Genomic DNA, 55,982 nt, shown 5'->3' with positions numbered 1-55,982 from the left:
CGGAGGTGAACCGGACCGCGTTGAGGATGCACGGCCCACCCGGCACCGGATTCACCGGTATGTCGGCGGTCTCGAGCACTGATCCCGCCACCGAGTTGAGGCAATTCGCATGGAACTGGTCCACGATCTCGCCATCGACCGTGGTGATCGGCCCGCCGTCGGCGGACCGGAACTGGGTGGGGATCGGGTGTTCGGAATCCGACGGCCACAGGACGACCATGCCGACCGCGACCGCGACCGCGGTCACCGCGAGCGTGCCGATGACGAACCACCGGGCGATCGGCGACAGCGTGTGGCTGATGTCGGACAGCGAGTGCGCATGACCGTGCCCGTGATGTGTGCGGCTCACGCGGTGAGCCTATGCGCACCGCACCCGGGTCGCGATGGGCGACCCGGGTGCGGTGATGGGGTGTGCAGCAGTGCCGACGCCGGTCACAGGGGCAGCAGGATGCCCTTGACCCGCGGATCGGTCCGCAGGAATTCCTGCACGGCAGGGTCTTTGAACGCGGCGACCAGGTTCTTGATGTTCTCGGTGTCCTTCCACTGCGTTCCGATGGTCAGCTGCCCGGCGAACTCGTCGGGAGCGGGCGGAGCGTAGATCTGCTTGGCGATGTCGATGTTCGCGGCGAGGTAGTACTCGGTGTAGCCCACGGTGGCGTCGAGGTCGGCGAGCGAGCGCGACTGGGCGGCGAAGTCGAGCAGGACGAACTGCAGGTTCCGCGGATTCGTGGCGATGTCCTTCTGGGTCGCCTTCCACTTGTCCACGCCTGGTTTCAGCGTGATGAGTCCGGCGCGTTCGAGCAGCCAGAGTCCCTGGGCCTCGTTCGCGGGATCGGAGTAGAGGGAGACGCGGGCGTTCTGCGGCAGGTCGGCGACGTCGCGGTACTTGTCCGACCAGATGCCGAATCCCCAGCGGAACACCGGCGTCGCGGCTTCCTCCTGGAAGTCCGGGTTCGCCTCGAGGACCTGCGACAGCCACAGCTTGTGCTGATAGACGGTGCCCGCGACCTCCCCGTCGCTGACCGCACGGTTCAGCGTCGTGGAGTCGGACAGGCCCTTGAATGCGACCTTGATGTCATACCGGGGTGCGACCTCGTCGGCGATGAACTCGACCAGTGCCTGCTCGGAGGCGTTGCCCTCGGCGGTGACGACGGTCAGTGTCGCACCGGCGGTCTCGTTGGGCGACGTCGAGTCGGACCCGAGGAAGCGCCAGCCGACGACGGCGGCGATCACGGCGACCACGACCAGCGCGCCGACGATCAGCGGCCAGCGGCGACGTGTCGAGATCTCGATTCCGGAACTGCCGGGCGGAGAGGGAGTCTCGCCGGATTTCGATGAGGTGCCGGTGGTGGAACCGGTGTCCTGTGTCATGGGGTGCCTTTCGGGTGTGGCTGGGTGATGCGGTGACGAGCGCTCCGCCGCTCAGGGAGCAGAGCCGGCCGGCGGTTTTGTGGTTCTTCAGTGGTTGGCCCGGCGGGACGTGACCGGGTTGAGGCTGCGGGCGAGGGCGTCGCCGGCGACCTGGATCACGGCCACCGTCACGATGAGCACGATGATGGTGGCGACCATGACCCCCTGATCGAATCGCTGGTAGCCGTAGGTGACCGCCACGTATCCGAGTCCGCCGGCGCCGATGGTGCCGGCGATCGTGGAGTACTCGATCATCGCGATGGTGTTGATCGTCAGTCCGCCGACGATGCTCGGCAGCGCCTCGGGAACCTGTGCCTTCCAGATGATCTGGGCGTTCGATCCGCCGGACGCACGTGCCACGTCGATCGTCGAGGCCGGGACCGACCGCAGCGAGTTCTCGACGATGCGTGTGAAGAAGGCGATGCCGGCGATCGACATCGGTACCACCGCCGCGGCGATGCCGATGTTCGTGCCCGTGACCAGGCGGGTGAACGGGATGATCGCCGTCATCAGCACCAGAAAGGGCAACGACCGACCGATGCTGATCACCCACGACAGGGGGGTGTGCAACGAGCGTCGTGCGAAAAGCCCGCCGGGAGCGAGGTTGTGGATGAGTGCGCCCAGCGGGACTCCCACCACCAGGACGACGACCATCACGATGCTCACCATCAGGACCGTGTCGATGGCCGCCGGGATGAGCAGGTCGGGGATCTCGTCGAGCGGCACCGTGATGTTCGCCGAATACGTGGTGCTCACGCGGCCACCTCGGAGCCGGTGACGGTCTCGACGGCGGTACCGCCCGCGGTCGCGGTGGCGTCGAGAAGGCGTGCGGCCAGGCCGAGTTCACCCGCGGCGCCGATGAATGCCGACGCGTGTCCGGTGGGCACCGACACGGTGAGATCGCCGAAGACGGTGCCGTCGATGGTCTGCACGTTGGCGCCCAGCACCGAGATCGAGATGTCGAGTCGCCTGCCCAGCTGGGTCAACCAGTCCGCGGGGACCGTCGCGGAGTGGTAGACCACCGAGATCGGGGTTTCGGCCGAGGCCGGTTGCGCACTCGGCCCGCGCGGCCGGAGTGCCCGTCCCAGAACCGAATCCGGTTCCAGGACCACCTGTTCCAGCCGGCCGTGCTCGACGATGCGGCCGCGTTCGAGACGGCCGACGGTGTCGGCGACCCGCACGACCGTGTCCATCTCGTGGGTGATGAACACCACCGCGAGATCCAGTTCGTCCCGAACGTCGGTGAGGAGCCGTAAGAAGGTGTCCGTGGCCGCGGGATCCAGACCCGAGGTGGCTTCGTCGGACAGCAGGACGGAAGGTTTGAGTGCGAGGGCCCGAGCGATGCCGACGCGCTGCCGCTGACCGCCGGACAGCTGATGCGGATACAGGTCCGCTTTGTCGGCGAGGCCGACCAGGTCGAGAAGTTCGCCGACGCGTGCCGTGGTCGATCGCTTTGTCGCACCCAGATATTCGAGAGGCAAAGCGACATTCTGCGCCGCGGTTCGCCGGGACAGCAGACTCGCCGACTGGAACACGGTGCCGATCCGGCGCCGGGCGTCGCGAAGGCCCGACGTGCCCAGTGCGGTGAGATCCTCCCCGTTGACGACGACCCTGCCCGACGTCGGACGTTCCAGCAGATTCAGACACCGGGCCAGCGTGCTCTTGCCGGCGCCGGACGGGCCGACGACGGCGAAGATCTCACCGGCGTCGACAGTGAAGTCGACCTCGTCGAGCACCGTCGTCGGGTCGGGCGAACCGACACCGAACACCTTCGTCAACCCCACCACCTCGATCACCGGAGGCCCCCGTTCGCGCTGGTGAGCTGAGCGGCTTCCCTGATCGAATCGTCGATGGTCGAGTTGCTCCCACCGACCCGGTACGTGGACCCGCGATGATTCTCCGGCAGTTGATCGCCACGCCCGAAGAGCTTGTGGCGCAGGGTTCCCGGGACGTAGTCCCGGTCGTAGAGTCCGCGCCGCTCGAGGGCGGGCACCACGTGGGTGATGATGTCCTCGAACGATCCGGGGGTCACCGCGTAGGCGACGTTGAAGCCGTCGACGTCGGTCTCGGTCACCCAGTCCTGCAGGGCTTCTGCCACCTCGTCGCCGGAGCCGATCAGGACCGGACCCATTCCGCCGATGCCGCCCCACGCCGCGATGTCCCGCACGCGCCATTCCTCGCCGGTGTCGCTCGCCTGCTGGAAAGCGGCGACCGCGGACTGGATCGCGTTGCTGTGCACGTTGCCGATCGGTTCGTCGATCTCGTAACTCGCGAGGTCGATGCCCATCCAGCCCGACATGAAGACCAGCGCACCCTCGGTGCTGGCGTAGGACTGGTACTCCGCGGCTTTCGCGCGGGCTGCCTCCGGAGTCGAGTCGGTGATGATCGTCAGCAGCGTGTAGATCTTCGCGTCGTACGGGTCGCGTCCGGCCAGGATCAGCTCGTCGCGCACCTTGCTCACCACATCACGCAGGATGGCCTTGGTCGGCGCGGCCACGAAGATGGCCTCGGCGTTCTCCGCGGCGAAACGTCGGCCGCGAGGCGAGGCCCCGGCCTGGTAGATGACCGGTGAACCCTGCGGCGACGGCTCGGCGAGGTGAATGCCGGGCACGGTGAAGTGCTTTCCGCGGTGCCCGATGTGATGGACCCGGGCCGGGTCGGCGAAGATGCCCGCCTCGCGATCGCGGAGAACAGCGTCGCGTTCCCACGAACCCTCCCAGAGCTTGTACAGCACGGTGAGGTACTCATCGGCCTGGTTGTAGCGCTCGTCGTGCTCGAGTTGATCGTCGGCGCCCATGTTGCGGGCTGCCGCAGGCAGGTATCCCGTCACCACGTTCCAGCCGATCCGGCCACGGGTGAGGTGGTCCAGCGTCGACAGACGCCGTGCGAAGGGGTAGGGATGCTCGAAACCCGTACCGGTGGTGACCCCGAAGCCGAGGTGCTCGGTGGCGTGCGCCATCGCCGAGACGAGCAACAGCGGGTCGTTCACGGGGATCTGCGCACCCTGGCGGATGGCGGCTTCGTCGTTGCCGGCGTACACGTCGTAGGTGCCCAGGACGTCGGCGATGAACAGACCGTCGAATCCGCCGGTCTCCAGCAAGCGGGCGAGGTCGACCCAGTAGTCGATGGTGTTGTAGTCCCACGACCGGTCGTCGGGGTGGCGCCACAGACCCGGTGACTGGTGCGCAACGCAATTCATGTCGAAGGCGTTGAATCGGATCTTACGTGGGGCATTCGGTTCTGACACCGGAGGAATGATGCTGACGGATCGTCGGAGTGGCCATCGTTGTGCCCACCGCGAACCTAAACTTGTGCCATGCGATCCACAGATGTGTTGCTCGACGGTCTCGGTCGAGTCGTCGAGAACGTTCACGCCGTCCTGGACGACATCTCCACCGAGGAATTGAACCGGGCTCCCGCGCCCGGTGCCAACACGATCGCCTGGCTCGTGTGGCATCTGACGCGCGTGCAGGACTCGCACGTCGCCGACGTCGCCGGAACCGACGAGGTGTGGGTGACCGGGGGATGGGTCGACCGGTTCGGTCTGCCGTTCCCGCCCGGCGAGAGCGGGTACGGGCAGTCTGCCGACGAGGCGGCGCGGGTCGTCGTCGACGACCCGGACCTGTTGCGTGGCTACTACGACGCCACGCACGCGGTCAGCGTCGACTACATTGGCGCGCTGTCGGATTCAGATCTCGACCGCGTCGTCGACGAGAACTGGGACCCGCCGGTCACGTTGGGCGTACGATTGCTCAGCGTGATCGACGACGACACCCAGCACATCGGTCAGGCGGCATACGTCCGGGGCCTGTTGTCCTGATGTTCTGGTCCCGCAAACCCACCCCTTTTCCGTAAACCCACAGCGCTCGGACCGGGTGGGTTCACGGAAAAGGGGTGGGTTTGACGGAAGGTTGGTTCGAAATCGCGGTCGGGATCTAGACGGTCAGGACAGGCAGCCCTTGAAGGTCTGGAAGTCACCGGCGAAGGCGGGTCCCTTGCAGGTCGGCCCGTTCTTTCCGTCGACGACGACCTCGCCGCCGGGTCCGGCGATACCGATGGCCAGGCCGGGACGAATGCCGTCCATGGTGACCGTCGCTCCGGGACCGAGGGCGATGGCCGCGGGTCCGGCGAAGTTGTCGGCGGTGACGTTGGCTTTGCCGCCGTTGTCGGTGATGGCCAGCGAGAGTCCGGTCGGGCCGGAGTCGGCGCTACACGAGGCCGCAGAGGCGGACTGGCCGGGAAGTGCCGGACATACGGTGGGCGCGGCGCCGGCGGACGGCGCGGCGGCGAGCGATACTGCGGTCGCACCTGCGGCGGCGGCGACGAAACCCAGAGCTGTGCGCGTGACCGTCTTCATGTTGGGACTCCTTTGTCGAGGAACGGTGTCGTGCGTGGAGCGATTCGGAATGGCCGCCGGGCCGGATGGGGTCCGCTTCGCACGCCGCCTCGCCACCGGTCGTGTGCCCAGCGCGCGTAGGTTGAAAACGTGCAACTGCGAATCTTCACCGAGCCCCAGCAGGGTGCGACCTACGACGACCTGCTCACCGTCGCCAAGGCGACCGAGGACCTGGGCTTCGATGCCTTCTTCCGTTCCGACCATTTCGCCGGAATGGGCGGCGACGGCCTCCCCGGGCCGACCGACGCGTGGATCACGTTGGCGGGCTTGGCGCGCGAGACCTCGCGAATCCGGCTGGGGACGCTCGTCTCGTCGGCCACTTTCCGGCTACCCGGGCCGTTCTCGATCGCAGTCGCCCAGGTCGATCAGATGAGCGGTGGCCGTGTCGAATTGGGAATCGGAACGGGCTGGCACGAGGGTGAGCACGAGGCGTACGGAATCCCGTTCCCGCCGTTGAAGGAACGGTTCGACCGCCTCGAGGAGAACCTCGAGATCATCACCGGGTTGTGGCAGACCCCGCTGGGCGAGGAGTTCGACTACGAGGGCACGCACTTTCGCCTCTCGAAGTCCCCGGCCCTGCCCAAACCCGTGCAGCACCCGCGCCCGCCGATCATCATCGGAGGCAGTGGCAAGAAGCGGACGCCCGCGCTGGCCGCGCGTTTCGCCGACGAGTTCAATGTCGTGTTCCAACCACTCGACGTCGCCGGGGATCTCATCGGGCGCGTCCGCACGGCGTGCGTCGACACCGGTGGCGACCCGGAGTCGCTGACCTACTCCGCCGCGCTCGTATTGTGTTGCGGCCGCGACGAAGCCGAGTTCCGACGCCGGGCCGAGGCCATCGGCCGGGAACCGGACGAGTTGCGCGAGAACGGGGCTGCCGGAACCCCGGACGAGGTCGCCGCAAAGATCGCGACCTACGGCGAGCTGGGCGTCACGCGCACGTATCTGCAGACCCTTGATCTGTCGGATCTCGGTCACCTCGAGCTCGTCGCGTCGAAGGTCGCCCCGCAGTTGGCGTGAGCGCCCGCGGGCACCCCGTCTGCTGGGTGCGGCGTTCGTAAAGCTTGCTCCGAAGTGTCAGCGGCCCGGCGGCCGTCGTGGACCATGAAAGGCACCCGCCCACGAGTATGAGTGGCTAGATCCCATGCTCCCTGAGGTGCGAGCGAAGCGAGCCACGAAGGGTGTTGCAACGTGTCTCGCCAGGCCCTTCGTGGCTCGTCGCTTGCGCTCCTCACACCTCAGGGACCAGAGGTTTTGTGGTTCTTTCGGATTCGGGAGCAGGGGTTATGCGCCTCTTTCGGCACAGGGACCAGGGGTTTGGTGGTTCTGTCGGATTAGACAGTCGAGAGTCCTCGAAGGGTTCCCCCGACCCGGCACCCGGGCCGACCAGGATGGGCCATAATCCACCTCATGGCCGACAGGAGCGAGCACACATCATCGAGATCGCCGGAACGTCAACGGATCAAGAAGCTGGCCCAGGCCGCGCTCAACGCCGACGTGACCGTCGAGCAACTCGAGGGCATCATCGCCGACATGGGGGAGACCCTCGAAGGACTCGGTCCCACCCTGGACGGGCTGAACTCGACGATCGCGAAACTCGACGTGACGCTGGTGCGACTCTCCGGAACCCTCGACCAGGTCGACGCCACCGTCGACCGCATGTCCGACATCGTCGGGCGGCTCGAACGGGTGGTCGGGCGGGTCGAGGCACTCGTCGGTATCGGCGAGGCGGCCTTCCGTCCGCTCGGCGTCCTGGAGTCGGCAGGCAAGTCGGTCGCTGCCCGACTCGGCTGGCACTGAACATCGAAACGAGATCAGGGAATGACACCGGAAGAACACAGTTTTCGTGGCCGGCACGGGCACACCATCGTCTATGACGTCTACCGTCCCGCGGAGAGCCCGCGCGGCGTCGTCGTGGTGGTCCACGGCCTCGCCGAGCACGGTCGCCGGTATCTGCACGTGGCGCAGCGGCTCGTCGACGCCGGTTACCTCGTCGCGATACCGGACCACGTCGGTCACGGCCGGTCGGGTGGCAAGCGACTCCGGTTGCGCCGGTTCGGTGACTTCACCGACGACCTCGACACGGTGCTCGCCCATGTCGCCGACGGCAGCGTCCCGACGTTCTTGATCGGGCACAGCATGGGCGGGTGCATCGCTCTCGACTATGCGCTCGACCACCAGGACAAGCTCGACGGACTGATCCTGTCGGGGGCGGCCGTGCTGCCCGGTGACGACCTGCCCGATCTGGCCGTCCGTTTCGCGCCGCTGATCGGCCGGATCGCACCGGGATTGCCCACCACCGAGTTGAGTTCGTCGAGCATCTCCCGGGATCCGGACGTCGTGGCCGCCTACGACGCCGACCCGCTGGTGACGCGCGGCAAGATCCCGGCCGGGCTGGGTGGGGCGATGATCGGCACCATGCGGTCGTTTCCCGAGCGCCTGCCGTCCCTGCAACTACCCATCCTGGTGATGCACGGCAGCGAGGACGCGCTCACCGACCCGCGCGGCAGCGAACTCGTCGAGCGGCTCGCCGGATCGACGGACAAGACGCTCGTGATCTACGACGACCTGTTCCATGAGATCTTCAACGAACCCGAGCAGGCGGTGGTGCTCGACGCGGTGATCACCTGGTTGCGCGGTCACACCGCGCGCCCGTGACCGTCGCGCACCCACTCACGTCAGCCGCACCACTACCCCGGCCAGCAGGACGAGCACTCCGCCGATCTCGCCCACGATGAGCGCGAGCATGAACAGGTAGGTGCCGAGAGTCGGGTCGACGAACTGATTCGTGGTGTCCCGCAGGGCGCCGTGGATGCAATACGCGGCGATCGCCGCGACGAAGAAGACGATCGGGACCGCCGCGGCGATCACGTTGGCGGTCGTCGGGAAGGCGCTGAGTTCGACCAGCGCGGCGAGCACCAGGGTGGCGAACGAGTACATCAGCGCGGCCCGGTGCGCGATGTCGACATACACATGGGCCGTCCGGTCCGGTGAGGTGCGGATGCCGTGGTACTTCCATACGCCAAAGACGAGTGCCCAGACGAGGATCACACCGGACGCCACGACCACGACGATGGTGTCGACGCCGACGAGGTCGGCGAGATCGGGGTCGGCGGTCATGGCTGAACGCTAGCAGCAGGTGCGGTCGCGGGAACGGTCGCTCACGCAGTCCGTTCCCGCTCACACCTCTTCCGGTGAGCGGGAACGGAAACCGTGAGCGGGAGAGCCGGTCAGCGGGACGGGACCGGGGTGCTGCTCGAGGTACCGGGTGTGACGGGCCCCGTCGGGGCGAGCTGGGGCACGGTCGGCGTGCTCGTCTCGGAGCTGGTGGCCGACTCCGGGACGGAAGCGTCCACCGACTCCGAGCCCGACGCCGCGGACGGCGCGAGGCCGGCCGAGGACGACCCGGAGGCCGACGACTCCGCTGCGGACGACTCGGCGGAAGAGGAGGCCGACTGAGAGGCGGACCCGGTCTCATCCGATCCACGGGCCGACAGACCCGACAGGTCGAGCGCCGGCGATTCCTCGGCCGCCTTCTTCGCCGCGAGGGTCACCTTCGCGGGGCCGTCGGGATCGGGGTCGCCCGAGGCGGAGACGACGGTCGTCTTCGTGGTCACCGGCGGGTTGTTGCGCAGCGTGGTCAGCACGTGCTCCTTGCCGTCACCGAGCGCACGTCCCCAGTTCTCCCACGTGTGGCCGCCGTAGTTCGGCAACGAGATCACCGATACGCCGGCCTGCTTGGCCTGCAACTGCATGAGCACGGTCGACACCGCGGACAGGATCTCCAGCGCCATCGCACTGAGCTGGTCCTGCGGCGACAGCTTGGCCATCTCCGACGGCGTCAGGAAACCGTTGCCCGAGGAGATGATGAGAACCTGGCCGTTGTCGGCCAGCTGCGTCAGGTTCTTCGACGGGTCGTTGTCGGTCCAGCGGGTGCCGCCCGGCGCGCCCCACATGTTGACGACGCCGTTGACGTAGTTGGACACCATGGTCTGCGTGGCGAACACGCCGAGAGCGCCGATCGGGTTGTCGGTCTGGTAGTAGCCCGACATCGCCTGCACGACCTTGAACTGCTCGGGGTGGCGCTCGGCGAGGGTCACCGCGGGCCCGCCGGACATCGACAGTCCGATGATCGCGTTGTTGTTGCGGGCCACGCCGAACTCGCGCTCGAGGTAACCGGGCAGCTCCGAGGTCAGGAAGGTCTCCTGCTTGATGACCGTGTTCTTGTCACCGGCGCCGCCGTCCCAGTCGGTGTAGAACGACGATGCGCCGCCCACCGGCATGACCAGGGTGGTGTCGGCCTTGGCGTCGTAGACCTTGGCGGCCTGCACGTCGGTGGTCCATGCCGAGCGGGTTTCGCTGGCGCGCATGCCGTCGAGCAGGTAGACGCCGCTGTCGCTGCCGCTCGAGGCGCGGATCTGCACGATCACGTGGCGTTTCTGCGACTCGGACCAGACCTTGCAGTTCTGGACGTAGTTCCCGGAGGAGTCCCACGTGCAGCCCGGCCGCAGCACTTCGGGATGCCCACGCAGAGCGCTGGCGGTGTTCGACGAGTTGATCAGCGTGCTCGCGCCGAACAGGCCGAGCGTGAGGATCGCGACCACCGAGATGCCGGTGAGGAGTCGGCGACGAGGTGAGGGTCGGCGTGGCGACTCGGGCGTCTGGCCCGCGGGGGTGGAGGGGACGGGCGGTTCGCTGTGCGAGTGCGACATGGAGCTCCTGACATACGCGGCCACCCGACTACACGGTGCCGATGTCAGGGATGTCGTTCGGAGAGTGGACCGGCGTTACCGGGCGAGCGCATTTTTCCGGACGACCTCGGCGGTCTCGTCCGGACGTTCCCACCAGAACATGTGTCCGACCCCGGACCATCGCGCCAGGGTGGCCTGCGGGATGAGGTCGGCGAGCCGCTCGCCCTCGGCGACCGCGATCATCTCGTCGACGTCGCCGTGGATGACCGCCGTCGGCATGTCGAGTGAGCCGATCCGGTCGCGGGTGTCGTGTGCCGCACAGGCGCCCGCCTGCCAGGCGACGACTGCCGACGGAACGCGGCGCTGCCTCGACATCGAGACGAAATGGTCGAAGGCGCCGACGCGGGCGATGAACTCGGGAGACAGATTGACCTCGAACGCGATGCGCGCGACGCGGTCGGCGTCGCGCGACGAGATCGCCTCGACGAGGCGGGCGGCGCCGGACGAGCCGGGCGCACCGATGGCCCCGGGGCCGCCCGCGGTGGTGCAGCCGAGGACGAGACTGCGCACCCGGTCCGGCGAGTTCAGGGCGAGTTCCTGCGCGATCATGCCGCCCATCGACGTGCCCAGCACATGGGCGGAGTCCCAGCCGAGGCCGTCGAGGATTCCGCGGGCGTCGGCGGCCAGGTCGGCGATGGTGAACGGTCCCTCGGCGCGACTGCTCGTGCCGATGCCGCGATGGTCGTAGGCGGCCACCGAGAAGTGCGGGGTGAGGGCGTCGAGGAGCTCGTCGGTCCACATCCCGCGGTGTGCGGACATGCCGCCGATGAGCAGCAGCGGTTCGCCGTCGCCGAACACCTCGGTGTCGAGGACGGGACCGGTATCGGACGCGACGGGGATCTGCATGCGGAGATGGTAGCCACGCGGCTGACCGGATTCCGTGATTCGCCTCAGAGTGCCGGCGAGATCGCCGCCCACATGTTGGGGAGTTCTTTCTCCCAGTAGTACCAATGGTGGGTTCCGACCTCCTGCAACGCGTCGGTGAACGGCAGACCCGCACCGCGCAACAACCCGGCGAACCGGCGCGAACAGTCGCTGGTCGCGATCTCGAACGCCGACGATGCGGCGAGTACCACCTGGTAGAGGCCTTCCTCGGGCGTCACGTTCCGCTTGAGGTCGGCGGGACCGAGCCGGCCCGCACCGGAGTACAGGTACAGGGCCTTGCCGCGGAGACGGTCGAGATGCAGCGCCGGGTCGTGGTCCCGCCATCCGGCCGAACCGACCGGCCCCCAGAGGTTGTCGGCGTTCGCCCCACCCCGGGCGAGGGTGGCCCGCACATACGACTCTCCCTGCGGTGAGGACACCGGAGGACATCCGCTGATCGAGGCCACCGCGCGGTACAGCGAAGGGGCCCGTGACGCGAGCGTGAACGCCGCCTGCCCGCCCATCGAGACGCCCGCGATCCCGCGCGAACCGTTCGACTCGAAGCGGGCGTCGATGAGGGGCGGGAGTTCCCTGGTCAGGAACGTCTCCCACATCGGTTGACCGACGCGCGGATCCCGGCGCTGCCAGTCGGCGTACTGGCTGCCGTACGCACCCGTCGGGAGTACGACGTTCACGTCCTTGTCGGCGAAGAACTCCTCGGCATTGCCGGCTCCGCGCCACCCACTGTCGTTGCCGCGCGAACCCGCCCCGTCGAGGAGGTAGAGCGTTGGCCGGGGTCCGGTCTTCGTTCGTGGCGTGAGGACGAAGAGCTTGATGTTCTTGGCCATCGCCGCCGAGTAGACCCAGACTACGGCGCGGTGGGGGACTCGTGCACGATCGACACCACCCGCGGCGCCACGGGCGCTGCGGCCGCCGGCGCGGCGGCCAGACACAGCATCACCAGACATGCGGCACAGACCGCACGAAGAATCACTCGAAGCACCGTTCCCCCATGTGCGCCGCGTGGACGCTCTTCCCCCGAAGAATGTGGATTCGATCGGTAGGCGGCCGGGCCGCCGGATCGAAGTCGTTCGGCAAGCGTAGGACGTTCGCGCAGTCCTGTCCGGGCCTTGCGAAATCCCGGGGTACCGCGATGGGCGCGACTCCGCGGCCACGACGAACGACGCCGCCGGGCACATCCGTTGGGGATGCGCCCGGCGGCGTCGGGAGAGGGAACGGGCTGGGTTGTCAGGCCCCGAAACCGAGCAGCGACTTCACTTCGAGGAATTCGTCGAAGGCGTAGTCACTCCACTCGCGGCCGTTGCCGCTCTTCTTGTATCCGCCGAACGGTGCGCTCGGGTCGAGTTGGGCGCCGTTGAGCGAGATCGAACCCGCACGGATCTGTGATCCGATGCGGCGGACCTCGTCGACGTCCTTGCCGGAGACGTAGCCGGCGAGGCCGTACTCGGTGTCGTTGGCGACCTTGATCGCTTCGTCGATCGAGTCGTAACCGATGACGACGAGGACCGGGCCGAACACCTCGGTGCGGGCGATCTCCATGTCGTTGGTGACGTTGGTGAACACGGTCGGCTTCACGTAGTAGCCGGTCTCGAGACCCTCGGGGCGCCCGGGACCTCCCACGACCGCGGTCGCGCCGTCGGCGACGGCGCGCTCGATGAGACCCTGGATCTTGTCGAACTGCGCCTCGGACACGACCGGGCCGAGCTTCACGTCGGTGGTGGGATCGCCGACGGTGAGCTCGGCGGCGACCCCCTTGGCGATCTCGGCGACCTCGTCGACGCGGCCGGCCGGGACCAGCATGCGGCTCGGGGCGTTGCAGGACTGGCCCGAGTTCATCATCATCGTCGCGATGCCGCCGGCGACGTTCTTCGCGAAGTCGTCGTCGTCGAGGATGATGTTCGGGCTCTTGCCGCCGAGTTCCTGGGCGACGCGCTTCACGGTCGGCGCGGCACTCTTGGCGACCTCGATGCCGGCGCGGGTGGACCCGGTGAACGAGATCATGTCGATGCCCTCGTGGCTCGACAGCGCGGCGCCGACGCCGGGGCCGTCACCGTTGACGAGGTTGAACACGCCTGCGGGTACGCCGGCGGCGTCGAAGATCTCGGCGACGATCGCCGCGCTGAACGGCGCGACCTCGGAGGGCTTGAGGACCATGGTGCAACCGGTGGCGAGTGCCGGGGCGACCTTGCACATGACCTGGTTGAGCGGCCAGTTCCACGGGGTGATGAAGCCGCACACGCCGATCGGCTCCTTGGCGATGCGCGAGCTGCCGCGGTCCTCGACGAACTTGAAGTCGGGGAGTTGCGCGGCGGCGGTCATCAGGTGGCCGAGACCGATCGGCACCTGGGCGGCGTTCGTGAGGCCGACCGGCGAACCCATCTCCTCGGTGACCGCGGCGGCGAGGTCTCCCATGCGGTTCTGGTACTCGGCGATGATCCGGTTGAGGACTTCGAGACGTTCGGAGACGGTCGTCTGTCCCCAGGTGACGAATGCGCGACGGGCGGCGTCGACCGCTGCATCGACGTCGGCCGCGCTGCCGATGGCGACCTGTCCGGCCGACTTCTCGGTGGCCGGGTTGATGACGTCGATGAGGTTGAGCTCGGCGGGCTCGACCCACTGACCGTCGATGTAGAACTTGGTGATGTCCGGCATGGTGCCTCCGTTGCAGCCTGAAGTGAGGACAATTGTTGTCTGTTTCACACTGTAGGCGCTGCCGCGACCGGGGTCTCGCGAATCCCGGCGTTCCGGGGGCGACACTTTGTGACCGGTTCTGGAACAGCCGTCCCAGTCGCATGCTGCGACGCTCGGCCCGGCCGCGAACGACTAGGGTCGAATCATGATCCTCATCGTCGTGAAGTTCCCCATCAAGCCCGAATTCGCCGACGAGTGGCCCGAGTTGTCGCGCGAGTTCACGGAGGCGACCCGCGCCGAACCGGGTAACAAGTGGTTCGACTGGTCGCGATCGCTCGAGGACCCCAACACCTACGTCCTGGTCGAGGCGTTCGACGACGATGCCGCGGAGGCACATGTCACCGCCCCGCACTTCAAGCAGGCCCAGCAGGAACTCCCCAAGTACCTCCAGCGCACACCCGACGTCATCAACACGACGATCGAGGGCGACACCTGGTCCGAACTCGGGGAGTTCCGGGTCGACTGAGCTCTCTCAGCGGCCGGCGCGGACCTCGGAGTCCGTGTCGGCCCCCGCCGGGTCCGCCGGTCGCGCCGCGTCGTCGCCGATGCCGAGCTTCTCGCCCTCGATGTCCACGTCGGGCAGGATGCGGTCGAGCCAGCGCGGGATCCACCACGCCTTGTCGCCGAGGACGGTGAGCACCGCCGGCATCAGGGTCATCCGGACGACGAAGGCGTCGAGGAACACCGCGGCGGCCAGGGCGAAGCCCATCACCATGATGAAGGCCATGTCTTGCAGCATGAATGCGGCGAAGACCGAGATCATGATGGCCGCGGCCGCCGCCACGACGCGGGCGCTGTGGCGATATCCCTCCACCACCGCGGTCTTCGCGTCGGCGCCGTGCACGTACGCTTCCCGCATCCGGGTCACCAGGAACACCTGATAGTCCATGGCGAGTCCGAACACGATGCCCACCAACATGATCGGCAGGAACGACACCAGCGGTTGCGGGTTGTCGACGATCCCCAGGGCGCCGTCGGTGAAGAGGGCGACGGTCACACCGAAGGTCGCGGCGACGCTCAGCAGGAAGCCGAGCGCGGCGGTCAGCGGCACGAGGATCGAGCGGAACACGATGATCAGCAGGATGAAGGCGAGACCCACCACGACCAGGAGGTAGGGGATCAGCGAACTCGACAGGCGGTCGGAGATGTCGAGTTCGATCGCGGTCTGCCCGGTCACCCCGTAGGAGATGCCCGTCGTGCCCTGCACCCGGGACTCCATCTCGCGGAGCGATTCCACGAGTGCGGGCGTCGCCTCGTCGGCCGGCGCGGTCGACGGGATGATCGTGATCTTCGCGGTGTCCTGGGCCTCGTTGAGCCCGCCGGCACCGATCTGCGCCACCTCGACGTTGTCGACGCGACCCAGGTCGTCGACGAATGAGTTGAAGGCGCGCAAGCGCTCCCCGGTGTCCTGGATCTCGCGACCGTCCGCGACGACGACCAGCGGTCCGTTCACGCCGGGTCCGTAACCCTCGGCGACCATGTCGTAGGCCCGGCGCTGCGTCTCCGACGGCTCGGCGGTCCCGTCGTTGGGTAGCGCGAGCTTGAGCCCGGCCATCGGGATCGCGAGGACGACGAGGATGCCGACGATCGCGACCGTCACGGTGCGCGGCCGGGCCACGATGCGCTGGACCCAGCGCTGGCCGTTGTGCAACCGCTCCGCATCGTGCGGTCCGACATCGGGAGCGTTGAGGCGCGGCACCCGTCCGGCGAACGCCTTGCCGCCGAACAGGCCGAGGATGGCCGGCAGGAGGGTGAGCGCGACCAACACGGCAGCCACCACGGTGCCCGCGGCGGCGATACCCATCGCGGTGAGGAACGGGATGTTCACGATCGCCAGTGCGGCCAGCGCGATGACGACGGTGCTGCCGGCGAAGACGACCGCCGAACCCGCGGTGCCGACCGCCCGCCCCGCCGCGTCGGCGCGGTTCGTCGACCGATGGATCTCGTGGCGGTAGCGGGACACGATGAACAGCGCGTAGTCGATGCCGACCGCGAGGCCGATCATCGTCGCGAGAATCGGTGTCTCGTTGCTGAGGTCGAAGAAGTGGGTGCCCATCTGCACGCCGAGCATGCCGATCGCGACGCCGACGATCGCGGTGATGATCGGCATGCCCCACGCGACCAGGGAGGCGAACGTCAGGATGAGGATCAGCGCACCGACCCCGATGCCGATCAGCTCAGAGGTGATCCCGAGCTCGAATTGCTGTGTGGCCGAACCCTTCATCTCGACGGTGAGGCCGGCGGCCCGCGCGTCGTCGGCGATGGCGTCCATCTGTTCGCGCATGGTCTCGGTGACGTCCGAGGATGCCTTGACGTCGAAGGAGGCGCCGAGCTGCGCAACGGTGCCCGCCGCGTTGATCGGCGAAGTGGCCTGCGCGTCGGCGGCGGCCTCGTCCGCACTCTTGCCGAAGGTTTCCCGCTGGAAGGTCGCCGAGAGTTCACGGAGCTGACCGGGGGATTGCTCGGTGCCGTACGAGACGAACGGGTTGGCGATCGAATCGGGGCTCTTCACGTTCTCGACGGTCTTGAGGCCGGCCACCATCGAGTCGATGGTGCTCTGGAACCGGGGCTCGCTCAGCGTCGAACCCTCCGGTGCGCGCACGACATAGGTGACACCGATGTCGGAACCGAACGTCGCTTCCCCGGGGAAGCGTTCGATCATCAGGTCCTGGGCGCGCTCCGACGGGATGCCCGGGATCGAGAACGACTCCGAGGTCGGTTTGGCCAGCAGGCTCGCGCCGATGCCCAGCCCGATCAGGACCAGAACCCAGATCGCGATGGTCTTGAGGCGGTTCTCGTACGCCCATCGCCCTAGTCGGTACAGGTGTGTTGCCACGTCAGTGCTCCTCGAGGGATGGGTCGGCGAGTTCGTTCAACGGTGGGATGGGTTGTGCGAGCCCGGACGCCAGCTGGTCGAAGGCGGACTCCAGCACGGTGGCCAGGTCGGCAGCGGTGCCCGGAGTGTCGTCGTGATGGGTCACCCAGAATTCGAGGGCGACGCGGATGGTGGTGATCGCGTTGTGCAGGACGAGGCGCGGATACAGGGTGTGTGCCGGCTGTCCGCGCTGCGCGCACAGTTCGGCGAGACGCGTTTCGACGGTGTCGCCCAGCTCCATGTCGCGGGACCTGGCCGTCAGCCCCGGATCCGTGTCGAGAAGGCGAAGGAGCGCGACGATCTCCGCGGGTTCACCGACGTCGGGCGAGGTGGCGGCCTCGATGAGAGCGGTCCGGACCGAGCAGAAGAAGCTCTCGTCCGTCGGCCGGGCCTCGATCCGTTCCACGATCGTGTCGAACAGCGACGACACGAAGTGCAGCAGCGCATCCTCTTTGCCGCTGAAGTAGTTGTGGAACGTGCGGACCGAGACGTTCGCCTCGGCCGCGACGGCGTCGATCGTCACGTGATCGATGCCGTCGCGGGTGGACAACCGCAGCACGGCGCGGGCGAGCGCCGAGCGGGTCGCTGCCTTCTTCGCCTCGCGGAGTCTGGGGGAGTTCACTTCACCCACGGTACGGAACTTGCAGAAGCCTGCAAACTTGCAGGACTACACAAGATTTAGGAGAGTCCTCACACCGTCTACCCGTCGATGGCGTGCGTCACACCATCAGCCCAGTGTCGACGCGCGGGCGACCAGCTCGGGCTGGAACACCAGGTTCGACGGGACGTGGCGTTCGGCGGGATCGTCGGCCGCGCTCATCAGCAGGTCGACGGCGGTGACTCCGATGCGGGAGGTCGGCTGACGGATCGACGACAACGGGACGACGGCCGAGCGGGCGAAATCGATGTCGTCGTAACCGATGAGCGCGATGTCGTCGGGAACGCGGACGTCGCCGCCGAGCATCGTCAACGCCTGCAGGACCCCGATCGCGAGGAGATCGTTGGCGCAGAACACCGCATCCGGTCGGTCGCGGGGGGCCCTGGTCAGCAGGGCCTTTCCCGCCTCACGTCCGGCGAGCACACTCAGGTTCGCCGTCTGCACGACGTCGAGCGTGGCGCCGTCGACGGCGTCGACCGCCTCCTGCGCGCCCCGCCGGCGGTCCGCGACCTGCCGCAGGCCGGGCGGTCCGCCCACGAAGACGATCCGGCGACGACCGGTCTCGCACAGATGCGACACCGCCAGCCGCCCGCCCGCGATGTCGTCGACCGCGACGGAATCGAAGGGCGAGCCGCCGGCGTCCCGGTCGACGAGGATCACCGGGGTGCCGCGACGGCGCAGCGAGTCGAACCGCCGCAGATCGTCGCCGATCGGCGAGACGAGCAGACCGAACACCCGCTGCTCGTCGAAGGTGTCGAGATAGGCCTGTTCGCGCGATTCGTCGTCGTCGGAGGTCCCGAGCAGCACCGTGAGGTCGTGGTCGCCTGCCCGTTGTTCGGCGGCGCGGGCGATGTCGGTGAAGAAGGGGTTGCCCACGTCGAGCACCACCATGCCGACGCAACGCGATCGGCCCGCACGGAGTTGGCGCGCGGCGTCGTTGCGCACGAAACCCAGCTGGTCGATCGCCGCCTGGACCCGCGCGACGGTCGCGGGCGAGACCTTTCCGGGCGAGTTGAGCACGTTCGAGACCGTGCCCACCGACACCGAGGCCGCCGCCGCGACGTCCCGCATGCTCACACCCATGTGTCCATCTCACCAGATGCGATGCCGGTACCCGCGTTTCGCGGACTCGGGAGGGTCGCCCATCTCGCGAGCTGATTGACTACGAACACCCGCGGTACCCCCTGTAGGAAAGGCGCTTCATGTCGACTCCGGCCAGCCCGTTCTCCGCGGACTACGAACCCGATCCGCGACGCTGGAAGGCGCTCGCGGTGTGCCTGGTGGTCGGTTTCATGACCCTTCTCGACGTCTCGATCGTCAACGTCGCGCTCCCGTCCATCGAATCCGGACTCGGCGCGGACTCGGCCGACCTGTCGTGGGTCGTGTCCGGCTACGCCCTCGCCTTCGGACTCGTCCTGGTCCCGGCCGGCCGGGTCGGGGACGCACGCGGCCGCAAGGTGACCTTCCTCATCGGGCTGTCCCTGTTCGTGCTGGCGTCGGCGGCATGTGGGTTCGCCCAGGGTCCGACGCAACTCGTCGTCTTCCGCCTGATCCAGGGCGTCGCGGGCGGCATTCTCGCGCCGCAGGTCTCCGGGCTCATCCAGCTGCTGTTCCGCGGGGCCGAGCGTGGCCGGGCCTTCGGCATGTTCGCCGCGACCATCGGTATCTCGACCGCGGTCGGGCCGCTGCTCGGTGGGGTCCTCATCCAGCTGGGCGGGTCCGCCGACGGGTGGCGCTGGATCTTTTTCGTGAACGTGCCGATCGGCATCGCGGCCTTCGTCGCCGCGATCCGGTTGATCCCGGCTCGGCCCGAGGAACTCAAACAACCGCTGCGGGGGAGTTTCGACCCGGTGGGCGTTGTGCTCCTGGGCACCGGGGTGTTCGCGCTGATGCTGCCGATGGTCCAGGAGCAGGAGTGGCCCGGCGGGCGGAAATGGCTGCTGCTCGTCGTCGCGGCGGTGCTGATCGGTGCGTTCGTCCTGTGGGAACGCCGGCAGGGCCGCGTCGGCCGCCAGCAACTCGTCGACCTCTCGTTGTTCTCCATGCGGTCGTACACGTTGGGGTGCATCATCGCGATGGTCTACTTCGCCGGGTTCACCACGGTGTTCTTCATCTACACGCTGTTCGTCCAGCAGGGCCTGGGCTACTCGGCACTGCAGGCCGGTCTGGCGGTGACCCCCTTCGCGCTCGGCTCGGCGGTGTCGGCCAGCGTCGGCGGTAACATCGTCAACCGGGTCGGGCGCTCGCTGGTGTTGCTCGGTCTGGGCCTGGTGGTCGTGGGGATGATCGCGACGATCGTCGCCGTCGCGCTCGTGTCTGGTCCCGGTGTCGGGTACGCCGCCGCGCTGCCGCTGCTGGTGGCGGGTATCGGTTCCGGTCTCGTGATCTCGCCCAACCTCACGCTCAGCCTCGACCAGGTGCCGGTGACCAAGGCGGGCATCGCCGGCGGCGTCCTGCAGACCGGTCAGCGCATCGGGGCCGCCGCGGGGATCGCGCTCGTCGGTGCGGTGTTCTTCGCCCAGGTGGCGAACACCGGAGGCGACTGGGCGCGGGCGTTCCAGATCGGGCTGGCGACCGCCGCGGTCCTGGTGCTGATCGCGCTGGTGGTGGGCCTCGTGGATCACTTCGCCCACCGCCGCGAGGACGCGGAGGTCGCGTAGGCGGCCGGTCTGATGCCCACGCGACCTCGGCAGTCGAGCCTCAGGAACGCGCCCGGGGCACCAGCCGCTCGAGCTGGGTCACGTGCGCGGGTGTCAGCTCGTCCAGCGAGGCGACACCGAGCAGCCGCATCGTACGTGCGATCTGCTCGCCGAGGATCTCGATCATCCGGTCCACCCCGGCCTCCCCGCCGGCCATCAGGCCGTACAGGTAGGCCCGGCCGACGAGCGTGAACCGCGCGCCGAGGGCGACCGACGCCACGATGTCGGCACCGCTCATGATGCCGGTGTCGAGCATGACATCGGTGTCCGCGCCGACCTCGCGGGCCACCTCGGGCAGGAGGTGGAACGGGATCGGTGCGCGGTCGAGTTGGCGCCCTCCGTGATTCGACAACACGATGCCGTCGGCGCCGAGGGCCGTGACGGCCTTGGCGTCGTCGACGGTCTGAATGCCCTTGACCACCAGCTTGCCCGGCCACTGCGACTTGATCCACGCCAGATCGTCGAAGGTGACGGTGGGGTCGAACATCGTGTCCAGCAGTTCGGCCACCGTTCCGGACCATCGATCGAGCGAGGCGAACGCCAGGGGCTCGGTGGTGAGGAAGTCGATCCACCACTGCGGGCGCGGGATGGCGTTGAGCACGGTCTTGGCGGTCAGCGCCGGCGGGATCGACATGCCGTTGCGCTTGTCGCGCAGACGAGCCCCGGCGACCGGCACGTCGACGGTCACCAGCAGGGTGTCGTATCCGGCCTTCGCCGCGCGGTCGACCAGGGCCATCGAGCGCTCCCGGTCCTTCCACATGTACAGCTGGAACCAGTTGCGGCCGTGCGGATTCGCATCCCGGACGTCCTCGATCGACGCCGTACCCATCGTCGACAGCGAGAAGGGGATCCCGGCCCGGCCGGCGGCGCGCGCACCAGCGTATTCGCCCTCGGTCTGCATCATCCGGGTGAACCCGGTGGGTGCGATGCCGAACGGCAGTTCCGAACGCCCGCCGAGGATCGTGCACGAGGTGTCGACCTTGGACACGTCACGCAGGATGGCCGGGTGGAACTCGATGTCGGCGAACGCCTGTCGCGCGCGTTCGATGGACAGCTCGGCCTCGGCCGATCCGTCGGTGTAGTCGAAGGCCGCCTTCGGGGTGCGGCGCTTGGCGATCGCGCGCAGGTCCTCGATGGTGAGGGCGGCGTCGAGACGGCGCTTCTTCGCGTCGAACTGGGGCTTCTTGAACTGCATCAGCGGCGCGAGGTCGCGCGGTTTGGGAACTCGACGCTTCATGGGAGAACTGCCTTGCATGGTCATGCCTTTCCTGTCCCCACCGCGGTCCGGGAGCGCGTGCCGCGGGAGTGTCGGGGTGCGTAGTGTTGCGGCGGGAACCTGTCGACGACGATAGACCTCATCGCCTCGAGGTCGCCATCGATCAGACCGTGGGCGCGGGCGGTGATCAGCACGTTGCCCAGCGCGGTCGCCTCCACCGGACCGGCCTGCACCGGCAGGCCCAGCCGATCGGCGGTGAGTTGGCACAGCAGCCGGTTCTGCGAGCCGCCGCCGACGAGATGGACGGTCTCCACCGTCGTGCCGGACAGTTCGGCCGCTCGCGCCACCCCGTCGGCGAAGGCCGCCGCGAGGCTCTCGACGATCGTGCGCACCATCTCGGCGCGCGTCATCGGCGGACGCATGCCGCGCTCGTCGTACCAGTCGCGAATGCGTCCGGGCATGTCTCCCGGCGGGAGGAACCGGGCGTCGTCGGTGTCGAAGATCTCGACCGTCGCCGGCGCCTCGGCGGCCTGCGCGAGCAGTTCACCGAGTTCGGCGCGATACCCTTCGCGCTGGTACTGGCGGACCGTCTCGCTGAGCAGCCACAGGCCCATCACGTTGTGCAGGTAGCGGATACGGCCGTCGGCGCCGACCTCGTTGGTGAAGTTGGCCTTCCACCCGTCGCGGGAGACGACCGGCTGCTCGAGTTCGACGCCGACCAGACCCCAGGTCCCGCACGAGATGTACGCCGACCGCGACGGGTCCATCGGGATGGCGGCGACCGCCGACGCGGTGTCGTGGGACGCGACCGCGGTGACGCGGGTCGACGTCGACAGTCCGAGGCGCTCGGCGACGTCGCCGAGCAACGGGCCCTGGTCGGTGCCGGTCTCCACGAGGTCGGGGAACAAGCCGACGGGCAATCCGAGACGCTCCATCATCGCGGTGTCCCACCGCCCGTTGATGCCGAGCAATCCGGTGGTCGAGGCGTTGGTGCGTTCGGTGCCGCGTCGGCCCGTGAGCCAGTATGTGATGAGGTCCGGGATCAGCAGGGCGGTGTCGGCCTGATCGAGCAACCCGTCGGCCTTCTCGGCGGCCAATTGGTACACGGTGGTGAACGGCAGGAACTGTAAGCCGTTGCGCACGTACAGGTCCGCGGGACCGAGTTCGGCGTGCACGGCGTCGACCCCGACCACGCTCCGGGTGTCCCGGTAGTGGTGCGGCAACCCGATCATGCGGCCCTCCCGCAGGAGCGCGTAGTCCACCGCCCAGGAGTCCACCCCGATCCCGACCAGATCGTCGGACTGCCTGCCCGCCTCGGCGAGGCCGGCCGACGCGGCGCGGAACAGCGCCGGGACATCCCAGTGCAGCGCGGACCTGCGCCCGTTCCAGATGTGGACCGGGTCATTGGTGAACCGGGCGACCTGTTCGAGCTCGAGTCGTCCGCGCGAGACGTCGGCCAGCATGACCCGGCCGCTGGTCGCGCCCAGGTCGAGCGCGGCGACCGGGGCGGACCGGGTGGATCGGCTCATCGCAGGAACGCGGCGGCGACGCCCGCGTCCACCGGCACGTGCAGGCCGGTGGTGTGCGAGAAGTCGGACGTGCAGAGTGCGAAGGCGGCGTTGGCGATGTTCTCCGGCAGCACCTCGCGCTTGAGCAGGGTGCGCTGCGCGTAGAACTTGCCGAGATCCTTCTCCTCGACGCCGTAGACGGCGGCGCGCTTGGCGCCCCAACCGCCGGCGAAGATCCCCGAACCACGCACCACGCCATCGGGATTGATGCCGTTGACCTTGACCCCGTGCTCGCCGAGCTCGGCGGCCAGGAGACGGACCTGATGGGCCTGGTCGGCCTTCGTCGCCGAATAGGCGATGTTGTTGGGGCCGGCGAAGACCGAGTTCTTCGACGAGATGTACAGGATGTCGCCGCCGAGCTTCTGATCGATGAGGGCGCGTGCGGCAGCCTTGCTCACCAGGAACGAACCACGGGCCATCACGTTGTGCTGGAGGTCCCAGTCGGCGGCGGTGGTGTCCAGCAACGACTTCGACAGCGACAGGCCGGCGTTGTTCACGACGAGGTCGATGCCGCCGAAGGCGAGCACCGTCGCGTCGATCGCGGACTGTACGGCCGCTTCGTCGGTGACGTCGGCGGCCACCCCGATGGCGACATCGGTCGAACCGATCTCCTCGGCGGCCGCCCGTGCCTTCTCGGCGTCGAGGTCGGCGATCACCACGCATGCACCTTCGGCGGCCAGACGCGTCGCGATGGCCTTGCCGATGCCGGATGCCGCCCCGGTGACCAGGGCGATGCGGGTCGCGAGCGGCTTGGGCTTCGGCATGCGGGCGAGCTTGGCCTCCTCGAGCAACCAGTACTCGATCCGGAACTTCTCCGACTCGTCGATCGGTGCGTAGGTCGAGATGGCCTCGGCGCCGCGCATCACCTTGATGGCGTTCAGGTAGAACTCGCCGGCGACACGTGCGGTCTGCTTGTCCTTGCCGAAGCTGAACATTCCGACGCCCGGGATCAGCACGATGGCCGGGTCGGCGCCGCGCATCGCGGGGCTGTCCGCGGTGGCGTGACGGTCGTAGTACGCGCGGTAGTCCTCGCGGTAGGCCTCGTGCAGTGCCGTGAGGCGCTCCTTGCACTCCTCGACGCTCGTGTCGGCCGGGAGGTCGAGGACCATCGGCTTGACCTTGGTGCGCAGGAAGTGGTCCGGGCAACTGGTGCCGAGTGCGGCCAGGCGCGGATGCTCCTCTGCCGCCAGGAATTCGAGGACCGGGTCGACGTCGGTGAAGTGACCGACCTGCGGCTTGTCCATCGAGGCGAGGCCGCGGATGAACGGGGCGAGCGCCGCGGCCTTGGCCCGGCGTTCCTCGGCGGGCAATGCGCCGTAGCCGTCGATCGGGCCGCCGAAGGGTTGCGGGCGACCGTTGGCGGCGATGTACTCCTCGGCGGTGCGGATGATCTCCAGCGAATGTGCCTGCGCCTCATCGGAGGTGTCGCCCCAGGCGGTGATCCCGTGGCCGCCGAGGATGCAACCGATGGCCTGCGGGTTGTCCTTCTTGATCGCCGAGATGTCCAGCCCGAGCTGGAAACCCGGACGACGCCACGGCACCCACACGACGCGGTCACCGAAGATCTTGTGCGTCAAGACCTCGCCGTCGGCCGCGGTCGCGATGGCGATACCGGAGTCCGGGTGCAGGTGGTCGACGTGCGCGGCGTCGACGAGGCCGTGCATCGCGGTGTCGATCGACGGTGCGGCACCGCCCTTTCCGTGCAGGCAGTAATCGAAGGCGGCGACCATCTCGTCCTCACGGTCGAGGCCGGGATAGACGTCGACGAGCGCACGCATGCGATCGAGCCGGAGCACGGCCAGGCCCTTCTCGGTGAGGGTGCCGAGATCACCGCCGGAGCCCTTCACCCAGAGCAGTTCGACGTCTTCACCGGTGACCGGGTCGGTGTCGGAGCCCTTGGCGGAGGTGTTGCCGCCGGCGTAGTTGGTGTTCTTCGGATCCGATCCGAGTCGGTTGGACCGCTCGATGAGGGCGGCGACTGCGGGATTGGTCATTAGGGGTGATCTCCTCGGGAGTTCAGGGAACTGGGGCTGGGGGAGGGCTCAGGCGCCCCAGGACGACTGGGTACCGCCGACACGCTCGGCGACGATGCGCTCGTGGTATCCGGAGTCGACGTATGCGGCCATCGGGTCTGCGGGCAGGCCGCGACGGACACGACGCTCGGCGAGCATCGGACGGACGTCGGTGTAGAACGCGTCCATCACGATCGCGTTCGCGCCCAACACGTCTCCGGCGGCCTGTGCCTCGGTCAGCGCATCGGTGTCGACGAGTAGTGCGCGGGCCGTCATCTCCTCGACGTTCAGCACCGAACGGAGCTGGCCGGGGATCTTCTCCTCGACGTTGTGGCATTGATCGAGCATGAGAGCGACCGGCGACCCGGCGTCGAGCCCGCCGCCGCGGATCACCTCGAACAGGATCCGGAAGAGCTGGAACGGATCCGCGGCACCGACGATGAGGTCGTCATCGGCGTAGAAGCGCGAGTTGAAGTCGAAGGAACCCAGCTTTCCGAGGCGAAGCAGCTGCGCGACGATGAACTCGATGTTGGTTCCCGGCGCGTGATGGCCGGTGTCGAGGCAGACCATCGCCCGCTCGCCGAGCGCGGTCACATGGGCGTAGGAGGTGCCCCAGTCGGGGACGTCGGTGACATACGTCGCGGGCTCGAAGAACTTGTACTCCAACACGAGTCGCTGGTCGTCGCCGATGTGCTGGTAGATGGTCGCGAGCGACTCGGCGAGCCGGTCCTGGCGTCCGCGGATGTCGCCCTGTCCGGGGTAGTTGGTGCCGTCGGCCAGCCAGATCTTCAGATCGCGCGAACCGGTCGCGTTCATCACCTCGATGCAGGCGAGGTGATGGTCGATGGCCATCTGCCGCACCGTCTTGTCGGTGTGGGTCAGGCTGCCGAACTTGTAGGCGTCGTCCTGGAAGGTGTTGGAGTTGACGGTGCCCAGGCCGACGCCGAGATCCTTAGCGTAAGCCGCCAGGGCGGTGTAGTCGTCGACGGTGTCCCACGGGATGTGCAGGGCGACGGTGGGTGCCAGCCCGGTCAGCTCGTTGACCTTCGCGGCGTCGGCGATCTTCTCGTGGATGGTGCGGGGGGTGCCCGGGGTGCCGAACACCTTGAACCGGGTGCCGGAGTTGCCGAACGCCCAGGAGGGGAGCTCGATCTCGAGGTTGTCGAGGATCGTCTCGTCAAAGGTGGCCATGAGATTTCTTTCGGTTGGGATTCCCCGCCGCCGGCGTCGGGGTCAGCCGGCGGCGGGGAGGTCTGAGTGGAACAGTCGAACTGGTGGAACGTTTCAATCGTGCACGGCGCGATCAGGCCCGTGGTGTCAGGCCGGGGCTTTGTGTCCCGACTCCGCGGCCGGGTTGGTGCCCGGGGTCGGGTGCGCGGCGGATGCCGGTGTCTCGATGAGCTCGGGTGACAGCGGAGCGCCGTAGCGCTCGACCTCGATCTGCTGCAGCGTCTTGCCCTGGGTGTCCGGAGCCGCGATGGCGCCGATGATCAGCGCGACGGTGAGCAGTGCGACCAGCAGGATGCCGACCGTGGTGAGTCCGGTGGCCGCGAGCATGGTGGGGAAGAAGTAGCTCAACAGACCGGTTGCGGTGCGGACGGCGAAGAACATGACGCCCTGGGCGCTGGCCCGATAGGGCGTCGCGAACATCTCGCTGGCCCAGAGGCTGTAGAACGCCTGCGCGCCGATGCCCGAGGAGATGCCCCACAGGACCGCGAAGACGAGCATCGTGGCGACACCGCTGTCGGTGAAGGCGACCAGCACGATCCAGGCGACGATGCCCAATGCGGCGCCGAAGACGTACAGGGCGCGCTGGGAGACCCGGTCGGCATATCGCATGAAGCCGAAGTAGGTCGCGAGGACGGTGCATCCCCAGACCAGCACCTGCAGCAGGTTCTGCTGGACCGCGCTCTCGACGCCCGCGGTCTCGTAGACACGCGGCATGAAGATGCCGGCCTGTCCGGCCACGGTGTTCCAGAAGAGGTAGATGCCACCGAGCAGGAGTAGTGCGGTGATGTTGACCTTCTTGGAGAACAGGCCCTTGATTCCGCGGGCGCCGACGGAAGCGGTGAGCTCACGGGTCTCGTTGACCGCCTCGTCTGACCAGATCTTGGACTCCGCGAGCCCTTGGCGAATCCACCAGACGACCGCGGCGACGACGAAGAGGTGCAGGAAGATGATCCGCGAACCCAGCAGGCCCATCGGGGCGAGCGCGGCCGCCAGTGCGAAGCCGATCAGGGGTCCGACCGACCAGGCGAGCTGGGCGGTGCCGACGTGTTTGGCGCGTTCGACCGATGGCGCCTCTTCGGCGATGTAGGTCCAGGACGCGGGTACGCCCGCGCCGACCGCGAGGCCGGTGATGATGAACGCCGCCAGCAGCATGGTGAAGTTGAGCGCGAAGGCGGCGAGCAACACGCCGGCCATGTAGACCAGCAGGTCGTAGGTGTAGATCGCCTTGCGGCCGTAGCGGTCGCACAGCGGTCCGCCGATGGCGGCACCGACCGCCGCGCCGAACGCGTTGGCGCTCAGTGCGGCCAACAGGCCGACGGCGAAGTTGCTGATGCCGAACTCGTCCTGCCAGAAGGTCAGGCTGGTGGCGATCGCGATGATCGAGCCGGCTTCGATGTAGTTCGACATGGCAACCGAGATGGTCGCCCGCCAGCCGGTGGTGGAGCGCGCTCCTACTTTCATGGGATTCCTAGCGTCGGAGATCAGTAGAGAGGGTCGGGATCGGAGGGGTCAAGCCGGGTTCGCTGATGTCGGTGTGCCCGTCAGTACGCGTCGTGTGTTCGATGTCGGTCAGTCGAGGTGGAAGTACTCGAGGAGTTCGGTGCGGATGGTGTCGGGATTGGCGCCGTCGGCGTCTCCGCCGGTAGCCGGGAGGAAGTACTCGGACATGCGCGCCTGCCACCGGGCGTTGACGTCCGTTGCTTCCATGGCGGCGGCGGTCGTCGCGAAGTCGTCGGTCTCGAGGTAACCCACGACCATGCCGTCGTCCTTGCGGAGGAACAACGAGTAGTTGCGCCATCCGGTCTCGCGCAGGGCGTCGAGCATCTCCGGCCACACGTCCGTGTGGGCGTCGAGGTAGTCCTCGACGCGCTCCGGGCGGAGCTGGAGCACGAAGCAGACGCGCTGGGGGTCGGACATGGCTGCTCCTGACAAACGACGTGATGGGAAACGCAGACCGTCGAGAGAGGATCAACCCGGCGAATTAAAACGTTTCAATTTGTGATGGCAGCAACACTAAGAGCGGCCTGTGAGGATGTCAAGACCCGGTTCGCACAAAGCGCACCCCGCCGGAACGGGATCGGTCATGCTCTGTTCGTGCTGGGATTCGGGAAGACGCGCGGAGCAGATGTCGGGGGCAGGATCGCGATCGTGACCGGGGGCGGGTCCGGTATCGGGGCCGCGCTCACGCGCGCGCTGGTGACCCGGGGAGCCCACGTCACCTGCGCGGACATCGACCTACCCGCGGCGCAGCGGGTGGCGGACTCATTGTCCGGTGGGCCGGGCACCGCACGGGCGGTGCAACTGGATGTGACGGATGCCGCCGCTGTGCGGCGGGTGGTCGACGAGGTCGTCGCCGAGTGGGGGCGCCTGGATCTGATGTTCAACAACGCCGGGATCACCTGGGGTGGTCCGACCGAGATGCTGACGCCGGAACAATGGGACGCGATCATCGACGTCAACATCCGGGGCGTCGTGCACGGGGTCGCGGCCGCGTACCCGGTGATGATCGAGCAGCGTTACGGACACATCGTCAACACGGCGTCGATGGCCGGGCTCGTCGCCGCCGGACTGATCACGAGCTACGTGATGACCAAACATGCGGTCGTGGGGCTGTCGCTCGCACTACGTACCGAGGCCGCGGGCCGCGGGGTGAACGTGCTGGCGGTGTGTCCCTCGGCAGTGGAGACCCCGATCCTGGACAAGGGTTCGGTCGGCGGATTCGTCGGCCGCTCTTATTATTTGGCGAGTCAGGGTTCGTCGACCGCGTACGACGCCGACCGCCTTGCCCGGGACACGCTCGCCGCCATCGAGCGGAATCAACCACTGCTGGTCGTCCCGCGTCGATCCCGGATCACCTGGCGCGTCCAGCGATTGGCGCCCGGCCTCACGAATCGGCTTGCCGCGCAATTCATCGATCGGCAACGCGCGGAGGTGCGGCCGGAGGGTTAACCGCCGGCGGTGCTGCTCAGGATGGCGATGATGACACCGGCCACGGTCAGTACACCGACGACCCAGGCCATCGTGATCGCGACCCGTCTGCGTCCGAACCGGGCCGCGTTGATCGCGATCCCGAGGCACGCCAGGACCGCGATCGAGTACACCGAGATACCGAGGGTGAGCAGGGCGACGGAGGAGTCGGCGAGCAGGACAACCCGAGTGGACATGACACCGAGTACATCATCAGCGGGCTCGGGGGATGCACGCGGATCGACTCGGAGGGGTGCACGGGCGCCGACGTCGTGACGTATGTCGTCGCGTTGGGTCACGGGGCCGCGGCACGCCGCGGCCGGTAGGCGACCACGAGCACGAGCAGGGCGACCATCGCGAACGACGAACCGACCAGAATCGTTGTGCCGGTAGCAGTTCCGGACGGATCGCTACGTTGGAGTGGGCCGAACACGGTCATCAGCGTGGCGAGTCCGAGCGCGCCACCGACCTGCAACAACGCCTGCATCAGGCCCGAGGCGGCGCCGGCGTCGGCTGCGGGCGAGTTGTCCACGATCAGGACGTTCGCCGGCACCACGGACAGGCCGATTCCCGCACCCATGATCATCGAGGGCGCCAGAATCGCTGCGGCGAAGGTGGAGTCGGGCCCGACGAACGACAACCACACGAGCCCGGCGGTCGCCAGGGACAATCCCGCCATCAACACCGCAGCCGCACCGAAGCGCGCGACGAGACGGGCGGTGATCCCGGTGACCGTCAATCCGATGTTGAGAACCATGAACGGCAGGAACGCGAACCCGGACGCGACGACGCTGTAACCCATCACGTCCTGGAGGTGCAGGGTCATGAAGGTGAACATGCCCATCATCGCGCCGGGCAAGAGCAACATCACCACGAAGGGCGCGGTCCTGCGCGCGGAGTTCACCAATCGGGGCGGCAGCAGGGGATGGCTCGTACGACGCTGTCTGATCGCGAACGCCGTGAGCGTCGATGCGCCGACGGCGAGAGAAGCGATGGTCACCGGGTCGGCCCAGGAGACCTCGGAGGCGCGGATGAAGCCGAAGACGACCGCCGCGACACCCGCCGCGGACAGCAGGGTGTCCCAGAGACCCAGGTGACCGGGCTGCCGGGGTGTCTCATCGACGGTGAACGGTGCGGCGATGAGGATCGCCACCCCGATCGGGACGTTGACCAGCATCACCCAGTGCCACGACAGCTGTTCGGTGAGTACGCCGCCCAGCAGCAGGCCGAGCGCTCCGCCCGAGGCGGCACCCAGGGAGAACCAGCTGATGGCCCGGGCGCGATCGGGACCGGGCGGAAAGTTGGCGACGATCAGTCCCAGGGCCGTCGGCGCGGCGAGCGCGGCTCCCACGCCCTGCAGGACGCGAGCGATGAGAAGCATCCACGCGCTGGTGGCGAGTCCGCCGAGGAGCGAGGCCGCGGTGAACAGGGCGATGCCGTAGAGCAGCGCGCGACGCCGTCCGATCAGGTCGCCCAAGCGGCCGCCGAGCAGCAGCAGGCCACCCACCGCCAGCACGTAGGCGTTCATCACCCACGACTGAGACACCTCGCTGAAACCCAGGTCGTCACGGATGCGGGGGAGCGCGACGGTGACGATCGTGCCGTCGAGGATCACCATCAGCTGGCTCGCCACCACGACGACCAGTCCGATCCAGGTGCGGCGGTCGATCGTCGACCCTGCGGTGTCGGAACCTGTCGCGGGAGCGACGCGATCGGTGGTCTGGGACATCAGGGCCTCCCGGGCGGGTAAGGTCGAACAGGAGAGTGTCTCCAATTGGAGACTGTCTCCGTTTATTGAACCGGAGGTGCTCTCCGGTTACAAGTGTTTTCTCCGGGAGGTGTCATGACCAGCGCATCTGCGCCGGCGAAACCGATGCGAGCCGACGCTCGACGCAACTACGACAAGGTCGTCGCCACGGCGGCCGAGGCATTTCGTGAGTCGGGAATCGACACGTCGCTCGATGACATCGCCAAACGTGCCGGCGTCGGCGCCGGCACGCTGTACCGCCACTTCCCGTCTCGCGAGGCGCTCGTCGCGGCCGCGATGAGACAGGACACCGCCGCCCTCGTGGAGTCTGCGCGCGCAGATGACGAGCAGCGGGACCCCGGCGAGCGTCTCGTCGAGTGGGTCCGGGCGCTCGCGCGCCACGTCGGGGCGTATCAGGGCCTGCCCGAGATCATCATCGCGGCGGCGGGCGACCCCGAGAGCCCGCTCTACACCAGTTGCGCCGACCTCCGCGTGGCCGGCGCGGACATCCTCGGCGCCGCCCAGCGGTCCGGTGGAATCCGCGCCGATCTCACCGTCGACGAACTCTTCACTCTCGCGAACATGATCGCTTTGGGCCGTAATTGCGTTGAGTCGCAGCGTCTTCTGGATCTCGTGGTCGAGGGGATCAGCGGACCGCGGGGTTAGCTCCGGCGAAGGGGGCACGACACGTCGTCGTGAAATCCGGCCACGGGCAGCGTGCCGCCCGTCGAGTGAATTCTCGGTGAACGAGTTTCGCGGGCGCCGGCTTTCGCGCACCATGGTCCCGAACAGTCGAGTCGTTCTCGGCGCACGGGAGGCAACGTGGTCGACGGCAGGGCGTCGGGGGATCGGTGGCGGACGAGTGTCCCGCATCCGTTCATCTACGAGATCAACGTGTGGCCGTGGCTGCACGACCTGAGCGCGCAGGCCGGTCGTCCGGTCGGTCTGGGTTCGGTTCCCGACGAACAGTGGGATGTGATCGCTGCGCTCGGATTCGACGCGGTGTGGCTGATGGGTGTCTGGGAGCGCAGTCCCGCGGGTATCGCGATCGCGCTCGGCAACGACGAGCTGATGAGCGAGTTCCAGACCGCATTGCCGGATGTCGAGGCGGCAGATGTCGTCGGATCGCCCTACTGCATACGTGACTATCGCGTCGATCCCGCACTCGGTGGGCCTGAGGAGCTGGCGGCCGCGAGATCGGCGCTCGCGCAGCGGGGGATGCGGCTCATCCTGGACTTCGTTCCCAATCACGTCGCCCCCGACCACCACTGGGTACACAGTCATCCCGAGGCCTTCGTCCCCGGGTCGAGGGCGGATCTGCACGCACACCCCGAGGCATTCGTCGATGTCGGCGGGCAGAGCCTGGCGAATGGCCGGGACCCGTACTTTCCGGCATGGCCTGATGTGGTGCAGCTCAACGCCTTCTCGCCGGTGCTGCGGGACCTCGTGATCGACACGCTGCGAGACATCGCCGGGCAATGCGACGGGGTGCGGTGCGACATGGCGATGCTGGTGATGAACGACATCTTCGTCCGGACCTGGGGGTCTCGAGTCGGCGAAGTGCCAGGTGAGGATTACTGGACGACGATTCTACCCGCGGTACGCCGCACCCATCCGGACTTCACCGTCATCGCCGAGGCGTACTGGGGACTCGAAAACGCGCTGGCCCAGCAGGGTTTCGACTTCTGTTATGACAAGGTGCTCTACGACCGCCTCGTCGAGGGCGACGCCGCGGCCGTGCGCGACCACCTGCGCGCCGACCCCACGGAGCAGTGCTCGCTCGTGCGTTTCGTCGAGAATCACGACGAGCCGCGCGCCGCCGCGGTCTTCGAGCGCGATCGCGAGAAGGCGGTGGTGGTCACAGCTCTCACCCAGGCCGGGGCGCGCCTGGTGCACGAGGGACAGCCGGCGGGACGCACGACGCGCCTGCCGGTCTTCCTCGGCCGGCGCCCGGCCGAGCCCACCGACACCGACCTCGTCGAGTTCCACTGCTCATTGCTGAAAGCGCTGCGCGACGACACTTTTCGCGTCGGCACCCAGGAACTCTGCGAGACAACCGGCTGGGAGGGAAACACCACCCACGAACAACTGGTGGCGTGGTGCTGGGATGGCCCGCAACGATGGCTGGTCGTCGTGAACCTCGGCGTCGGCCGCGCCGCCGGGCACGTGCGGGTGAACTGGCCCGACGTCGCCGGGCGGGCGTTCCGGCTCGTCGATCCCGTCAACGAGATCCACTACGACCGAGCCGGGGACGACCTCGTCGGCGGTCTGTACGTCGAACTCGGTCCGTGGCAATGGCATCTGTTCCGCATCGAACCCCTCGGGGTCGAACCCGGTGAGGAGATCTGATGAGCGAGACCGGTCAGCGCCACACGGCTGAGCATCGCCGCCTCGACCACCCGGACAGCGCTGCGCCGGAACACAATCCCTGGTACGAGTGGGGACCGTACCTCGCCGAGCGGGCGTGGGGGACGGTCCGCGAAGACTACAGCGCGGACGGGAACGCCTGGGACTACTTCCCGCACGACCACGCTCGCTCGCGCGCCTACCGCTGGAACGAGGACGGCATGGCCGGGGTGTCCGACCTCGGGCACGACCTCTGCCTTGCGCTCGCCCTGTGGAACGGCAACGACCCCATCGTCAAGGAACGCATGTTCGGACTGTCCGGACCGGAGGGGAACCACGGCGAGGACGCGAAGGACTACTGGTGGTACGTCGACGGTGTGCCGAGTTCGGCACTGCTGCAGTGGCGTTACCACTACCCGCAAGGCGCCTTCCCGTATGCGCAGCTGACGGAGGAGAACGCGCGCCGCGGACGTGCGGACTTCGAATACGAGCTCCTCGACACGGGCGTGTTCGACGACGATCGGTACTGGGTCGTCGACGTGACCTATGCGAAAGCCACGCCGACCGACCTCTATGCGCGCATCTCGGTGACCAATCGCGGACCCGAACCGGCGACGATCGACGTACTGCCGACGTTGTGGTTCCGCAACACCTGGAGTTGGTCCGTCGACGCCGCCGTGCCGGAGCTGCGACTGGTCGACGGCGCGATCTCCGCCGTCCACCCCCGACTCGGTGAGTACCGGCTGGAGGCCGCGACCTGCGCCGGGATGGCACCGGAGGCGCTGTTCTGTGAGAACGAAACCAACACGGCGCGACTGTTCGACGCCGACCCGGTGACCGACTACCCCAAGGACGGGATCAACGACCACGTCGTCTCGGGTGCCGCCACGGTGAATCCCGAACGGCGAGGGACCAAGTCGGCGTGGCGCTACCGATTGACCGTGCCGGCGGGTGGCTCCGCCGAGGTTCGCCTACGGCTGTACCAGGCGCGGTCGACGGGTGAGGGTCGCGACAGGGCCGACAGCTGGCAGGCGTCGTTCGATGAACTCTTCGCGCGACGGCACGCGGAGGTCGAGGAGTTCTATCGCGCTCTCGCCCCCGCCGACATCGACGCCGAACGCATGCGCGTGCTCCGTCAGGCAAGTGCCGGTCTGATCTGGAGCAAGCAGATCTACCCGTATCACGTGAACCGTTGGCTCGACGGTGACCCCGGGCAACCGGCGCCGCCCGCGGCACGCCGGTCCGGACGCAACGTCGCCTGGCGTCACCTGGACTCGTTCGACGTGTTGGCGATGCCCGACACCTGGGAGTATCCGTGGTTTGCGGCCTGGGACCTCGCGTTCCATGCGATCCCCTGGGCGCACCTGGATCCCGGATTCGCCAAATATCAACTGCGCGTGCTGCTTCGCGAGTGGTTCTTGCACCCCAACGGGGCGATGCCGGCGTACGAGTGGAGTTTCGACGACGTCAACCCACCCGTTCACGCCCTCGCAGCACTACGGGTGTTCGTCATCGACGGCGCGACGGATGTGGCCTTCCTCGAAGGCGTGTTCCAGAAGCTTCTCGTCAACTTCACGTGGTGGCTCAACCGTCAGGACAGATACGGCAACAACATCTTCGGCGGCGGCTTCCTCGGACTCGACAACATCAGCCCCATCGACCGCTCGCATCTGCCGCCTGGCTACCGGCTCGAGCAGGCCGACGGCACGGGCTGGATGGCCTTCTACTCCGCGGCGATGCTCGGGATGGCGGTCATGCTCGCCGACCACGATCCCCTGTACGAGGACATGGTGGCGAAGTTCGCCGAGCACTTCGCCCGGATAGTCGCCGCCCTCGATGATTCCGGACTCTACGACGCCGAGGACGGCTTCTTCTACGACCGGCTGACCGGCGACGCCGGCAACACCACGATGATCCGGGTGGAGACGCTCATCGGGGTGATCCCGGCGATGGTCGCGGTATCCTTTCCCGAACGAAACACCGAACGGGCCAACCGCTTCCGCAAGCGGTTCGGCGAACGGCTGCGGGAGATCCTGCGCCGTTCCGACGCATCCTGGCGAGTACGCACCGAATCCGCGACGGGGAAGCGCTCGTTGCTGTTGTCGGTGCTCGACGAGCAGCAACTCCGCCGGGTGCTGGCGACGATGTTCGACGAGGGGTCGATGCTGTCGCCGCACGGGTTGCGCTCGCTGTCCAAGGCTTTCACGAGTCCCTACGTCGTGGACGGCATCCCGGGCGCCACGATCGAGTACGCGCCGGCCGAATCGCGCACTGCGATGTACGGCGGCAACTCCAACTGGCGAGGACCGGTGTGGTTGCCGATCAACTACCTCGCCATCAGGTCGCTGCTGCACTATGCACAGTTCTACGGAGACGATTTCACCGTCGGGTACCCGACCGGTTCGGGCCGGACACGCACGCTGCGGGAGATCGCCGACGACCTCGCCGACCGGATCATCGCGATCTGGTTGCCGGATGGGCAGGGGCGTCGACCGGTCAACGGAGGCACCGAAAAGTTCCACACCGACCCGGCGTGGCGCGACAACCTGACGTTCAACGAGTACTTCCACGGCGACAACGGGGCCGGTCTCGGGGCCACCCACCAGACCGGGTGGACCGCTCTCGTGGTCGACCTCCTGCTCGACCGTCCGAGCGGCAGTCGGCTGGTGACCGGGGGCTGACCGGGCGGAGCCAGCCGTCCCGGCCTCGGGCGGGGAGTGATAGCACTGTGGAGTTGTCAAAGGACGGCTGCGGTCCCGGGCAGGGCCCGGGTGCGGAAGGTGCTGCGCGAAGGTGTGCTCAGGCGGCGTCGTCGAGTCGCATGGTGCGTCGGTTGTAGGCGGGTAGTGGTCGGCGCTGGGGGTCGACGGTGGCGGGTGGGACGAGCCAGGGGTGGCGGTCGTAACCGATGACGATGTCCCAGCCGTGGTGGTGGACTTGCGTGTGGCAGCGTTGGCAGAGCAGGCAGCCGTTGTCGAGGTCGGTGGCGCCGCCGTCTGCCCAATGGGTGACGTGGTGGACCTGGGTACGTGACGGTGGCGCACCGCACTTGATGCAGCAGGCGTCGCGGACGATCATTGCTTTGCGCAGGTGCGCTGGGAACAGTCGGTGGGTGTGGCCCATCTGCAGCGGCACGCCCTCACTGTCGAGGACGATCTCCGTCAGCGATCCATCGCACGACACCTGTTTCGCCGTCGCGTGGCTGACCGATCCGGTCCATGGCAGCGTGGCCGGATCTCCGGTGGCGGGGATGGTCAGCATCAGTTGCGTGCGTGGGCTTCCGACGGTATCGATGGTCGCGCCGATCGCTGCCTGGTCGAGGATCAACTCGAACGCATCAGCGCGACGCTGCTCAGCGGTGCGGCGGTCGGCGGCTCCGTCGGGTTCGGGTCGTGGACAGGATCGTTCGTCGATCATGGCCAGGAACTTCTCACCGACCAACTGGGTGAGGTCGGCGCGGACTTCGAGGCGTCCGTCGTCGGTGGTGTGGGCGTTGACCGTGTTCAGCGATGGGTCGTCGGCGGCGGGGAGGCCGTCCTCGGTGTCATCGACCAATGTGTTGCCGATGGCTCGGGCATGCTTGCGCACGTCTGTCGGCGTTGCGCCCGAGAGCGCTTGGGCGATGAGTTCGATCTCATATCTGGAGCGCTCGTCGTCCAAAAGAGCTTCCCGACAACGTTTTCTGATCTCGTTCATGCCGCGGACGATGGCATCGACAGTCTCGCTGGACAGTCGCCCATCGGCGGCATGACGCGCCACGGCCGGCAACGTAGGCAGGGCATCGACACTTCGCATGGTGCGAAGAGCAGCGGCAGGTGCATGTCCTGACTCCATCAGCAGTTTCTTGGTGGTGCTACCGGCCTTCTGTGCGACCCCGAGGTTGTCGAGTTGTGCTGCGTGCGCGACGATCTGGTGGTCGACAGTGTTTCGGATCAGGCGCAGTGTGTCGAGGGCGTCGAATGTTGCTCTGCCCGTGTGATCGTCGGCGGGTGGTGTGGTCGCGATGAGTTGGTCGAGGAGCGTGGTGAGCTCTGGCATGACTCCAAGGTACAGGAACATGCGTTCGATTTCGAGGAGTTTCCACAGGCCCGGAGAACGCGAAACAGACCACTGTGCAGCATATTTCGTCGACTGTGTGTTGATCGTTGACAGTGGTGAACTCCTGTCACAGCTGTCTCGCAATTCGGTGCGAAAGTGCTGATCCTGTTGCTGATCAATGTTTGGCTTGAGCGATCGAGTCGTTGCGCTGACGCGTTAGTCGGGGTGGGACGCCACTGAACGAGCCGGGGTTTTACCTTCTCTCTCTCGTTTCCCGGCGGCTCTTGCTTCGTTGTCGCCTGCGTGCAGTTCCTTACTTCTATGGTGTACAGGCGCTGGCGGCAAACCCATTGGCCCCGGCACCTCGAAAGCACTCCTGGGCACGCTGCGCCGAGTGCTGAAGTATGCGATGCAGCACGGCGCCATCGTCAGCAACTCGTGCGACTGCGTGGACCACGGCGGGGGCCGCGCCACCGGCGACCATGAGAAGTTCCAGCACCACCCGCTGACAGCAGAACAGCTCGGCCAGGTGTCGGCTGCAGTCGCAGGGAACGCGGACGGCCTCGCGGTGTACCCGGAGTTGGCGCTGATAGTGGACTCCCTGGCGTACCGCGGCCTGCGCGTCAACGAGAGCAGCTGCCTGGAGATCGGCGACCTGGAGTTCACTACGCGGCCCGACCAGTCCACGCGCTGCACCGTGAGCGTTTGCCGGACGAAGGACCGCAAAGGTGGGCAGTGGGTGACGACCACGCCCAAGAGTCGTAAGTCTCGCCGGTCGGTGCCGCTACCGCCTTGGCTCTCCGAGAAGATGCGCGCGCGTACGTGACCGACCATCTCCGAGCCGACGCGCCCGCCGCACCGCTGTGGCCCAGCCGCAAGAACGGCGGCGGTCATCGGGTGGCGGGGGAACGTTACGCGGTGCCGCTCGATTGGTCGCAGCCGGTGTTCATGGGCACTTTCTACGCGTCCATCCTGAAGCCCGCGCTAGAGGCGGCAGGGTTACCAGCGAGCCGCCCCGCTACCAGCACCGCCCCGGCACAGCAGGGCGTTCGCCTGTACGACCTGCGCCACACGTTCGCGGTGACGCAGCTGATGGCGGGGGTCCATTTCATGCAGGTCAGCCGATGGATGGGCCACAGCACCTTCACTCTCACGCTGGACACCTACGGCGACTGAATTCCCGAAGAGGACGGCGGTGAGCTCAACGACTTGCCAGAACCTGGCATCGCGTCGCTGCCGCCGAAGTCCAACGTTCTGCTCTTGGTCGGGAGATAAGCCGCCGTCAGGCGCCTGCATCCTCGTGCTCGAAGCTGATGTCTGGGGCGTTCTGGACCAACCGGAGTACCGAGCCCGTTGTCTCATCCGTCAGCGTCGCTTCGAGTTGGGACGAACTAATGTTCATCCGCCCCTCACTAATTTGCTCTAAGGCAGCGCGCATAAGCCGCTCCCTGCACTCCGTCTGGCTTCTAATCGACTCTGCCTCAGCCTCTATCTTGCTTGCATCTGCTCGGGTCTTCCTTGCAAGTGCACGGTTCTGCTCGCGGGTAGTTCCCCAGTCGCGGATGAGTGGGAGTAGCCATCTGATAGATGCTCCGATCCCGCCTGCGGCTGTCAGGATAGTCCCTACGGAAATTAGTATTTCCACGGGATTTGAGTAACGTAGCGTTTCAACGCGAGGGGTTGTGTCTTCTTGTAGCCGGTTGAGTAGAAACTGGCTTTCGGCAATGTTCGGTGGAAGATCGTTCTGGGAGTACTGTCGGAGTTGCTCTTGGCTGGTAACGAGGTTCTCGTAGAAGTATCGAAAAGGAAGGTATCGCAAATTTGGTGGTGGCGTCTCTTCGAGGGCTTCACGCCAGGATTCCGTTGCGATGTACGCTCTGTTGCGGATAATCTGCTCGTTGATAGCGGATTGTGCTTCATTTCTGACGCTGGCGATGTCCAGGGCGGTCCCAAATATGCACACTTGTTGAATATCGCTAAGTAACTCGACGATTTGATCTAGTGGTGCCCTAGGTCCTAGATCTACAGTGATGCGGAAGTGTTCAGTCATGGATGGATTCTTGCATGCGGGTTGGGCGACGACTGCTATGCCACGCCGCACTCAATGTTGTGCGGTGTTATACCTCGACTGACCGCACGCGGTGCTGGCTCGGGTTTACGTGTTTGATCATGCGGGAAATGCAAGTTACCTTCATGTGGCGTAGATTGTTCGCCATTTATCAATGGAGTTTGCAGACGTTCGGCATAATGATTCTTCCTGGTGCTGTCTGGGTCGGTCGACTGGGCCTCGTATAGGCAGACTGCGCACTCCGCAAAGACGAGTGCGGTGGCGATTGCATCGGCCATCATCGCGAACATATGTGTCGGTTGCGAAATTAGATCTATCGCCCAACTGTGTCCATGTGTAAAAGCCGAGCATTCCCGATATTCTTGCTTTGCCATAGTCGGGAAGTGTGGGATTGCCGCGAATTCTTCAGAGTGCTCGGGTGGATTGTTGCTAATCCAGTTCGCAGCCTTCCTGACAAGTTCGGAATACTTTCGGCCGTTCTGCTGAGGGATGGAATTGAGTGCATGTAGTTCTTCGGTGTGGAATTTCAGGCGATGTTTCGATTGTTCCAGAATTATGTCGGGTACGACGTGTAGTTTCTTTTCGTGTGCCTCAATAACGTCCTTGTGATATTCGATAGCGTGCTCGATACCAATCTTCGCTAGACCTGCAGCCCTTGCACGTCGGGTCTCACGTTCCGGTGGACCCAAGACCCAGATTGCCTGAGCTGAGCATTCGATCACTGTTCGGCATAGTGACAAGAAAGTAGGGGTGTGGTGGTTAAATGGCGCCTCGGAGGCGGCTGTAGAAATTAGAATGTCGATAGCAACTAGGGCGTCGACGGCGTTCATGATGGGGTACATGACCGTGCCTGTCAGTCCCTCGGGAATCTTCTCTTCGTAGCCGTCTTCGTCATCTATAGCCATCGATGTGCCCGGGTCAGCCCGGTGGGGGTTTAGTCCCCATTCTTCAAGCGTCCGTCCGGCAGTGGCGCGCGCGGCTACTCGTCCGAGTGCGGGTGCGAGGAGGGTGGTGAGGGTGTACAGCGGATTGGGCTGCGTCATTGGCCGATTTTGACAGCAGCGCTGGCTGCCATGGCGCAACGCGCCGCGTGTGGGTAGCACGGGGGTTGCATTTTGGTTCGAACGAACGACGAGTTTTGCGTGTGAGAGCTTGTTGACCAGCACGGTCGATGTGCCCCCAGTCGGACTCGAACCGACACTGTGCCGATTTTAAGTCCGGTCAACTGCGTTCATTGTCATTCGCTGACATACGCGAAACTGCCTGTGATCAGGCCGATTCCTTCGCCTTCGTTCGTTGGGATTCGCCCTGATTCGTCAGCACTTGTGACAACGTCGTGACAACGAGGCCCTGGTGTCACCCATCGACGCGTAGCGCTTGTTTGATCGCTCGGTGCGGAACGTCTGACCGCACCCTCCGCAGCACACCTCGAGTAAGGGAATCGGAGACTCCCTTCGGAAGCGGACCGGCACTGAGTGCCGACCCCTGGCACGACAAAGCCCACATCCGGCAGGTTCGCGATTTCCTGGGATGTGGGCGCGTCAGATTCAGCAGAGCAACACGACGTTGCGAGCGTGGCCCGGGGAGAGGGGTCGAGCCCCTGGGTCACAGGGTGCCGGGTGGCTGTTCGTAGCTGCTGGGGTGGCGTGCGCGGCGTCGTGTCGCGACTCGGGATGCGACGGACTCAGCTTGTGCTTTGCGGGCGTTGCAGGGTGCGCACGCGGACTGCAGGTTGTTCAGGTCGTACAGTGCACCTCCGGCCGCGACGTTCACGATGTGGTCAACCTGGGTGGCGTGACCGGCGCACGCCGGACCCTGGATCTGGCATTGGTATCGGTCGCGGTCGAGGGCTTCGAGCCGTACCCGTTTCCATTGTGCGGTGCCGGTGATGTGGCCGCTGTGTGTTCGCTTGCCTGACCACGCTTGTTCTCGTGTGCAGTGGGGACAGTATTTGCTGTTGCGTATGAGGTTGCCGCAGTTGCCTTGTCGGCCTTGGCATCGTCGTGGTGCTCTTGGCATGTGTGTGTGCCTTCGGTATCGGGAGGGTCGGCATCGTGGCGCAGGTCGCGACTCGCGCTGAAACGCGGTGCGGTCGTGGCCGCGCCTTGCCGGCATGGGGCCGGTTTGACGCCACGATGCCGAGTTGGGGTGGCGGTGCGGCGCAGGTGCGGGCTCGCACACGTGGGGTGTGGTCGTGGCCCGCCCTTGCCGTGACAAAGGAGTTCAAGAAGCCGGTTTGACGCCGGCACCGCCTGGTCTAGTTGTTGGGTTGGTGGATCGAGTAGGTGACCCAGCCGCGGCGCATCCAGTCGACAGCGACGTCGAACGGCACATCCGGGATCAGACCGGTCTGCTGTTCGCCGTGGATGTAGACCGCGTGCGGCGGGGTGGTCTGGATGGTCACCAACTCCGGCGTCCGGTTGGTGGCCGCAACCTTTTTGCCGGCCATCAGGGGGTGGTGGAGATCTTGACGATGGCGGCGGGGTGCGGGAATCCGAACGCGGCACGGACCTTGGCGCGCAGGGCGATGCGGTCGGAGGTGAAGAACACGCTCTTGTCGGTCTCCACGGTCGAGCCCTCGCGGATCACCAGGTAGGCGAATGCCCGCGGGATGCCCCACACGACGCCGTTGGGGGCGTAGGGGCTGGCGAGTAGCGGGGCGCCGAGGATGGCGCGACGGCCAGCCACTGTGACGTCGTTGCCGAGCAACGGTTCGTTCGACCCGGTCGCCTTCTTGACCTTGGCCAGCGCGGCGGCGGTGGTCGGTGACGTCACCCAGGTGTCGATGGTGGCGTGGGCGTCGGCCGCGGCGAACTGGGCGTCGGAGAACGGGTCGACGGAACCGAACGCGCTGCCTGCGCTGATCGTCGAGATCCCAGACAGCTGACCGAGGGTGACCGCGGGACCGTTGGTGATCGGTGACGACGCGAACAGCGCCTGATCCAGCTTGCGGGTGAGGTCGCGAACCAGGCCGTCACCGACGGTCTTCTGGGCGGCCGGGTTGGAGTCGTTGGCGAGTTCGGAGGTGATCACGGACAGGCCGGCGAGCTTGCGGGGGGTGACGATCACTTCGTCGACATCGGAGTCGGTGACCGGGATTTCACCGCCTTCAGCTACCCACGATGCGGACGGGTCGGCCGCGACGATCGGAAACCGATAGTCATGCGAGCCGGTGGAGATCTCGGTGAGTGCCTGACCGGCAACACTGTTCGCGACGAGCGGCTTGATGATAAGGGTGGAGATCTGCTCGGGAGAGAGGATCGGGCCGTGAGTGGAAGTGGTGGAAGCCACTGGAATGCTCCTACAGGTGTTGCGCACATGCTGTGCGACAGAACGGGTTTGGGATAATCCGTTGCTCACCTGGAGCTGTCCGGTTGGGCCTCAGGCCCTGCGGTGACGGTCCGGCGGGTCCTGCCCATCTCCGGGACCGTCACTCACAGGATACCCCGACTAGGGCTTGATGACGTCAGACCAACTGGTGGTGTCGGGTTGCGGAGGGAGCCCACCGCCCTGACCCCAATTGCGGTGCTGCGGCAGCCCGGACCCGTAGCGGGCGTAGTTCTTGCCCAGCTTGGGGCGCTGGTCGACGAGCGCGGCCGCGGCGCCCTGAAGGTCGGTCGAGTTGATGTTGCCATCCTCGTCGAGATAGTCGGCCAGGTCGACGCCACCGATCTCGAAGAGGTCGCCGGGTTCATCGAGAATGTCGGCAATCGTGGACTCGGCAGCACGCCGCTGATAGGTGGTGAGGCGTTCGGCGAGGGTGTCGCGTTCGGCTTCAGCAGCCCGGAGTTGGGTGCGGTAGCGGGCAGCTTCAGCGTTCGGATTCTCCTGCTGCTGTTGCTCGTCGGCAGGTGCCTGCTGGCCGGTGTCGTGTGCCGGTGGTGGGGTTGTTCCCTCGTCGGGGGTGGTGCCGGTGTCGGTGGTCTCAGTCATCGGTTGTCTCCTTGTTCAGTGGGCATGGTGTCGGGGATCTGGGGCCAGCAGCGGTGCCGCATACCGGCGTTGCGGATGCGGGTGATCAGCTGCTCGGGCACGACGTAACCGAGGTGCGCAAGCAGGAGGCGTTCGGTGTCCGTGGCGGGCCGTTCGACGTAGGGCCGCAACCACAACCCGCCGCTGCGGCGTCTGTCGGGGAAGGTGTCTCGGTCAGCGACCGCAGTACTGTCCTCGGCCTTTTGGAGGTCGTCGGGAAGGTGGTCGAACGCCAGGACTCCGCGGGGGTCGTCGCGGTGGCCGATGTGCCGGCCGATCTCGTCACTCATGGGCTTCTGCTTCCTTCTGTACCTGGACGAGCCAGCGGGCCAGTACGTCGTCGACAGTGTCGTCTCCGAACCTGTTGGGACCGTGGGATAGAGCCTCTTCGATCGCTGCCTTGAGCCAGCCGCACAGCTGCAGGGTCGTCGAGTACGGGTCGCAGTGCTTGAGGAGTACTGCGGTGGCGTCTTCGTCATCGCGGAGGAACGCGCGCGCGATCAGTAGTGCGTCGACAGGTGCGGCAGGGGTGTCTAGTGCCATGGATTTCACTTCCTCTTTCTTGCGGGGGTTCGGGTCTCTTCGATGGGTTGGGCCTGGCGTGCAACAGTGTTGATGCGTTGCGGAGACGCGTCGGGTTGCCGATCGATGTAGTCCTGTAGGCACGCTCGGCAGGTCCAACCGTGGGCCGATCCGGCGTGCACCCGGCACGGGCCTGAGCATTTCTGGCAGATGTGAGCGGGCATCACTGGTTCCTGTTCGTCGGGGTCACCATGGGTAGTCGGCTTCGTGGACGGAGCAGAGCGCTCCCCACTCGGGTACGCGGTTGCGGCATTCGTCGCCGGTCTTGGTGGGGGCACCGCAGTAGGGCCTGCGCGGCGGGGGCGCTTCCCGTGGGATGTAGACGGCGGTGAGACCGAACTTCAACGGCTTGATCTCGGTCATGCCGATTCCTTCGCGTCGTTGGAGGTGGTGACTGACCACTCAGTGAGGGTCGATTGGCCGCGCTTGCAGATCCGTGGGTCGAGGGAGGCGCTTTTGATGGTGTTGCGGGCGTGGCCTGCTGCTGCTCCGGCTTCGTAGGCGTCGGCGGGTCTGACCCATCCGCCGCGGTCGGTCAGAAAGCCGATAAGCCATTCGGTGCCCGACACGTGGGTGGCCTGCACGCCTTCGCCGATGGACCACGTGACGCCGTCGGTGCGCTTGACCGCCACGGCGACGAGGGGGCTCTTGGAGGCGACCTTGCGGAGGTTCTGGATACCCCAGCCGGCGGCTTCACCGAGGGGGTAGACCACGGCGCTGTCGGCGGTCGTGTGGCCCTCGGCGATGAGCGATCGGATGTGTCGGTCGAACCACTCTCGGCAGGTTCTCGGCGGTCCAGTTTCGGTAGGGACGCTCCTCAGAGGATTAATAATTGGGTTTACCCCTGATACCCCTGATACCTGCTGGTCAGATGGTGTTTCGGTAGTTCCAGGCATCCCTGCTACACCAGATTCCGGGTCGGTGGCGTTACTGCCCGTATCCGGGATCGGTAGCTGCTCGGAAACCTCCTCTGAGCTGGGAGTATCAGGGGTATCAGGGGTTTTCTCCATTGTTAGGTCTCTGGAGATTTCGATCCGTCGCTCTCGGATGCCGCGGTACCCGGTCTTCTGCGCCCCACGGGGTCCCGACTTGGCCGCGTGCAGCCGGTAGCCCTGCATCGGTGCGGCGGCGACGAGATCGCGCGCGAACACACTGCGACTGCCCGGGGACTCCCCGGCGATGTCACACCACGCCCGCCACTTCGCGTAGAGCCGGTCAGTGGCCATCCACTCCTGCGGGTGGGGCTCGAACCCTTCGTCGAGGAACATCGAGATCGGTGACGCCAACGCGGTCAGAGCGTCACGCTCGGCCTTGGACCGATCGGACTCGATGAACCGGCCGGTGGCGGTGAGCTTGTTCAGACCCTCCAGCGCCCAGTTGAAGATCCCCGGCAACTCCGCGTGCAGCCGGCGTTCCAGGCCCTTGTCCTCCTTGCCAAGAAACGACTCGGTGGTGCGGGCGACGAGGAACCTGGATGCGATCGCACCCGAGGCGTCACCGAAGCGAGGCAGCTCGTTGGACAGGATCATGAACCGGGCACCGATCTTGCCCGTCCACGCCTCCTTGTACTTCACGTCCACCGTCAGGTTGTCCTCCCCGGTGATCGTGAGGAGACGTTCTACTACCTGCCGTTCACCACCGCGGCCTACACGGGCATCTCCGATCACAGCGAGCGGCTTACCGATGATCGGGGTGATGCCGAAGTGGGTACCGATGTCGGCCATCGTCGGCGCAGCCACATGTCGACGACCACCGAGGAGTTCCATCAGGACCCGCACGATGGTGCCCTTGCCCGACCGTGGCGGGCCGGGAATCATCATCGCCTTCTGCATGTCGGTGCGCCCAGACAGCACGTAGCCGAACCACTGCTGCAACATCGCGATGGTGCCGGGGTCCTGGCGCCACACACTTTTGAGGAACCGCTCCCAGTTCGGGGCCTGAGCTGATGCGTCGTAGTCGAACGGGATCAGGATGGTAGTGAACATCGCGGGCGTGTGCGCGGTGACTTCACCGGAGGGGATGTGCAGCAACCCGTTGCGCATGGAGATGTAGTCCTGCGCCGGGTGACGATCACCGGCCACGATCCAGGTGGGTGCATCGCGGTCTTCGCGGAGGTACACCGCTGAGCGCATCGCGTCGAGGACATCACCGATCTTGCGGGTGCTGGGCGCCCAGTCGGTGATGCCGTCCTTCTTGTGCTCGTAGGCGGCCGAGCGCAGCTGGTCGTAGAGGGCGGCGCGAATCGAGGACTGCGGCACCGTCGACCACACCCCGTGACGCCACTCGTAGAAGTCGCCGCGGTGGTGCACGAGGGTCTTCCCGGCGTCGGTGGTGTACACCTCCTTGATGAACCGGTCAGCTACCCGGAGGGGTTCAGAGGGCGCCGGCCACAGCGACTCGGTGGTCTCGCTGGTCAAGATGCTGCCTTTCGTTTGAGATCAGGGTTCTTGCGATAGAAGGCGTCCCGGTCCGCCATCTGCTGCCGAATCTTCTTCCACGGCAACTCCTCCAGGAGCCCGAGCGCCATGGCCTTCTGTGCTTCTCGTCGTCGATGGATCTGGTCGATCTCTTCTTCAAGCACCCACCTGCTCCCCGCGGCGATAACCGCGGCAAGCTTCTGCGGGTCGTCATCATCGAGGGCTTGCCATTCCGGCGTGCCGGCGATGATGTGGGTACGCCCGACCGGGCGGCGATACAGGTAATCCCGTACCGCCACCCAATCGACGCCGTAACCCGACATCAGCCGCGCTCGTCCCCGCAGTCGCACAGAAGATGATGATTGGACGACAGCGTCAGCCGCGCATTGTCGATCGCCGTGGTCAGTGAGTCTCGAAGGTGCTCGGCGAGATCCAGTGGCAGGTAGCCCTGGATCAGCCGATCGTCTTCGTTGTGCAACCCCCGTGGTGAGACCGCCGCAACGTAGATTGCTGGCACACCATGGTCTTCTTCGTACTCTGCCCAGATGGTGAACACATCGATTCGAGGAAGTTCGGCACCGTAGTCGGTGTCGTGCCATCCGGCTCCGGTCAGCGGCGTGCTCATCGGTGCGGAGTTGTGTTCGCCCGAGCACGAGCGGTCAGCGGCCTGACAGGTTTCGCACCACGCCTGTTCGTGGAAGGCTGTCCTGGACATCTAGACCTCCTCGCCGGAGAGGAACGAGGCGTGCCGTGCCAGGTCGCGGACCCCGAAGGCACCGATCTCGACGAGATGCCGACCGAGGTACAGCGCGGCGTCGGGCGTCATGGTGAGTTCGCCATCGGTGAACGGGATGCGGATCTCGTAGGAGATCACGGGCGCGTCGAACTCGGGCTGGTTGTTTGCCATTCGGCACAACTCAACGATGACGTTCGGGTCCTGGCGGTCGCGCCAGAAGATGCCGTCGATCCACCGTGACGCGACGACGTGCACCCACTCCCCACGCTCCCCGTTGGGCAGCGTGGGGAACTTCTCGAGTGCGATCAGGAAGTCCTCGGTGTCGTTGTAGTGGCTCACTGGGTCACCACCGAGGTCGTGATGGTCTGAGCCGTGATGTGTCCGCCGTCGACTTCACCGACGAGACCAGCAACATCGAGAAGGTCGTCGATCGTCTGGGGCTGGATGCCGGCGAGCAGCGCGCGGAGCATGTCCGCCGCAGGATCGACAGGCACTCGCTTCCTGTCGGGGTCGTGCACTATTGTGGTGCTCATCTACTTCTCCTTGTGAGTCGTGGAATCGCCCTCGATGACCTGTCCCGCCAAGAACGCGGTCGTCGGGGGCGCTGTGTTTCCTCGGCTGAGGTCTTCTTTCAACTGGTCGGCGCGGTCCTCCATGCTGTGGATGAACGCCGCCAGGTTCGTGCGGGATGCGCCCTCGCGCAGGCCCTCCCACACCGTCCATGCGCGGGCGATGCGGCCCTCCAGACGATCCAGAGCCTCAGCCCTGAGGACGTCGGCGCCGGAGAAGTCGCTACTCCGGGAGGTGCTCGTGCCGCCGGCCGAACCTGGCGGGGCTACGGGCTGCCGCTCACATACCCGCGTGAACCGACGCACATGCGGTTCCTCGGCTCCGAGTCCAAGGTCGTGGTGCGCTTCCAGATCGGCGTACCGCATCAGGCCGCACCCGATTCCGGCTGGGACGGCTGAGATGCTCTGAGCGCGTTGGCGATGAACTCATCAATCGCGTCTTCGGGAATGCGGCGGTTCCGGCCGATCTTCACCGAGCGCAGCGTCCCGGTCTTGAGCAACTGGTAGCCCTTGGTGTTGGCGACTCCGAGGCGTTCAAACGCCTCCGCGGGCTTCAGTAAGCGGTTCGGCATCCTAGCAACCTTTCGTGTGGAGAAGAATGGGGACTTCTATCCGTCCTCATACGCAAGAATGCACTGACATACGCGCGGATGCAAGGGCACACGCAGAATCTCGCCTACAATTTGTCCTCATGGGAAACATTGAGCCGGGTGACGAGTGGGACGTCGCAACCGTCAAGCGGGTCGGCAGTCGCCTAAAACTGTTGCGTGGCAACAAATCTGCGCAATGGCTGTCAGATCGAACTGCCGAGCTCGGCTACCGAGTTCCCACCTCGGCGATCGCCAAGATGGACTCTGGGCATCGGCGCGTCCTCCAGCTTGCGGAGTTTCTGGTACTGGCCGCGGCGCTGAAAGTTCCTCCCGCGGAACTCCTGTACCCAGATCTGCCCGACGGTGAGGTCGCCGTTCTTCCCGAGCTGACAGTCAAATCGATCCAGGCTGTGCAGTGGCTATCTGGTGAGGTTGAACTTCTACCCGATGGCCAGGTTCGGCACCCGGATGTCAACGACACGCTGACTGCGCGGGCGAGAAACCTTGTCGACCTCATCGGGCAGCTGGAGTGGGCCAACCTGAGACGGACTGCTGCGACTGGTACAGGCGTGGAGTCTGACCTCGATGCCGCTCACCGGAGCGTCATGTTCCTGACGGGTGAAGTTGCATATCAAGCGGCTGAACTCATCAAGGATGGATATCGCGTGGACGTCGCCCGGCTACCACTGGCAGTCAGGGAACGCATCGAGCGGTTGACCGAGAACTGAGGTAACAAACCATGGCGCGCCAGCAACTGCCTCCACAGATCCGAAAGCTAACCGTTCGTGACAGACGAACAGGCAAGGGAGTGACCCGGTACCAGGTGACTGTGGACGCCGGCATCGTCGAGGGGCGACGGAAGCAGATCCGGAGGCGGTTCGCCACCGAAGCGGAGGCCCGTGCGGAGCTGTCGTCCGTGCAGGCGTCGGTCGCCGCCGGGACGTATATCCACGCGTCGAAACTCACTGTGACTCAAGCCATCGACGGGTGGTTAGCAGCTAAGCATCGACTCAAGCCATCAACGAAGCGCAGTCACACAACCGGATTGGCGCCCGTCCGCGACGAACTCGGCGACACCCTCGTTCAGCAGCTGACCAAGCGCGACATCGACACCCTCGTCGGGCGCTTGAGGGCGGGGGAAGTCGAGGGCCGCCGGAAGTGGTCCGCCCGATCGGTTAACCACATGCTGGGTCTACTGACCGCGGTGCTTGAGGACCAGCAGCGGCAAGGTCACGTGGTGCGCAACGTCGCTAGACTCGTCGATCGCATCCCGGCCGAGCGCCCAGAGATGAAGACCCTCACCCAGGCGCAGATGTTCCTGATCCTCGATCACGCGTGCCGGGACCGACACTTGTGGACGCTCGCGCTGTACGGGCTGCGCCGCGGCGAGATCGCGGGTCTGCGGTGGGACAACGTCGACCTCGGCGCGAAGACGGTCACAGTAGCCGAGAACCGTGTGGCCGTCGGCCGCGAGATTGTCGCTGGCACCCCCAAGTCCAAGCGGTCGCAGCGGACGCTGCCCCTACCCGACGAAATGGTTGAGGTACTGAGGGCTGCACGCAAAGAGCAGCTGCAGGAGCGACTGGCGCTGGGGGAGTCGTACGGGTTGGGGGAGTACGTCGCGTGCGACGAGGCGGGCGAGCCCTACCACCCGAACCTGCTCACCTTCCGGTGGGGGAAGCTCCTCGAAACGTTGAAGATCCCCCACGTCCGACTGCACGATGCGCGGCACTCGTGCGCCACCCTCATGCACCTACGTGGGGTGCCCATCGCGGTCATTGCCGCCTGGATGGGCCACGCCTCCGCGGCGTTCACGCTGGCGACCTACGCACACTCCCAGGACGACGCGTTGAAGGCCGCTGCGAGCAGTTTCGGGCGAGATGTGACAACTCGTGACACCGACAGCGGGTAGGTGACTGGCCGCGGGCGCTAAACGCCTGGTCAGAAGTGCCCCCAGTCGGACTCGAACCGACACTGTGCCGATTTTAAGTCGGCTGCCTCTGCCAATTGGGCTATGGGGGCGAAGGGTCCGCTCGACGACGGTCCCCACGGTGAGCATAGTCAGCCGCGGCAGCGTGTCCGAATTCGTCCGGCGCTGCCACCGACAGACGTCAACTCGACCGCCAGACTTCGATCGAGGTCTGGCAGTCGAGTCGACGTCTGGGAGTCAGCCGTCCTTGACCGGCCCAGTCGCCGGGGTGATCATGGGGCATGGACGCGGCAGCGGTGACCGGGGCACGCAATTGGGAGGCCGTCCGAGAGCGGCATCCCGCCATCGTCGAGCGCCTCGAGGCGGGTCTGACGCAGGGTGATCCGCTCGCCGACGCGGTGATCGTCGAGGCCAGAGAACGCGGAATCTCTTTCTCCACACTGGTCGCGCTCTTGGAAGCGCACACCTCCGCCGAGGAGGAGACCGATGTCGAACAGCTCGAGATGCCCGCCTCGATGACGCATCTGTTGCAGGTCGCGAGCACCCCACCTCCGTGGTTCGACCCGGCCTGGGCGGAGGCCGGCGCCCGCGCCTGGTGGCGGTTCGGGACGTTGCAGTCGTCGACGCTGTATCAATCGCTGATCTACGGATTCAAGGCGCAGGGGTTCGTCCGTCCGCTGGTGGCCACCGGCCGGCTGGGATCGGGGACACGTGATCGGGTCGAGTCGACGGCCCGCTGGGTCGCCGAGGCGACCACGCCCGGATCGATGCTCCCGGGCCGTCCCGGTTGGGCTGCGACGCTTCGTATTCGGCTGCTACACGCCTACATCCGCGACGTCCTGCGGCACCCGCCCGGCGGCGATCCGACGGACGACGCCGGGGCCTGGGACGAAGGGGAGTGGGGCGCACCCATCAACCAGACATATGCCGTGATGACCATCTCGTGCGGCTTCCTGGCTCTACCTCTCGTCGTCGCACGGGATTTCGGGATCCACTACAGCAGTGCGGAATGTGAGGCGATCACACATCTGTGGCGCTGGATCGGCTGGGTCATCGGGGTCGACGACGACCTCCTGCCGCCGAGTTACGAGTCGTCGAGCGAATTGTTCCGTATCGCAGGCGAATTCGAGCTGCAGCCCGACGATTCGTCGAAGGTGCTGATCAAGGCGCTGCTTCGCGAGGGGTACGACCTTCCGCGCGTCGTGCACGGGGCCGCGCCGATTCCGGTGCCGGGGTTGCTGGTCTCCGCGGTGGATGCGATCACCAGACCCCTGCTCATGTCGTCGTTCTCGGCCATCAGCACCAGATGGGTCGAGCGCCCGGTCGCCCGGCGGATGGGTCTGCGACGGACGCCGTTGCACCATCTCGTCGATGTCGCACGGCCCGCCGTCAGGCTGCGCGAGATCGCGCGGGCGACCGGACTGCTCGGATCGGAGTCGACGGTGATCGAGCGCGAACTGCGAACGGTCCGACGCGGACTCGGCATGCCGCACGTCTCGGAATCGTCCTTGACCGCCTAAATTACTGCTGATAACTTAACGCCGTAAAGTCGACCGACGCGACAGGGGTCCGCATGCTGGTCAGATTGACACGGCTGGTCATATCCATGCCCAAACGAGTGCTGCTGGGTGCACTCATCCTGCTGGTGGTGTGCGGCGCGTACGGCGCCACCGCGGCCGAACATCTGCTGGCCGGAGGGTACAGCGATCCGAACTCGGGGTCGGCGCGGGCGGAGAGAACTCTCGACGAGACGTTCAACCGCGGCGGGGTCCAGGTCGTGCTCAAACTGGACGGTCCCGACGGAGTCGACATCTCCCGCGACCCGACGGCCCGAGCGGTCGGTGAGGACATCGTCGCCGACCTGAATCGCAATCAGTACGTGCAGGACCAGATCCTCTCGGTGTGGGCCAATCCGGCGCTCGACTCCGCGCTCGTCAGTCGCGACCGGACGTCGACTTTGATCATCGCCTCGCTCGACGGTGGCGAGAATTCGGCGCCGGGGCACGCCGAGGAGATCGCCGAGGCCCTGGCCGGTGACCGCGACGGGATCACCGTGCAGGTCGGCGGTCAAGGAATGGTCTTCGCACAGGTCAACGATCAGACCGCGTCCGATCTCCTAATCGCCGAGGCCATCGCGATCCCGATCACGTTCATCGTGTTGATCTTCATCTTCGGCGGATTGCTCGCCGCGGCCGTCCCGGTCGGCATCGGCATCGTCTCGATCATCCTCACTTTCGCGCTGCTCCGGGCGATCGGATCGGTCACCGACGTCTCGGTCTTCGCGCTCAACCTCACCACCGCACTGGGTCTCGCGCTCGCGATCGACTACACGCTGCTGATCCTGACGCGCTACCGGGAAGAGGTCGGACACGGTCTGAGCCGGCCCGACGCGATCGTCCGGACCCTGGCCACGGCCGGGCGGACGGTCGCCTTCTCCGCGGTGACCGTCGCCCTGTCGCTCAGCGCGCTCGTGCTGTTCCCGCAGTACTTCCTGCGCAGCTTCGCCTTCGCGGGTCTCGGCGTGGTGGTCGTGGCCGCGGTGTCGGCGCTCGTCCTCACGCCGGCCGTGCTCATGCTCCTCGGTGATCGCATCGACGCGTTCGACGCCCGGAAGCCACTCCGGCGCCTGCTTCGGCTGCCGCCGGCGCGGCCCGTCGAACCCGAGGACACCTGGTGGTACCGGCTCGTCCAGTGGGTGCTGCGCCACGCCTTGCCGGTCGCCGCGGTCGTCACGGTCTTCCTACTGATACTCGGTGCGCCGTTCCTGTCGATGAAGCTGGGGTTCCCCGACGACCGGGTGCTCCCCGAGTCGGCGAGCGCGCACGCGATCCAGCAGGAGATCCGGGACGACTTCGAGGACGACCTGTCCGCAGCGGTCACCGTCGTCGTGCGGGGGCCGGTGGACGATGCGGCCCTGGCCGACTACACCCGCGCCCTGTCGACGGTCGGAGATGTCAACTCCGCAGGGTCGTCGGCGGGGACGTTCGTCCGGGGTGCGCCGGCCGCGCCCGGCAGCCCGGACGACACCCGGGGCGACGTACACGTCCTGCAGGTGTCGACCGACCGCGACCCGATGAGCGAGTCGGGGATCGCCCAGCTCGACGAGCTGCGGGCGGTGCCGCCGCCGGCGGGAACGGAGACCCTGTTCAGCGGGCTCGCCGCCGCCACCGACGACACCGTCGGGTCGATCTACGCGCATCTGCCCTGGGTGCTCGGCCTCATCGCGATCGCGACGTTCGTGCTGCTGTTCCTGTTCACCGGGAGCGTCGTGTTGCCGCTGAAGGCGCTCGTCCTCAACATCCTGTCGCTGTCGGCGACGTTCGGCGCGATGGTCTGGTTCTTCCAGGAAGGGCACCTCGGAGGTTTGGGGACCACCGCCACGGGCACCCTCAGCGCGACCATGCCGGTGCTGCTGTTCTGCGTGGCGTTCGGCCTGTCGATGGACTACGAGGTGTTCCTGTTGGGACGGATCCGCGAGGAGTGGTTGCGATCGGACCGGACGCGCGCGGCCAGCGACCATGCCGTGGCCCTGGGCTTGGCCCGGACCGGCCGGGTCATCACGGCGGCAGCCCTGCTGATGAGCATCGTCTTCGCCGCCATCGCGGCGTCAGAGGTCTCGTTCATGCGGATGTTCGGGGTCGGTCTCACCCTGGCGGTCCTGATGGACGCGACGATCATCCGCATGTTCCTCGTCCCCGCCTTCATGCGTCTGGCCGGGCGGGCGAACTGGTGGGCGCCGGGTCCGCTGCGACGGCTACATGATCGGATCGGGTTGTCCGAGGAGGCTCCGGAGGTCGGGCGTCCCGAGAAAGCGGCGCCGGACACCGCGCCGACGAGGGTCTGACACCGAATACGTCATAACGGCGGACGAACAACGGCGGGACAGGTGCAGGAGTGCAGTGACGACACGTAGACGAGCGAGATCACCGCGCGGGTCCGGAGAGATCCTCGCGGAGGAGATCATCGAGGCCGCCGGTGAGTTGCTGGTCGAGAACGGCGACGACACCGCGATGTCGATTCGCGCGGTCGCCAACCGCGTGGGGGTCACACCGCCATCGATCTACCTGCACTTCGCCGACAAGGAAGCCCTGCTCGACGCCGTGTGCGCCCGCTACTTCGAGCGTCTCGACGACGAGATGGCCGCCGCATCGGAAGGCGTCGACGACGCCTTCGAACGAGCGCTGGGCCAGGGGATGGCCTACGTACGCTTCGCCGTCGCCACCCCGGTGCTCTACCGCGTGGCGTTCGGCAAGCCCACCTCCGCGGGGCATCCGTCGAAGGTCGACGAGGTACTCGCCGCCAGTGCGTACTCCCGGTTCGCCGGAACCGTCACCGAGCTGGCCGACGAAGGGGTGTTCGATCACGCCGAGATCGCCGACATCGTTCTCGAGTTCTGGGCCGCCGCCCACGGGATCGCGTCGCTGATGCTCGCCAAACCGGGTCTCGCCTGGGGAGACGACTTCGCGCGTGCGGAAGCCATGCTCACCGCCATGTGCCTGGGCCGGGCCTCGCTCGCGACCGACGGCGGCATCGATCAGGCCGCAGTGGGCCGCCGGTTGAGATCGTTGCGCGACCGGGTGAACTGACCCGGTGGCGGGTGTCTGACGACAGAAGGGTCAAGAGTCGGTAAAGTCGACGTCGACTCGGTCGTTGCGAGCTCTCGTCAGGGAACTCTCAGAAACGGCCCGACGTTGAGACGGCAGACATCCGTACCGATGAAGGAGCGCTTCGTGCGAGAAAGCAGCAATCCGGTGATGCGCGGCGTGGTCCGCGACAATCAATCCGGATACGCGGGTTTCGGGGCCGGCATGGCCGGCGCCGGCGCCGCGGCCAACCAGTTCGGTCAGGCCACTGACCCCTACACCCAGCCGGCACCGCCGGCCACTCGTCAGCTCACGATCGACGACGTCGTCACCAAGACCGCGATCACGCTCGGAGTGCTGACGCTGGCCGCCGCTGCCACGTACTTCGCGATCAGCAGCCGCGCCACCGAGGCCGCCCAGGCAGCTCTCGCCACCCCGCTGATGCTGGTCGGCGCCATCGCCGGTCTCGTGCTCGTCCTCGTGGCGAGCTTCGGTCGCAAGCAGGACAACCCGGCCATCGTGCTGGCCTACGCCGCGTTCGAAGGCCTCTTCGTCGGTGCCATCTCGTTCGTGTTCGCGAACTGGGCGGTCGCCGGCGACACCTCGGCCGGTGCGCTGATCGGACAGGCCGTCCTCGGCACCTTCGGTGTGTTCTTCGGCATGCTGTTCGTGTACAAGGTCGGCGCCATCCGCGTGACGCCGCGCTTCACCCGCATGCTGTTCGCCGGCATGATCGGCGTCCTGGTCCTGATGCTCGGCAACCTGGTCATCGGTCTGTTCACCGGTGAGGCCGGAGTCCTGCGCGACGGTGGCCCGATCGCCATCATCTTCTCGCTGGTCTGCATCGCCCTCGCCGCGTTCAGCTTCCTGCTGGACTTCGACGCCGCGGATCGCCTGATCCGCGCGGGCGCACCCGACCGGGCCGCCTGGGGCGTGGCACTCGGCCTGACCGTCACCCTGGTCTGGCTGTACGTCGAGATCCTGCGTCTGCTGACCTACTTCAACTCCGACTAGTCGGTCATGTGACAGTGGCCCCGCCCCTCGGC

Annotated in this window: 58 protein-coding genes and 1 tRNA gene (1 of these 59 running past the window's edge); 18 read left to right on the top strand and 41 right to left on the bottom strand. The window is 66.6% G+C overall.

Annotated elements, in window-relative coordinates; all coding sequences use genetic code 11:
• The 5 genes from M4D77_RS02815 to M4D77_RS02795 all read right to left on the bottom strand — a co-directional run.
• A protein-coding gene (locus tag M4D77_RS02815; protein WP_259935503.1) for a YibE/F family protein crosses the window boundary here: on the bottom strand, window positions 1–349 show its 5' end (the start). It extends 989 nt beyond the left edge of the window; only the first 349 of its 1,338 coding nucleotides appear in the window; its start codon is at window positions 347–349; its stop codon lies beyond the left edge, outside the window.
• A gap of 83 nt (window positions 350–432) precedes the next feature.
• Window positions 433–1,371, bottom strand: a complete 939-nt coding sequence (locus M4D77_RS02810) for a MetQ/NlpA family ABC transporter substrate-binding protein (protein ID WP_058250790.1) — start codon at window positions 1,369–1,371, stop codon at window positions 433–435.
• Between the two features lie 87 nt (window positions 1,372–1,458).
• Window positions 1,459–2,166 (bottom strand): methionine ABC transporter permease, encoded by a 708-nt coding sequence (locus M4D77_RS02805; protein ID WP_259935502.1) that lies wholly within the window; start codon window positions 2,164–2,166, stop codon window positions 1,459–1,461.
• On the bottom strand, window positions 2,163–3,206 hold the full coding sequence (locus M4D77_RS02800; RefSeq protein WP_259935501.1) for a methionine ABC transporter ATP-binding protein: 1,044 nt from the start codon (window positions 3,204–3,206) through the stop codon (window positions 2,163–2,165). Before M4D77_RS02800 ends, M4D77_RS02805 begins: the two co-directional genes overlap by 4 nt.
• Window positions 3,203–4,657 (bottom strand): LLM class flavin-dependent oxidoreductase, encoded by a 1,455-nt coding sequence (locus M4D77_RS02795; RefSeq protein WP_259935500.1) that lies wholly within the window; start codon window positions 4,655–4,657, stop codon window positions 3,203–3,205. The genes M4D77_RS02800 and M4D77_RS02795 overlap by 4 nt, the downstream gene beginning before the upstream one ends.
• A 69-nt stretch (window positions 4,658–4,726) precedes the next feature.
• On the opposite strand from M4D77_RS02795, the gene M4D77_RS02790 reads away from it, so the two are divergent.
• The gene (locus M4D77_RS02790; RefSeq protein WP_137809276.1) at window positions 4,727–5,230 is read left to right on the top strand and encodes a mycothiol transferase; all 504 of its coding nucleotides are present in this window, start codon (window positions 4,727–4,729) and stop codon (window positions 5,228–5,230) included.
• Window positions 5,231–5,353: 123 nt separating this feature from the next.
• Here M4D77_RS02790 and M4D77_RS02785 read toward each other — a convergent pair whose 3' ends face one another.
• Window positions 5,354–5,767, bottom strand: a complete 414-nt coding sequence (locus tag M4D77_RS02785; protein WP_259935499.1) for a hypothetical protein — start codon at window positions 5,765–5,767, stop codon at window positions 5,354–5,356.
• Between the two features lie 129 nt (window positions 5,768–5,896).
• Here M4D77_RS02785 and M4D77_RS02780 point away from each other — a divergent pair, with 129 nt between their 5' ends.
• The 3 genes from M4D77_RS02780 (at window position 5,897) to M4D77_RS02770 (ending at window position 8,464) form a co-directional block, all read left to right on the top strand.
• Window positions 5,897–6,826, top strand: a complete 930-nt coding sequence (locus M4D77_RS02780; RefSeq protein ID WP_259935498.1) for an LLM class F420-dependent oxidoreductase — start codon at window positions 5,897–5,899, stop codon at window positions 6,824–6,826.
• Window positions 6,827–7,216: 390 nt separating this feature from the next.
• A complete protein-coding gene (locus M4D77_RS02775; RefSeq protein ID WP_259935497.1) occupies window positions 7,217–7,606 on the top strand; it encodes a hypothetical protein in 390 nt (129 codons plus the stop codon).
• Window positions 7,607–7,627: 21 nt separating this feature from the next.
• Window positions 7,628–8,464 (top strand): alpha/beta hydrolase, encoded by an 837-nt coding sequence (locus M4D77_RS02770; protein ID WP_165630273.1) that lies wholly within the window; start codon window positions 7,628–7,630, stop codon window positions 8,462–8,464.
• 15 nt (window positions 8,465–8,479) lie between these two features.
• Here the strand turns inward: M4D77_RS02770 and M4D77_RS02765 are convergent, their stop codons facing one another.
• The 6 genes from M4D77_RS02765 to M4D77_RS02740 form a co-directional block, all read right to left on the bottom strand.
• The gene (locus tag M4D77_RS02765; protein WP_259935496.1) at window positions 8,480–8,926 is read right to left on the bottom strand and encodes a hypothetical protein; all 447 of its coding nucleotides are present in this window, start codon (window positions 8,924–8,926) and stop codon (window positions 8,480–8,482) included.
• Window positions 8,927–9,036: 110 nt separating this feature from the next.
• Window positions 9,037–10,518: an alpha/beta hydrolase family protein gene (locus tag M4D77_RS02760; protein WP_259935495.1), complete on the bottom strand. Its 1,482-nt coding sequence runs from the start codon at window positions 10,516–10,518 to the stop codon at window positions 9,037–9,039.
• A gap of 75 nt (window positions 10,519–10,593) precedes the next feature.
• Window positions 10,594–11,403, bottom strand: a complete 810-nt coding sequence (locus M4D77_RS02755) for an alpha/beta fold hydrolase (protein ID WP_226512844.1) — start codon at window positions 11,401–11,403, stop codon at window positions 10,594–10,596.
• Window positions 11,404–11,447: 44 nt separating this feature from the next.
• Window positions 11,448–12,269: an alpha/beta hydrolase family protein gene (locus M4D77_RS02750; RefSeq protein WP_259935494.1), complete on the bottom strand. Its 822-nt coding sequence runs from the start codon at window positions 12,267–12,269 to the stop codon at window positions 11,448–11,450.
• A 20-nt stretch (window positions 12,270–12,289) separates the two neighbouring features.
• Entirely contained in the window at window positions 12,290–12,415 is a 126-nt protein-coding gene (locus tag M4D77_RS02745; protein WP_259935493.1) for a hypothetical protein, read from the bottom strand.
• Between the two features lie 254 nt (window positions 12,416–12,669).
• Entirely contained in the window at window positions 12,670–14,094 is a 1,425-nt protein-coding gene (locus M4D77_RS02740) for an aldehyde dehydrogenase family protein (protein ID WP_068971039.1), read from the bottom strand.
• 184 nt (window positions 14,095–14,278) lie between these two features.
• On the opposite strand from M4D77_RS02740, the gene M4D77_RS02735 reads away from it, so the two are divergent.
• Window positions 14,279–14,599: a putative quinol monooxygenase gene (locus tag M4D77_RS02735; protein ID WP_068971038.1), complete on the top strand. Its 321-nt coding sequence runs from the start codon at window positions 14,279–14,281 to the stop codon at window positions 14,597–14,599.
• 6 nt (window positions 14,600–14,605) lie between these two features.
• On the opposite strand, the gene M4D77_RS02730 is transcribed toward M4D77_RS02735, so the two are convergent.
• The 3 genes from M4D77_RS02730 to M4D77_RS02720 all read right to left on the bottom strand — a co-directional run bounded on the left by M4D77_RS02730 (window position 14,606) and on the right by M4D77_RS02720 (window position 18,749).
• A complete protein-coding gene (locus tag M4D77_RS02730; protein ID WP_259935492.1) occupies window positions 14,606–16,969 on the bottom strand; it encodes an MMPL family transporter in 2,364 nt (787 codons plus the stop codon).
• Window position 16,970: 1 nt separating this feature from the next.
• Complete coding sequence (locus tag M4D77_RS02725; RefSeq protein ID WP_259935491.1) at window positions 16,971–17,630, bottom strand: TetR/AcrR family transcriptional regulator; 660 nt, start codon at window positions 17,628–17,630, stop codon at window positions 16,971–16,973.
• Between the two features lie 105 nt (window positions 17,631–17,735).
• Window positions 17,736–18,749: a LacI family DNA-binding transcriptional regulator gene (locus M4D77_RS02720; RefSeq protein WP_078112102.1), complete on the bottom strand. Its 1,014-nt coding sequence runs from the start codon at window positions 18,747–18,749 to the stop codon at window positions 17,736–17,738.
• A 119-nt stretch (window positions 18,750–18,868) separates the two neighbouring features.
• Here M4D77_RS02720 and M4D77_RS02715 point away from each other — a divergent pair, with 119 nt between their 5' ends.
• Window positions 18,869–20,326: an MFS transporter gene (locus M4D77_RS02715; RefSeq protein ID WP_205333259.1), complete on the top strand. Its 1,458-nt coding sequence runs from the start codon at window positions 18,869–18,871 to the stop codon at window positions 20,324–20,326.
• Window positions 20,327–20,366: 40 nt separating this feature from the next.
• On the opposite strand, the gene M4D77_RS02710 is transcribed toward M4D77_RS02715, so the two are convergent.
• The 6 genes from M4D77_RS02710 to M4D77_RS02685 form a co-directional block, all read right to left on the bottom strand.
• The gene (locus M4D77_RS02710) at window positions 20,367–21,602 is read right to left on the bottom strand and encodes an alpha-hydroxy acid oxidase (RefSeq protein ID WP_058250776.1); all 1,236 of its coding nucleotides are present in this window, start codon (window positions 21,600–21,602) and stop codon (window positions 20,367–20,369) included.
• A 20-nt stretch (window positions 21,603–21,622) separates the two neighbouring features.
• Window positions 21,623–23,110, bottom strand: coding sequence for a rhamnulokinase family protein (locus M4D77_RS02705; RefSeq protein ID WP_259935490.1), 1,488 nt, complete (start codon window positions 23,108–23,110; stop codon window positions 21,623–21,625).
• Window positions 23,107–25,143 carry a bifunctional rhamnulose-1-phosphate aldolase/short-chain dehydrogenase gene (locus M4D77_RS02700; protein ID WP_055474926.1) on the bottom strand — a complete coding sequence of 679 codons (2,037 nt, stop codon included), beginning with the start codon at window positions 25,141–25,143 and terminating at the stop codon, window positions 23,107–23,109. The genes M4D77_RS02705 and M4D77_RS02700 overlap by 4 nt, the downstream gene beginning before the upstream one ends.
• Before the next feature lie 48 nt (window positions 25,144–25,191).
• Complete coding sequence (rhaI, locus tag M4D77_RS02695; RefSeq protein ID WP_055474925.1) at window positions 25,192–26,352, bottom strand: L-rhamnose isomerase; 1,161 nt, start codon at window positions 26,350–26,352, stop codon at window positions 25,192–25,194.
• Between the two features lie 126 nt (window positions 26,353–26,478).
• The gene (locus tag M4D77_RS02690) at window positions 26,479–27,852 is read right to left on the bottom strand and encodes an MFS transporter (RefSeq protein ID WP_055474924.1); all 1,374 of its coding nucleotides are present in this window, start codon (window positions 27,850–27,852) and stop codon (window positions 26,479–26,481) included.
• 108 nt (window positions 27,853–27,960) lie between these two features.
• Window positions 27,961–28,308: an L-rhamnose mutarotase gene (locus tag M4D77_RS02685; protein ID WP_068972361.1), complete on the bottom strand. Its 348-nt coding sequence runs from the start codon at window positions 28,306–28,308 to the stop codon at window positions 27,961–27,963.
• A gap of 177 nt (window positions 28,309–28,485) precedes the next feature.
• Here M4D77_RS02685 and M4D77_RS02680 point away from each other — a divergent pair, with 177 nt between their 5' ends.
• Entirely contained in the window at window positions 28,486–29,340 is an 855-nt protein-coding gene (locus tag M4D77_RS02680) for an SDR family oxidoreductase (protein ID WP_259935488.1), read from the top strand.
• Here the strand turns inward: M4D77_RS02680 and M4D77_RS02675 are convergent.
• Both M4D77_RS02675 and M4D77_RS02670 read right to left on the bottom strand, forming a co-directional pair.
• A complete protein-coding gene (locus tag M4D77_RS02675) occupies window positions 29,337–29,555 on the bottom strand; it encodes a hypothetical protein (RefSeq protein WP_259935487.1) in 219 nt (72 codons plus the stop codon). The genes M4D77_RS02680 and M4D77_RS02675 overlap by 4 nt on opposite strands.
• Before the next feature lie 98 nt (window positions 29,556–29,653).
• The gene (locus M4D77_RS02670) at window positions 29,654–31,087 is read right to left on the bottom strand and encodes an MFS transporter (protein WP_259935486.1); all 1,434 of its coding nucleotides are present in this window, start codon (window positions 31,085–31,087) and stop codon (window positions 29,654–29,656) included.
• 114 nt (window positions 31,088–31,201) lie between these two features.
• Between M4D77_RS02670 and M4D77_RS02665 the strand changes: the two genes are divergently transcribed.
• The 3 genes from M4D77_RS02665 to M4D77_RS02655 all read left to right on the top strand — a co-directional run bounded on the left by M4D77_RS02665 (window position 31,202) and on the right by M4D77_RS02655 (window position 36,132).
• Complete coding sequence (locus tag M4D77_RS02665; RefSeq protein WP_259935485.1) at window positions 31,202–31,771, top strand: TetR/AcrR family transcriptional regulator; 570 nt, start codon at window positions 31,202–31,204, stop codon at window positions 31,769–31,771.
• A 156-nt stretch (window positions 31,772–31,927) separates the two neighbouring features.
• A complete protein-coding gene (locus M4D77_RS02660) occupies window positions 31,928–33,454 on the top strand; it encodes an alpha-amylase family glycosyl hydrolase (RefSeq protein WP_259935484.1) in 1,527 nt (508 codons plus the stop codon).
• The gene (locus M4D77_RS02655; protein ID WP_259935483.1) at window positions 33,454–36,132 is read left to right on the top strand and encodes an MGH1-like glycoside hydrolase domain-containing protein; all 2,679 of its coding nucleotides are present in this window, start codon (window positions 33,454–33,456) and stop codon (window positions 36,130–36,132) included. The genes M4D77_RS02660 and M4D77_RS02655 overlap by 1 nt, the downstream gene beginning before the upstream one ends.
• Window positions 36,133–36,250: 118 nt before the next feature.
• Here the strand turns inward: M4D77_RS02655 and M4D77_RS02650 are convergent, their stop codons facing one another.
• Window positions 36,251–37,510: an HNH endonuclease signature motif containing protein gene (locus M4D77_RS02650; protein WP_259935482.1), complete on the bottom strand. Its 1,260-nt coding sequence runs from the start codon at window positions 37,508–37,510 to the stop codon at window positions 36,251–36,253.
• Window positions 37,511–37,883: 373 nt separating this feature from the next.
• On the opposite strand from M4D77_RS02650, the gene M4D77_RS02645 reads away from it, so the two are divergent.
• Window positions 37,884–38,315, top strand: a complete 432-nt coding sequence (locus M4D77_RS02645) for a hypothetical protein (protein WP_259935481.1) — start codon at window positions 37,884–37,886, stop codon at window positions 38,313–38,315.
• Complete coding sequence (locus tag M4D77_RS02640) at window positions 38,312–38,665, top strand: hypothetical protein (protein ID WP_259935480.1); 354 nt, start codon at window positions 38,312–38,314, stop codon at window positions 38,663–38,665. The genes M4D77_RS02645 and M4D77_RS02640 overlap by 4 nt, the downstream gene beginning before the upstream one ends.
• A 106-nt stretch (window positions 38,666–38,771) precedes the next feature.
• Here M4D77_RS02640 and M4D77_RS02635 read toward each other — a convergent pair whose 3' ends face one another.
• The 16 genes from M4D77_RS02635 to M4D77_RS02560 form a co-directional block, all read right to left on the bottom strand.
• Entirely contained in the window at window positions 38,772–39,539 is a 768-nt protein-coding gene (locus M4D77_RS02635) for a hypothetical protein (protein ID WP_259935479.1), read from the bottom strand.
• A gap of 35 nt (window positions 39,540–39,574) precedes the next feature.
• The gene (locus tag M4D77_RS02630; RefSeq protein WP_259935478.1) at window positions 39,575–40,600 is read right to left on the bottom strand and encodes a hypothetical protein; all 1,026 of its coding nucleotides are present in this window, start codon (window positions 40,598–40,600) and stop codon (window positions 39,575–39,577) included.
• Between the two features lie 562 nt (window positions 40,601–41,162).
• Window positions 41,163–41,576 carry an HNH endonuclease gene (locus M4D77_RS02625; RefSeq protein WP_259935477.1) on the bottom strand — a complete coding sequence of 138 codons (414 nt, stop codon included), beginning with the start codon at window positions 41,574–41,576 and terminating at the stop codon, window positions 41,163–41,165.
• Window positions 41,577–41,814: 238 nt separating this feature from the next.
• Window positions 41,815–42,006 (bottom strand): hypothetical protein, encoded by a 192-nt coding sequence (locus M4D77_RS02620; RefSeq protein ID WP_259935476.1) that lies wholly within the window; start codon window positions 42,004–42,006, stop codon window positions 41,815–41,817.
• Window positions 42,006–42,848 (bottom strand): phage major capsid protein, encoded by an 843-nt coding sequence (locus M4D77_RS02615; RefSeq protein WP_259935475.1) that lies wholly within the window; start codon window positions 42,846–42,848, stop codon window positions 42,006–42,008. The genes M4D77_RS02620 and M4D77_RS02615 overlap by 1 nt, the downstream gene beginning before the upstream one ends.
• A gap of 159 nt (window positions 42,849–43,007) precedes the next feature.
• Entirely contained in the window at window positions 43,008–43,490 is a 483-nt protein-coding gene (locus M4D77_RS02610; RefSeq protein WP_259935474.1) for a hypothetical protein, read from the bottom strand.
• Complete coding sequence (locus tag M4D77_RS02605) at window positions 43,487–43,819, bottom strand: hypothetical protein (protein ID WP_259935473.1); 333 nt, start codon at window positions 43,817–43,819, stop codon at window positions 43,487–43,489. The genes M4D77_RS02610 and M4D77_RS02605 overlap by 4 nt, the downstream gene beginning before the upstream one ends.
• Window positions 43,812–44,072, bottom strand: coding sequence for a hypothetical protein (locus M4D77_RS02600; protein WP_259935472.1), 261 nt, complete (start codon window positions 44,070–44,072; stop codon window positions 43,812–43,814). The genes M4D77_RS02605 and M4D77_RS02600 overlap by 8 nt, the downstream gene beginning before the upstream one ends.
• Window positions 44,073–44,297: 225 nt before the next feature.
• Entirely contained in the window at window positions 44,298–44,474 is a 177-nt protein-coding gene (locus tag M4D77_RS02595) for a hypothetical protein (RefSeq protein WP_259935471.1), read from the bottom strand.
• Complete coding sequence (locus M4D77_RS02590) at window positions 44,471–46,528, bottom strand: phage/plasmid primase, P4 family (protein ID WP_259935470.1); 2,058 nt, start codon at window positions 46,526–46,528, stop codon at window positions 44,471–44,473. Before M4D77_RS02590 ends, M4D77_RS02595 begins: the two co-directional genes overlap by 4 nt.
• Entirely contained in the window at window positions 46,525–46,851 is a 327-nt protein-coding gene (locus M4D77_RS02585) for a DUF2742 domain-containing protein (protein ID WP_259935469.1), read from the bottom strand. Before M4D77_RS02585 ends, M4D77_RS02590 begins: the two co-directional genes overlap by 4 nt.
• Window positions 46,851–47,243: a hypothetical protein gene (locus M4D77_RS02580; protein ID WP_259935468.1), complete on the bottom strand. Its 393-nt coding sequence runs from the start codon at window positions 47,241–47,243 to the stop codon at window positions 46,851–46,853. The genes M4D77_RS02585 and M4D77_RS02580 overlap by 1 nt, the downstream gene beginning before the upstream one ends.
• Window positions 47,244–47,603, bottom strand: coding sequence for a hypothetical protein (locus M4D77_RS02575; protein ID WP_259935467.1), 360 nt, complete (start codon window positions 47,601–47,603; stop codon window positions 47,244–47,246).
• Window positions 47,600–47,797, bottom strand: a complete 198-nt coding sequence (locus M4D77_RS02570) for a hypothetical protein (protein ID WP_259935466.1) — start codon at window positions 47,795–47,797, stop codon at window positions 47,600–47,602. The genes M4D77_RS02575 and M4D77_RS02570 overlap by 4 nt, the downstream gene beginning before the upstream one ends.
• The gene (locus M4D77_RS02565; RefSeq protein ID WP_259935465.1) at window positions 47,798–48,199 is read right to left on the bottom strand and encodes a hypothetical protein; all 402 of its coding nucleotides are present in this window, start codon (window positions 48,197–48,199) and stop codon (window positions 47,798–47,800) included. It abuts the gene before it with no gap.
• On the bottom strand, window positions 48,199–48,405 hold the full coding sequence (locus tag M4D77_RS02560; protein ID WP_259935464.1) for an excisionase family DNA-binding protein: 207 nt from the start codon (window positions 48,403–48,405) through the stop codon (window positions 48,199–48,201). The genes M4D77_RS02565 and M4D77_RS02560 overlap by 1 nt, the downstream gene beginning before the upstream one ends.
• Window positions 48,406–48,524: 119 nt before the next feature.
• Here M4D77_RS02560 and M4D77_RS02555 point away from each other — a divergent pair, with 119 nt between their 5' ends.
• Together M4D77_RS02555 and M4D77_RS02550 are read left to right on the top strand one after the other, a co-directional pair.
• Window positions 48,525–49,151, top strand: a complete 627-nt coding sequence (locus tag M4D77_RS02555; protein ID WP_259935463.1) for a hypothetical protein — start codon at window positions 48,525–48,527, stop codon at window positions 49,149–49,151.
• 11 nt (window positions 49,152–49,162) lie between these two features.
• A complete protein-coding gene (locus M4D77_RS02550) occupies window positions 49,163–50,335 on the top strand; it encodes a site-specific integrase (protein WP_259935462.1) in 1,173 nt (390 codons plus the stop codon).
• A 36-nt stretch (window positions 50,336–50,371) separates the two neighbouring features.
• Here the strand turns inward: M4D77_RS02550 and M4D77_RS02545 are convergent.
• A tRNA-Leu gene (locus M4D77_RS02545) sits at window positions 50,372–50,445 on the bottom strand.
• Window positions 50,446–50,634: 189 nt separating this feature from the next.
• On the opposite strand from M4D77_RS02545, the gene M4D77_RS02540 reads away from it, so the two are divergent.
• The 4 genes from M4D77_RS02540 to M4D77_RS02525 all read left to right on the top strand — a co-directional run bounded on the left by M4D77_RS02540 (window position 50,635) and on the right by M4D77_RS02525 (window position 55,950).
• Window positions 50,635–51,873 carry an oxygenase MpaB family protein gene (locus tag M4D77_RS02540; protein ID WP_259935461.1) on the top strand — a complete coding sequence of 413 codons (1,239 nt, stop codon included), beginning with the start codon at window positions 50,635–50,637 and terminating at the stop codon, window positions 51,871–51,873.
• A 53-nt stretch (window positions 51,874–51,926) separates the two neighbouring features.
• Entirely contained in the window at window positions 51,927–54,197 is a 2,271-nt protein-coding gene (locus M4D77_RS02535; RefSeq protein WP_259935460.1) for an MMPL family transporter, read from the top strand.
• Between the two features lie 55 nt (window positions 54,198–54,252).
• Window positions 54,253–54,939, top strand: coding sequence for a TetR/AcrR family transcriptional regulator (locus M4D77_RS02530; protein WP_259935459.1), 687 nt, complete (start codon window positions 54,253–54,255; stop codon window positions 54,937–54,939).
• Between the two features lie 144 nt (window positions 54,940–55,083).
• On the top strand, window positions 55,084–55,950 hold the full coding sequence (locus tag M4D77_RS02525; RefSeq protein WP_055474978.1) for a Bax inhibitor-1/YccA family protein: 867 nt from the start codon (window positions 55,084–55,086) through the stop codon (window positions 55,948–55,950).
• Window positions 55,951–55,982: the final 32 nt, after the last annotated feature.

The organism is Gordonia sp. p3-SID1431 (genome assembly GCF_025143765.1).
In the GTDB taxonomy this organism is placed as follows: domain Bacteria; phylum Actinomycetota; class Actinomycetes; order Mycobacteriales; family Mycobacteriaceae; genus Gordonia; species Gordonia hongkongensis.
Note: the sequence above shows the minus strand (reverse complement) of the source record. Positions and strands in the feature narration are given on the sequence as shown.

Bases quoted from the DNA above. Each gene is read 5' to 3' on its own strand.
- M4D77_RS02630 (WP_259935478.1), bottom strand. From the start codon at position 40,600: ATGACGCAGCCCAATCCGCTGTACACCCTCACCACCCTCCTCGCACCC.
- M4D77_RS02560 (WP_259935464.1), bottom strand. From the start codon at position 48,405: ATGCCGAACCGCTTACTGAAGCCCGCGGAGGCGTTTGAACGCCTCGGA.
- M4D77_RS02620 (WP_259935476.1), bottom strand. From the start codon at position 42,006: ATGGCCGGCAAAAAGGTTGCGGCCACCAACCGGACGCCGGAGTTGGTG.
- M4D77_RS02710 (WP_058250776.1), bottom strand. From the start codon at position 21,602: ATGAAGCGTCGAGTTCCCAAACCGCGCGACCTCGCGCCGCTGATGCAG.
- M4D77_RS02770 (WP_165630273.1), top strand. From the start codon at position 7,628: ATGACACCGGAAGAACACAGTTTTCGTGGCCGGCACGGGCACACCATC.
- M4D77_RS02535 (WP_259935460.1), top strand. From the start codon at position 51,927: ATGCTGGTCAGATTGACACGGCTGGTCATATCCATGCCCAAACGAGTG.
- M4D77_RS02665 (WP_259935485.1), top strand. From the start codon at position 31,202: ATGACCAGCGCATCTGCGCCGGCGAAACCGATGCGAGCCGACGCTCGA.
- M4D77_RS02625 (WP_259935477.1), bottom strand. From the start codon at position 41,576: ATGCCAAGAGCACCACGACGATGCCAAGGCCGACAAGGCAACTGCGGC.
- M4D77_RS02670 (WP_259935486.1), bottom strand. From the start codon at position 31,087: ATGTCCCAGACCACCGATCGCGTCGCTCCCGCGACAGGTTCCGACACC.
- M4D77_RS02655 (WP_259935483.1), top strand. From the start codon at position 33,454: ATGAGCGAGACCGGTCAGCGCCACACGGCTGAGCATCGCCGCCTCGAC.
- M4D77_RS02765 (WP_259935496.1), bottom strand. From the start codon at position 8,926: ATGACCGCCGACCCCGATCTCGCCGACCTCGTCGGCGTCGACACCATC.
- M4D77_RS02690 (WP_055474924.1), bottom strand. From the start codon at position 27,852: ATGAAAGTAGGAGCGCGCTCCACCACCGGCTGGCGGGCGACCATCTCG.
- M4D77_RS02610 (WP_259935474.1), bottom strand. From the start codon at position 43,490: ATGACTGAGACCACCGACACCGGCACCACCCCCGACGAGGGAACAACC.
- M4D77_RS02810 (WP_058250790.1), bottom strand. From the start codon at position 1,371: ATGACACAGGACACCGGTTCCACCACCGGCACCTCATCGAAATCCGGC.
- M4D77_RS02600 (WP_259935472.1), bottom strand. From the start codon at position 44,072: ATGGCACTAGACACCCCTGCCGCACCTGTCGACGCACTACTGATCGCG.
- M4D77_RS02550 (WP_259935462.1), top strand. From the start codon at position 49,163: ATGGCGCGCCAGCAACTGCCTCCACAGATCCGAAAGCTAACCGTTCGT.
- M4D77_RS02635 (WP_259935479.1), bottom strand. From the start codon at position 39,539: ATGACTGAACACTTCCGCATCACTGTAGATCTAGGACCTAGGGCACCA.
- M4D77_RS02775 (WP_259935497.1), top strand. From the start codon at position 7,217: ATGGCCGACAGGAGCGAGCACACATCATCGAGATCGCCGGAACGTCAA.
- M4D77_RS02715 (WP_205333259.1), top strand. From the start codon at position 18,869: ATGTCGACTCCGGCCAGCCCGTTCTCCGCGGACTACGAACCCGATCCG.
- M4D77_RS02760 (WP_259935495.1), bottom strand. From the start codon at position 10,518: ATGTCGCACTCGCACAGCGAACCGCCCGTCCCCTCCACCCCCGCGGGC.
- M4D77_RS02720 (WP_078112102.1), bottom strand. From the start codon at position 18,749: ATGGGTGTGAGCATGCGGGACGTCGCGGCGGCGGCCTCGGTGTCGGTG.
- M4D77_RS02540 (WP_259935461.1), top strand. From the start codon at position 50,635: ATGGACGCGGCAGCGGTGACCGGGGCACGCAATTGGGAGGCCGTCCGA.
- M4D77_RS02685 (WP_068972361.1), bottom strand. From the start codon at position 28,308: ATGTCCGACCCCCAGCGCGTCTGCTTCGTGCTCCAGCTCCGCCCGGAG.
- M4D77_RS02785 (WP_259935499.1), bottom strand. From the start codon at position 5,767: ATGAAGACGGTCACGCGCACAGCTCTGGGTTTCGTCGCCGCCGCCGCA.
- M4D77_RS02790 (WP_137809276.1), top strand. From the start codon at position 4,727: ATGCGATCCACAGATGTGTTGCTCGACGGTCTCGGTCGAGTCGTCGAG.
- M4D77_RS02605 (WP_259935473.1), bottom strand. From the start codon at position 43,819: ATGAGTGACGAGATCGGCCGGCACATCGGCCACCGCGACGACCCCCGC.
- M4D77_RS02755 (WP_226512844.1), bottom strand. From the start codon at position 11,403: ATGCAGATCCCCGTCGCGTCCGATACCGGTCCCGTCCTCGACACCGAG.
- M4D77_RS02675 (WP_259935487.1), bottom strand. From the start codon at position 29,555: ATGTCCACTCGGGTTGTCCTGCTCGCCGACTCCTCCGTCGCCCTGCTC.
- M4D77_RS02580 (WP_259935468.1), bottom strand. From the start codon at position 47,243: ATGTCCAGGACAGCCTTCCACGAACAGGCGTGGTGCGAAACCTGTCAG.
- M4D77_RS02750 (WP_259935494.1), bottom strand. From the start codon at position 12,269: ATGGCCAAGAACATCAAGCTCTTCGTCCTCACGCCACGAACGAAGACC.
- M4D77_RS02555 (WP_259935463.1), top strand. From the start codon at position 48,525: ATGGGAAACATTGAGCCGGGTGACGAGTGGGACGTCGCAACCGTCAAG.
- M4D77_RS02650 (WP_259935482.1), bottom strand. From the start codon at position 37,510: ATGTTCCTGTACCTTGGAGTCATGCCAGAGCTCACCACGCTCCTCGAC.
- M4D77_RS02595 (WP_259935471.1), bottom strand. From the start codon at position 44,474: ATGACCGAGATCAAGCCGTTGAAGTTCGGTCTCACCGCCGTCTACATC.
- M4D77_RS02735 (WP_068971038.1), top strand. From the start codon at position 14,279: ATGATCCTCATCGTCGTGAAGTTCCCCATCAAGCCCGAATTCGCCGAC.
- M4D77_RS02570 (WP_259935466.1), bottom strand. From the start codon at position 47,797: ATGAGCACCACAATAGTGCACGACCCCGACAGGAAGCGAGTGCCTGTC.
- M4D77_RS02585 (WP_259935469.1), bottom strand. From the start codon at position 46,851: ATGTCGGGTTACGGCGTCGATTGGGTGGCGGTACGGGATTACCTGTAT.
- M4D77_RS02700 (WP_055474926.1), bottom strand. From the start codon at position 25,143: ATGACCAATCCCGCAGTCGCCGCCCTCATCGAGCGGTCCAACCGACTC.
- M4D77_RS02740 (WP_068971039.1), bottom strand. From the start codon at position 14,094: ATGCCGGACATCACCAAGTTCTACATCGACGGTCAGTGGGTCGAGCCC.
- M4D77_RS02705 (WP_259935490.1), bottom strand. From the start codon at position 23,110: ATGAGCCGATCCACCCGGTCCGCCCCGGTCGCCGCGCTCGACCTGGGC.
- rhaI (WP_055474925.1), bottom strand. From the start codon at position 26,352: ATGGCCACCTTTGACGAGACGATCCTCGACAACCTCGAGATCGAGCTC.
- M4D77_RS02565 (WP_259935465.1), bottom strand. From the start codon at position 48,199: ATGCGGTACGCCGATCTGGAAGCGCACCACGACCTTGGACTCGGAGCC.